Genomic DNA, 57,671 nt, shown 5'->3' with positions numbered 1-57,671 from the left:
TGTGCGGCTGCGGCGTGTCCGATGTGGACAGCGATGGCGACGGCGTTCGCGACTGCAACGACGGCTGCCCGAACGATCCCAACAAGGTTGCGCCGGGCGTTTGCGGCTGTGGCGTTGCCGATACCGACACCGATGGCGACGGCGCGGCCGACTGCGTCGATGCCTGCCCGAGCGATCCCAACAAGGTTTCCCCCGGCATTTGCGGTTGCGGGACGCCGGATGTCGATTCGGATGGCGATGGCGTCGCCAACTGCAACGACGGATGTCCGAACGATCCCAACAAGGTCGCGCCGGGTATTTGTGGTTGCGGCATCGAGGATACCGACACCGACGGTGACGGCACGGCCGATTGCCACGACGATTGCCCGAACGATTCCAACAAGACCAGTCCGGGCATCTGCGGATGCGGCGTGAGCGACGTTGACACCGACGGCGACGGCACCCTCGACTGCAACGACGGCTGTCCCAACGACCCCAACAAGACCACTCCGGGCGTCTGCGGCTGCGGCGCGAGCGACGCCGACGCCGACGGTGACGGTACGGCCAACTGCAACGACGGCTGCCCGAACGATCCCAACAAGACGAGTCCGGGCATCTGTGGATGCGGCGTGGCGGACACCGACAGCGATGGTGACGGTACGGCGAATTGCCTGGACGGCTGCCCGAACGATCCGACCAAGACGGCGCCGGGTCTGTGTGGATGTGGCGTCAGCGACGTCGATACGGACGGCGACGGGACGGCCGACTGCAACGACGACTGCCCGGACGATCCCACCAAGACTTCACCGGGCATCTGTGGATGCGGCGTGAGCGATGTGGATTCGGACGGCGACGGCGTTGCCGACTGCAACGACGCCTGCCCGAACGATCCGAACAAGATCATGCCCGGCGCCTGTGGGTGCGGCATCAGCGACGTCGACAGCGACAGCGATGGCGTTGCCGACTGCAACGACGCCTGCCCGAGCGATCCCAACAAGTCGCAGCCCGGCATTTGCGGTTGCGGCGTGCCTGACACAGACAACGACGGCGACGGCGTGCCGAACTGCAACGATGGCTGCCCGAACGATCCCGACAAGGTCAGCCCCGGCGTGTGCGGTTGCGGCATTGCAGACACGGATAGCGACGGCGACACCGTGCCGGACTGCGTCGATCAATGCGACGGCGGACCGGATATCGACTCGGACGGCGACGGCGTGCTGGATTGCGATGACGACTGCCCGAACGATCCCAACAAGACCGATCCGGGCATTTGCGGTTGCGGCATCGCCGACACCGACTCCGACGGGGACGGGACCGCGGACTGCAACGATCAGTGCCCGAACGACCCCAACAAGACCATGCCGGGCGCCTGCGGATGCGGGCTGGCTGACACCGATACGGATGGTGATGGCACGGCCGACTGCAACGACGCCTGCCCGCTTGATCCCAACAAGACCGACCCCGGCATCTGCGATTGCGGAACACCGGATACGGACACCGACGGTGACGGCACGGCCGACTGTAACGACGGCTGCCCGAACGATCCGGATAAGACAGCTCCCGGCGTGTGCGGTTGCGGTACAGCGGATACCGATTCCGACGGCGATGGCACGCCGAACTGCGTGGACGGGTGCCCGAATGATCCCGGCAAGATCGACCCGGGTATCTGCGGCTGCGGTACGCCGGATACCGACAGTGACGGCGACGGCACGGCCGATTGTCAGGATGGCTGCCCGAACGATCCGAACAAGGTCGCTCCGGGCATCTGCGGTTGCGGTACACCCGACACCGACACCGACGGTGACGGCACGGCCGATTGTCTTGACGGTTGCCCCAATGATCCGAACAAGACCAGCCCCGGCGACTGCGGTTGTGGCGTGCCCGATACGGATACGGATGGCGACGGCACAGCGGATTGCCTTGACGGGTGCCCGAACGATCCCAACAAGATTGCTCCGGGCATCTGCGGCTGTGGTGTGTCCGACGTCGACAGTGATGGCGATGGCGTGGCCGACTGCAACGACGGTTGCCCGAACGATCCGAATAAGACCGATCCGGGTATCTGCGGTTGCGGGATCGCCGACACGGATACGGACAGCGACGGCACGGCCGATTGTAATGACGGCTGCCCGAACGATCCGAACAAGACCGATCCGGGCATTTGCGGATGCGGCGTGGCCGACACCGACAGCGACAGTGACGGAACGGCGAACTGCAATGACAATTGCCCGAACGATCCGAACAAGATCGATCCGGGCATCTGCGGTTGTGGCGTGGCCGATACCGACAGCGATGGCGACGGCACGGCTGACTGCATCGACGGATGCCCCGACGATCCCGGCAAGATTGACCCGGGTCTGTGCGGTTGCGGCGTGGCCGACACTGACGGCGACGCGGATGGCACGCCCGATTGCCAGGACGGCTGTCCAGCCGATCCGGACAAGGTCGCTCCGGGGGCTTGCGGGTGTGGCGTCGCGGACACCGATAGCGATGGTGACGGAACCGCGGACTGCAACGATGATTGCCCCAGCGACCCCGGCAAGATCACGCCGGGTCAATGCGGCTGCGGCGTGGCCGATACCGACAGCGATGGCGACGGCACCGCCAACTGCAACGACGGGTGTCCGAACGACCCCAACAAGACGGGTCCCGGCGCCTGCGGTTGCGGTGTGATCGATGTCGATTCCGACCACGACGGCGTACCCAATTGCATCGATCTGTGTCCGGGCGATCCGAACAAGGCCACCCCGGGCGTGTGCGGGTGCTATTCAGCGGATGAGGACAACGATCACGACGGCGTGATGAACTGCCTCGAACTCTGCCCGAACGATCCCAACAAGGTCGTCGCCGGCGTCTGCGGCTGCGGAAAGTGGGATATCGACCAGGACTTCGACGGCGTGAAAGACTGCCTCGACGGTTGTCCTTTTGACCGGGAAAAGACCGATCCGGGCTTCTGTGGCTGCGGTCGTGTCGATGCGGACATTGACGGCGACGGTCAAATGGACTGTCAGGCCGGCATTCCGGCGGTCTCGGAATGGGGCCTGGCGGTGCTGACGCTCCTGCTGCTGACGGGCGGAAAGCTTTATTTCGGTCGTCGGAGCGATACATCGCCTGTTATCGCGCGATGACCCCATAACGGTGGGCGACCGGCTTGAATTTGCGGATTCCGGCGCGGCGTGGTCTTCGGATCGCGCCGCGTTTCTTTTCCGGCTTCTCAGTGGGGAAGGCCACCGTCTTCTAAGCTCAGAATCGGCGGCAGGTTGCGATGAGGCCTCTTATCGGGCTGGGATGGAAGGACACCTCCCCGGGAGCTATACTGATTCAACCGCCTGTCTGGCGGGCGGTGTAATCGCCTTTTCGACGAGGCGCGGTTGCCGGCGAGCCGGATGATGGGGACTCTCGGGCGGCAAGCGGAAGGCCCGTCATGTCGAAGAGGGGTTCCTTTCGATGGGGGTGCCACGGCGGGTCGCTTGCCCGCCAATTGGTCTTGATGCCACGTGATGCGTTCCAGGCGGGGTTGGGCAGCGGCGCGCCGATTCTTCCCCGCTTTGCGCTTTTGATCAGGGGGGCTGCGCGATGTCCAATCGGCTGATGGGGTTGTTCTTGTTGGCGATTTCCTGGGTTCTAACGGCTCTCCCAGCACAGGAAACGCTGTTGGCAGACGATGGTGTCACATCGCCAACGTCCCGACCTCCGCTGACCAGACTGGACCTCAGTATCGACCGCAAGGCGGCGATTTCCAGTCACGCAGGAAGTCGCAACATCAAGACAGTTTCGCCAGCCGAGCCGGCAGGCCTGCCCTTGGCCGCCGCTCCCGCCAACGACGCCTGCGCTTCCGCAACGCCCATCAATGGCACGGGTCAGTTCCCGTTCGACAATTCGCTGGCGACGACCGATGGACTCGATCACGCTGCTTGTGAGGATCCGGTGGCGGCGCCGGGCGTGTTGGGGATTTCCCGTGATGTGTGGTTCTGCTGGACGGCCGCATGCAGCGGGGCTGTACGCGTCGATACCTGCGGTGCGCCGAGTGTCGACACGCGCGTGGCGGTATACACCGGATGCACCTGTCCGGGAACGGACGCGAGGATCCAGGCCTGTAACGATGATTCACAGTTGTGCGCGGGCGGACTTCAGTCGTCGGTCGATTTCCTGGCGGAGTCCGGCCAGACCTACCTGATTCGCGTGGGCTCCTATCCCGGCGCTTCCGGCGGACCGGGGAACCTCAATATCACCTGCCTGGATCAACCCTGCCAGGAACCGGCGGCGCGTTGTCAGGGAATTGACTATTCGAACGGGCGCCTTTCCGACGGATCCGCCGCGGCGTCCGCGGATAACTTCCGGCCGGCAGTCAGCGGTTCCGTAAGCGAGGTCTGCTTTTGGGGCAGCTACGACATCGACGAACCGCAGGTCGATCAGTTCCGCATCACCTACTACTCGGATCAGGACGGTCTGCCCGGTTCGGTCATCGGCGGGCCGTTCGTGCAGGACAGTACGCTCACGGTCTCCCCGGCTGTACTGGTGAGCACGTTGTTCTTCCCGGTATTCGAGTACACCGCCGTTCACACGCCCGTGGCGGTGAGCGCCGGCCAGTGCTACTGGATCGAGATCGTGAATACGACTTCGGCATCCCCGTGGTACTGGCAACTCGGTTTTGACGGCGACAACACGATGCGTCAGGACGACGAATCTCCGTTGGACGGCTATGACGAAAGCGATCTGGTTCGGGTGGACACGGCCTTCTGCCTGAACATCGATCGTGACGACGCCGATCTCTGCCCACCGCCGCCGAACAGTACCTGTGGCGTCGCCGCCCAGGACTGCTGCACCGAGGATCCTTCCGGGTTGATCCTCGGCTGCGAGGACGGCCAGTGCTGCCGCCGCGTATGCGCCTGCGACGATTTCTGCTGCACCGTGGCGTGGGATGATGCCTGTGCAGGGAAAGGGAGCTTTGGAACGGCTTCCTGCACGGCCAGCCGGTACGCCTGCATCGTGAACGACGACTGTCGAACGTGCTGCAACAGTGGACTGCCATGTTTGGACAGTTCCGACTGCGACTCGGGCGAGCAGTGCGTCCTGGTCCAGCGCTGCGAGGGCTGCGGAGCAAGCGAGCGCTGCGGGGATCTCTGCCGGTCGTGTCCGAATACGACGATCAACTGGATGAAGCCGCTGGTCGGCGGCAAACTGGTTGACGCCCGGACGCCCTATGACATGCTCCCCGCACCTCTTCCGGAAGGGCTCGACCGCTTCAATGTGGGCGCGGCCTTGGATGTCACCTACGCCGACTGCTGGTCGCTTTGCGAAACGGGCGTCGATTGCGCCGCCAGCAAGGTCGCCGATGTCATCGACAATCTCGACAATACCTATCTTGTTCAGCTTTCGCGTCCGGCGACCGTACGGGAAACCACGAAAATCACCTACACGAGTGACACACTCGTGTCGCAGAGCATGACCATTATTTCCCATCCGGGCAACGTGAATGCCTCGGCCAAAACCACGGTAGAGGATCTGATCGCCATGATCGATCGCTGCCAGAACGAAGTGGCTCTGGCTCCACACGGCGAATTCAGTTGCGACATCGACCACTCCGGCACGGTCACGGTGACGGACATCCCGGCGCTGATTGCGCTATTTAACGCCGGGGCGCTGGATACGCCGATTCCGCCCAACACCTGCCCGTAAGACGGTAACGGAGCGCCTTCGCGACCCGTACGCCTCCGCTCTCTCTCGTCCGGCGGGCGCTCAGCCGTTGCCGGCGACTTCGGTTCTCTGCCGTCCGGGAGGATGGACGAATTGCTCGCGTGTCCTCCGGAGAACTGGTCAATTGGCTGACTCACCCGGTAGCTGAAGCCGGGACGGCAATCTCCCCGATTCCGTAGCGGTCCCGAATGCGATACCATGGGAATCCCAGGGACGCAGGACGATCGGCAGCGGGGATCGCGGCATGAAGGCTCAAGGCTCAGGAAAACGAAGCACTATCGCATCCGTATCTTCTCCTCGGCGCCGGCTGGTGCTTGCCGCAATGGGTGGCCTGTTCCCGCTTCCATGGCTTGCCGGCTGCACTTCGATCTCCGTTGCGCCGTCCTGCCCGGAGACCCTCAGCGTGGGCGACTCCGGCGACGTGCAGGCCAACGAGGTGAACCCCGGTGCGATTGCGACCTATCTCTGGGAGGCCATTCCGGCGAGCGGAGGAACCTTCGCCGATCCCACGGCCAAGGACACGACATTCACGGCCAATGAGGAGGGTGATATCGAACTGCGCCTGGTTGCCAGCGACGGCATTTACCAGGTCGTCGCCTCCTGCCAGGTGCTGGTGAGCGCTCCGCCCCGGGTGATGGTCGCGCTGTCGGCGACCCCGGCGGAGACACCGGCCGAGCGCGCCGTGACGCTGACCTGCACCAGCACCGGCGCCGAGCCGGCGACGATGTTTGACATCGAGCAGGTTTCGGGCCCGACGATTACGTTGATACCGGTTTCGGAGGGCGTTGTCACGCTGACGCCGCTGATACCCGGCACGCCGGAATTCTCCTGCGTCGGCACCAGTGCTGGGGGGGAGATGAGCCGGCCGGCGACAGTGACCGTGACGGTGACTTCGGCGGGAGGCGGCCGCTGAGACCCTGACAAAGGAGCGGGCATGGAACGATCACTTGCCAGGCTGGTGGACGGCATTCGGAGATTCGAGGAACGCACGGTACTGGCGAACAAGGAGTTCTACCGGCACCTCGCCGACGGGCAGCGCCCCATCGCCATGGTAATTGCTTGCTCCGATTCCAGGGTTGATCCGCAGCTCTTCCTCCAGACCCAGCCGGGCGAACTCTTCGTCATGCGTAATGCCGGGAACATCGTTCCGCCGTATGGACTGCCGGGCAGCAGCGAGGCGGCGACGATCGAATTCGCACTCCAGGGGCTGAACATTCCACACCTGATCGTCTGCGGGCATACCCACTGCGGTGCGATGACGCGGCTGATGTCAGACACCCCTCAGCAGGACCTTCCGGCCGTGACCGCGTGGATCGGCCACGCCGAGTCGGTTCGCCGGATTGTCCATTCGCGGATGGGCTCCGGTGACTCGCCCGATCACATCCAGCAGGCCGTGCAGGAAAACGTGGTCCAGCAACTTCAGCATCTTCGCACGCACCCGACGGTAGCCGAGCGCTTGGCGAACCAGTCCGTGATGCTCCACGGGTGGGTTTACGAAATTGAAACCGGGCATGTTCTGGCGTATGAGCCGACTTCGGGAGCGTTCGTTCCCTTCGGTGGGCACTTGGGTTGCGATCCGGCCATTTGATTCTTGCGGCGGGACATTTGGCACACCTGCGCTTCATTGGCGCTCGTTCCGCTTGACGCTCTTCCGGGGTCGCCATACGGTCCTAGGTTGTACAGCCACGCGGGAATCGAAACGCTCAATCATTGTTCAGCAGAGGAGCAAACATCATGGCCTTTGAACTTCCCAAGCTGCCGTATGGGTTCGATGCACTCGAACCGCATATCGATGCCAAGACGATGGAGATTCATCACGGGAAACACCATGCCACATACGTTGCCAAGCTGAATGAGGCCCTTGAGAAGGAGCCTTCACTGAAGTCGAAGTCGATCGAGGAGCTGCTCAGTGGGATCGGCTCGATTCCGGACAGCGTACGCACGGCCGTCAACAATCACGGCGGCGGACACCTCAACCACTCGATTTTCTGGAATAACATGAGCCCCAAGGGCGGGGGAAAACCGGGCGGCGACCTGGCCAAGGCGATCGATTCGACGTTTGGCGGATTCGACAAGTTTCGGGAGCAGTTCACGGCCGCGGCTTCTTCGCACTTCGGCAGCGGCTGGTCTTGGCTCTGCGCCGACAGCGGCGGCAAGCTCGTGGTGCGGTCCTTCCTCAACCAGAACAGCCCGCTCACCGAGGGCTACAAGCCGCTGCTCGGGCTGGACGTCTGGGAGCACGCCTATTATTTGAAGTACCAGAACAAGCGACCCGAATACATCAGCGCCTGGTGGAACGTGGTAAACTGGGACGACGTGGCCGGCCGATTTGCCAAGGCCGGCAAATAGTGTCGGTCCGGTCGGGAAAGCCAGGCGATTTTGATACACGGCGGGAAGCCGAGCGGTTTCCCGCCGTTCGTCTATCATACATGCAGGGCCCACCGTTCGGATGCCTTACCGGGCAGGAATGTGCTGTACCATGACGACCGAGACCGAACGCGTCTGGACTGACCAACTTCTGACCGACCCGCACGCGGTTCAGGACAAGCGCGAGCGCGTGCGGACCATGTTCAACGCCATCGCGCCGCGCTATGAGTTGGTCAACCGCGTGTTCAGCCTGGGACGCGACGGTTACTGGCGGCGGCGGGCGGTTTCGCTCGCGAAGGTCCATGCAGAGGATGATGTCCTGGACATCGCCTGCGGGACCGGCGATTTCGCTCGTGCCTTTCATGCCGCCGGACCCCGGTCGGTGACGGGCTGCGACTTCGCGGAAGACATGGTTCGCCTGGCACGGGAGCGGTCGCCGGATTCTATTGAGTTTCGCGAGGCCGACGCGCTGGCGCTGCCCTTTCCCGACGCATCGTTCAGCATCGTCTCCTGCGCTTTCGGTGTTCGCAACCTCCAGGATCTGGACGCGGGCTTTCGAGAGATGCATCGCGTTCTTCGACCCGGCGGTCAGGCGGTTATTCTGGAATTCACCCGGCCGGAGAACCGTGTCCTGCGCGGACTCTACGAGTTCTATTGCCATCGCATCATGCCCTTCGGTGCGACCTGGATCAGCGGAGACCGTACGGGCGCGTATCGCTACCTTCCGCGTTCGGTGGTATCGTTTGCAGATGCCTCGGAAATGGCGGATCGTCTGCGGCAGGCCGGGTTCCAACGCTGCGCGTGGACGCCGCTGACATTCGGGGCGGTAACGGTTCTCATCGCCCAGCGCAAGTCCCATGAATGACCCATCAGCATTTGCCCGCGGCGCGACACGCAACGAGTCCCCGTCCGGGGACGAGCCGACCAAGGCGTACGCGGAGCGCTACAAAGACGTGTGGTCGCGTGCAGGTTCGCGGTACCGCGTCCGGGCGGCCGGGCTCCTCCTCGTCAACCTCATTCTTTTCGCAGGGGTCGGCAGCTTCGCATTCTGGCTGCGCAGCGGTGAGGTATTCGCTCCGGCCACGCAGGGTTACTGGGAATCGCTTCTTGCGGCGCTTCGCTTCGGAAGCGCCTCCACCATATCCCTGGGCACACTCCTGACGGAACCCATCAGCGTTCAGCAGACCGAGATGCAGATCTGGGTGGTCGGGCTGCTGATGGCGGCCCTGATCGCGATTCCCATTCTGATCTCGCTCCTGTACCGGTTCTGGTCGAGCCTGCCATTCGTGGCCGTCGTCGGCTTTCTGGCCGTCATGCCCTGGTTGGCAATCACACTGCTCGCGTCGTGCCTGATCGCCTCCGTCCGCCCCTTCCGGTCCCGGTATCGCTTCATGTCGGCCATGTTCGGTCTGGTCCCGGCCGTGGTCTACCTGATTCTCGCGTTCTCGGGAACGAACGACGTTCTGGTCGGAGTTGTCGATCCGGTCGACCGGATCAAATTTGTTGCCCCGTGGGTACTGGCCATCGTTGCCGCGACGGCCGTGTTCGCACTCGTGCTGATCATCGCCCAATTCGTGGACTACCGTCCGGGAACGGTCGCGCCACTGCTGGCGGTACTTTTCGTTCTTCCGGTGGCTCTTTTTGAGAATTACGTAGGCCGGGACACGCTTTACTATCGCCTGCTCGAATCCTCGGCGCGGGCGAGTTTCCGGGATGTCGATGCTTCTCAACCTCTGGAAGCATTCGTTGAACAGGAGTGGCTTCGTCATCCGCTGCCTCGTCCTGCTCGGCAGGCGATCCGTGAGCGCACGGAGATCGCCTGGCTGTTTGCGTTGTCCGATCTCTCGCAGCAGCGCTCGGTCATTCTCGAACAGCAGATGGACTTCGTGGACAAATGTGACGAGTTCGTCTACTACTTCCCCGAGAGCCGATTTGCGTACCATGCACTGTTTCTGAAGGCGAGAGCGCTGGATCTGCGCATCGACGAGGAGGAATTCCGCCGCACGAAGTGGATTCGGTTCTACGATGGTTTCCCGCGGGAGGCGTCGCGGTCCACGTGGGAGATCATCGCCCTGAACCGTCCCGAGTCCATGCTGGGAGCCGTTGCGGCACTGCGATTGGCGGAGTTGGAGGCGCGGGACTGCGACATCGATCGGGCCCTGTCCCGGTTGGATGAACTCGCTCAGCGATTTGGAGGGCGGATTGACGCCGAAAGGGTCCTCACCGCGCCGGTTGCCGACGGCATTGCTGACTGGAGGATCGATCCGCAGGACGCCGCGGCTGCGGGCTTCTTGCCCATCGATGCCGACCGTGTGCTCCTCGATGCGATGCGGCTGCGCGATCTGCTCCGCAACAATCGCGATCCGATCTACGGGTATGATCCGATCTGCGGGGGCCAGATCTGGTCGCGCGGACCGCGCTTCGGCATGCTCGACTGCATTCCCCGACATCCGTCCTATCGCGATCAACTGAAGAGCTTGATGAAGGCCTATCCCAACGCCCAGGCCCAGGACAATCTCGCCCTCGAATCGGCCAAGGCGCTCCCGGCGGGTGCACAGAAGGTCACGCTCCTGGAGGAATGCCTGCGGCGCTATCCCAATGGTGATGCGGCGGCGGAGGCCCTGTTTCGATTGGGCGTGACGCAGCGCGTCCTGGGTCGCACTTCCGAGGCCGAGAAGTCTTTCGGCAGGTTGCTCGCGGAGCATGCCAAGTCCATCTGGGCCGGAGAGTCCATTCGCTTCGGGGTGGATCCCATGCGCGTGGCGGCTCGTCTGACGGAGGGAGAGCGCCGGTGAGCGAATCGCGAAAACGGATTGTCGTGGGCATTACCGGGGCCAGCGGGGCGAAGTATGCCACCCGCCTTGTCGATTGTCTGGTGCACGGCGCGGCGGAGGTCCACCTCATTGTTACGCCGCTGGGCAAGCGACTTCTGCTGGACGAGTTGGGCATTCAACGAATCACCGCGGAAACGCTCATCGGGCGGGAATCGGCACAGCTCTTCATTCACCCGTACGGAGATGTGGGATCCAAGCTCGGCAGCGGGAGCTTTCTGACCGACGGAATGATCGTTTGCCCGTGCAGCAGCAACACCCTGGCCTCGCTCGCCGCCGGACTGGCCGACAATCTGCTCGATCGTGCCGCGGCCGTGACCCTCAAGGAGATGCGCCGCCTGGTTGTCGTCCCCCGGGAAATGCCCATGAGCCGCATCGATTTGCTCAACGCGCTGCGGCTCAGCAAAGCCGGTGCGGTCATCTGCCCCGCCTCGCCGGGGTTTTACATGCTGCCGCGAACGATGGACGATCTCGTCGATTTCGTGGTCGGTAAGCTGCTCGATCTGGTGGGCGTGCCCCACGAGCTCAACACGCGCTGGTCGCAGCAACTCGAGCGCAGCAAGGAAGATCGCGGCGAGGCGCGGAATGTGGGCGGGGACGTCGCATGACCGCGGTGGTTTCGGCCGTTCGAACCTGGGCGGAGATGGTCAAACTTCAGCACTCCGTCTTTGCCCTTCCATTTGCGTTGATCGCGACATTTCTGGCCGGGCGGCACCTGGAAGGCCGCACGTGGCCCTATCCCGGCCAGATCGCACTCATCATCGTCTGCATGGTCGCGGCGCGCAGCGCAGCCATGACCTTCAACCGCATCGTCGATGCCTCCATCGATGCCCGCAACCCGCGCACGGCCAATCGTCCGCTCCCCGCGGGCAAGCTATCCTTCGCCGCGGCCTGGCTGATGTGGGGGCTCTCCGCGGTTACCTTCGCCATGGGCTGCGTGGGCTTCTTCGTGTGGTACGGGAACACCTGGCCGATTCTCCTTTCGGGACCCGTACTGGCCTACATCTGCGGATATTCCTTTGCCAAGCGATTCACGCGCTGGTCGCACTTCTACCTGGGCTCGGCCATTGCCATCGCGCCGGTTGCGGCGTGGATCGCGATCGACCCGGCAAGCCTGGGGTGGTCCGCGCTGGTCCTCCTGGGCGTGGTGACCTTCTGGATCGGCGGGTTCGACATCATTTACGCGTGCCAGGACATTGACATCGATCATCGAGATGGGTTGTTCAGCCTCCCATCGCGACTGGGCCCTGCCCCGGCCTTGTGGATCGCACGATTCGCCCACGCCCTGGTCGTCGTGGGGCTGATCGGTCTGGGGATTCTGGAGAATCTCGGCCCGGTGTACGCTGCCGGCGTGGCGATTGCGGCGCTGCTTCTCGTGATCGAAAACTCGCTTGTACGGCCGGGAGATTATCGCTACGTCAATCTCGCGTTTTTCACGGTGAATGGTGTGGTGAGCCTGGTGCTCGCGGCCACCGCAATTGTGGATCTGGCAGCGGGGTAATCGTCGGCGCTTCGTCTATCCGCACGGCCCCTCCGGCACGTGAACCGGCATGGGGAACCCCGGACCGGTGCTCGAAGCCGGTGGATCCTTCTCCCAGACGCCCGGAATTCGCGTTCCGCAGAACGGGCAATTCTCGTCCTTCATTCGATTCTCTTCTACGACGAACCCGCGGCGCCGGATCAGAACCCGTTCGCACGACGGACAGGTCGTGTTCTCTCGATGACCCACGCCGCCGTGGCAGTTGCCGGGGTAGACGAACTTGAGCCCCGCGGCCTTGCCGATGTCGTAGGCGCGAAGGAGCGTCTCCGTGGGCGTTCGCGGTGGTCCGGTCATCTTGTAATCCGGATGGAAGGCGGTGATGTGCCAGGGCATGTCCGTGGAAACGGACGAGAGAAACCCGGCCATCCGCTTCAGCTCGTCGTCGCCGTCGTTGAACGTAGGCACGACCAGCGTGACGATCTCCACCCAGAAATCCATCTGTTTGAGCTGGCGGATCGTTTCCAGCACGTTTTCCAGCGTGCAACCGAGCTGGCGGTAGCTGCGATCCTCAAAGGCCTTCAGGTCGACCTTGTAGAGGTCCACGTGGGGGCGGATGAATTCGAGCACTTCCGGAGTGGCGTTTCCATTGCTGACAAACCCGCAGACGATCCCCTCGCTGCGAGCGAGCTTGAAGATCTCCACCGCCCAGTCCGCGGTGATCAACGGCTCGTTGTAGGTGCTCACGAGGACGGGAACATGGTTGTCGACGGCCGCGGTGACCATGCGCTCGGCGTCGACGAAGTTGGGTCGGGACACCGCCGCGTCGTCGCGCAGGGCCTGGCTCGTGATCCAGTTTTGACAGTACGAGCAGTGGAGATCGCAGCCGAGCATACCGAAGGAAAGGGCATCCCGTCCCGGGAAGGCATGGTAAAACGGCTTCTTCTCGATCGGGTCGATGGCCAATCCCGCCACGTAACCGGATGGCGCCAGCAGCTCGCCGTTCTCGTTGAAGCGCACCCGGCAGACCCCGCTGCGCCCGGGAAGGATCGTGCAGCGATGGCCGCACGCCAGACAGCGCACACGCCCGTTTTCCCCCTTGACCACAAGCTCCGGTGCCGAGGGCATGGTGCTTTCGTTGAGCAACTCTTTCAGGCGAACGGACGCCGAAGACATGTCGTCATTCCCTACGGTCGTTGAACTCGGTTACCTTGAGTATTATATGGGGCATTCGGAAGGAGTCCCACCGGTCGCAGCTTCAGGCAGGTGAACGTGGAAATCGCTTACGGCATCATCGGATTACTCGTGGGAGTTGCCGCTGCATGGGTCTTTGCCACCCAGCGTGGCAAGCTCCTCATTCAGCGCGAGCGGGGCGAAATCGCCCAGCGCATGGCCGCGCTCGAAGCCGAGGCCGCGGGACTTCGCACTCGGCTGTCCGAGGGTGATTCCGTCGTTGCTTCCTTGCGCGAGCAACTCGACAGCGAACGCCGGGAGCGGGCCCGCGCGGAAACCCGCCTGGAAGAGGGTCAGCGGCGGATCAGCGAGCAGCAGCGGATTCTGGACGAGGCGGAGAAGAAGCTGAAGGACGCGTTTGCATCACTATCAGCCGACGCGCTGAAATCCAACGCCGAGCAGTTTCTTGTTGCGGCCAGAAAGACCCTCGAAGTCGTGCTGAGTGACGCCCGCGGCGATCTTGGAAAGCGCCACGAGGCGATCAAGGCGCTTGTCCAGCCGCTGAGCGATTCATTGAAACGCTATGAGACGCAGGTCCAGTCCCTCGAGCAGGCGCGGCAGAAGGCGTACGGTTCGCTCGAGGAGCAATTGAAGTCGCTTGCCCACACAAGCCAGACGCTCCAGCAGGAAACGGGTCGTCTGACGACGGCGCTGCGTAATCCCCGCGTCCGCGGACGTTGGGGTGAACTCGCCCTGCGCCGGGCTGTCGAGCTGGCCGGCATGACCGAGCATTGCGACTTCAACGAGCAATTGGCAGTCAGCAGCGATGACGTGCGGCTTCGCCCCGATCTCGTCGTCCACCTCCCGAGCGGGCGGACCGTGATCGTGGACGCCAAGGCCGTGGTCGATGCGTACCTCGATGCCGTCGCCGCGCCGGACGAGGATTCGCGGAAGTCGCACCTCGCGCGCCATGCCGATCACGTCCGGGCGCGCGTGCGTGAGCTCTCGGCCAAGAGCTATTGGGAACGATTCGAGCAATCGCCTGAGCTGGTGGTGCTGTTTCTGCCCGGCGAGTCATTCTTCAGCGCGGCCCTGGAGGGAGATCCGCGCCTGCTCGATGAAGCCGGCGAGCGGCGCGTCATCCTCGCCTCGCCGACCACCTTGATTTCGCTGCTTCGTGCAGTTGCTTTCGGCTGGCGTCAGGAGCGGCTGGCGGAAAACGCCGAGCACATCAGCCGCCTCGGGCGGGAACTTTATGAGAGGATGCGCATCCTCGTGGACCGACTGGACAAACTCGGCACGCACCTGGGTCGGGCCATCTCAAGTTACAACGACACGGTGGGGACGCTGGAGTCTCGAGTGCTCCCTTCCGCTCGGCGATTCAAGGAACTGGGTGCGGGGGGCGGGGCCGAATTGCCGGAAGTCTCCCCGGTAACCGTCGCCGCGCGGCAATTGTCAAACAACACTCCGAGTGATGCGGAAGCGCCGCTCGAGGAAAAGGGTTGAAACAAACGCTCCCGGAAGTCGCGGTGCAGCCCCCGGGAGCGGAATGCCTGATCCATCGACTACGGTTGCTTCCAGATTACTGCACCTCGATGGGGCCGCCGCCGGTGGAAACACAGCCGGTCGCGCAATAGTGATAAGTGGCCGCGCACAGGTTGTAGTACACGTTGCCGTCATCGCAGAGCACCGGGTCATACACCTGCGGGCACAGAACGGTGAAGTCCGGGCAATCGCCGCCGCCAATCGGCGTCGGCTTGCCCTTGCTCATGCCCGGCGCGGCGAAAAACCCGACCACGAAGAGTACTGCGAGAGTTGCGATGAGTACCTTCTTCATCTTTGACCTCCAGTTCGACGGAAATGACATGAGGGCTATCGACGCGATAGCTTCCTCTCCCGGGTGAGGTAACCGACGTCGATCGGTCGTTATTCCCGCAATTGCACGTGCAAGGGACAAGAAAACGGTTCCCGACTGGTTTCATCTCCAATCGGGAGCCGTGCGGTTTCGGACTGAGTTGTCTGCTCTCGACGATTGCGGCGAATTTCAGGCCGCCGCCTGCGATCCCGCCGGCATGTGGTTACGCGCCTGCTCGACGATCGCATCAAAATCGGCGGGACTGTGGATGGCAATCTCGCTGAGCATCTTGCGGTTCAGCTCGACGTTCATTTGCGTCAGCGCGAAAATGAAACGGCTGTACTGCATGCCGCGGGCCCTGCATGCTGCGGTGAGACGAATAATCCACAGCGCCCGGAAATCGCGCTTGCGACGACGGCGATCGCGATAGCTGTACAGGCGGGCACGGCGGACGGCGATCTTGGCCGACTTCCAGTGGTTGCGCGGCGCGCCCCGGAAGCTTCGCGATGCCCGAAGCACACGCACTTTTCTGCGATGTCGAGCCGCTCCGTAGGTTGCACGACCCATGAACTCAACTCCTCTTTACGGCGCGTCCGCCGCTGTTCAGTTACTCGTTCGAGCAGGGCGCAGGTCCCTCGGCCCCCAGCATCCGCCGGATCCGATTCTGCAAAGCCCCCTTGAGGATGCCCGGACGGCGGAGCTTGCGACAGCGGTCACCGCTCTTGTGGCTCATCAGGTGGCCGGTTCCCGGCTTCTTGAAGCGAACCTTACCCTTCGCGGTCAGCGAAAATCGCTTCCTCAATCCCTTATGTGTCTTGGGCTTTGGCATCGTTCGGTCTCTTGGTACCTCGCCTGATTTTTGCGAGCCGAGCATTATACGGCCGCTCATACCCGATGCAAGACGCCGCCGCACCGGAATTCCCGCTCCGGGCACGAGTGCTCCACGGGCGCCGATCCGAACGAGTGGCGGCAAGATCCAATTGGCGGTAACTTCATGAACGACAAGAAGTAGCGGTTCCTGGGCCCAAGGGGAGAGGCGGATTCGACAACGCGTGGACAAGCTCGCCGACAATCACCGGCAAACAAGCGTGCGAAACGTGGAAGCACTCGCCTGGATCGGAATCCTCGCCCTGGCCGCCTTCCTGCGGTTCTACGATCTGGGCCGGTTTCAGCTTTGGCTTGACGAGTCTTGCACTTCCTACGTCGTCTTTCATCTCGCTTCCTGGCCAACGGAGGGCCCTCCTTGGGCCGAGGTCGCCCATCTGCCGTATTTCGGCCTGCTTCGCGGCTGGACGTACCTGTTCGGAGAGTCCGGCTGCGCACTGCGAAGCCTCTCCGCGACGGCCGGAGTTCTGGGGGTCCTGGCTGTCGGGATGCTGGCGAGGCGGGCCGGGGGAAGAACGGCAGGGCTGATCGCCCTCATTCTGGCCGCGGTGAATCCTCTCCAGATTCACTACAGCCGAGAAGCGCGCGTATATGCGCTGTGGATTCTTGCCTTGACGATCTGCCTTCTGCTGCTTCGACGGGCGGCCGAATCCGGGCGCTGGCGCTATTGGCTGGCTTACGGATTGGCAGCTTGGGTCGCCGTGCTCCTCCACTACTACACCCTGCTCTGGATTCCGGCCACGGCGGCGGTGCTGCTTGTCGGGAGCAACCGTCGTCGGACCGCGCGCCGCTGGATCGTAACCCATGCCGTCCTCGGGTTTGCGCTGGTCCCAGTATTGATCGGGCTCGTCATTCCCAACGCTGAGACAGGCCCACGCCGCTGGCTCCAGCAGGTCTGGGAGGGCTATCCGCCTTGGGCCGCGATGGCCCGCTCGATATCGGTCATGCTCCCGGCCGGGTGGTATCCGAACTACCTTGGCGAGGTCGGGGCAGCCGATGACTGGCTCGCCGCCACATGGGGAGCGATGCCCGCCGGGATCGTGGTTTGGGCACCGCTGATCGCGTTCGTTGCGCTGGTGGTCTGGGGGCTGCTTCGAATCCGCACAAATCGAAGTAGGGCTGTCGAGGCGTTCTGGCTACTGGCGGGGACCCTTGCGTTTCTCGTGCTGGCCTGGCTGGCGTCGCTCCTGTGGCGACCGGCGTACGTCGTGGGACGCTACGACCTTGCGGCTTGGCCGATGCTCATCGGGGGGATGGCGATTCTGATCGCCCAGACCGGTCGGCGATCCGGTCGGGTTGCAGGCCGGGTCGTACTTCCGGCAGTAATAACATCCGTTCTCACGGTGTGCAGTGCGGTGACGATCTACGCGGCGGCATCTGTTGTTCCGCAGCGGGACACACAAGAGCGCGTGCGTCGGATCGCGGCCGAGGTCTCACCCGGCGACCTCATCATCAGCGTCGGCCTGTATCGCTGGTTCCTGGACCATGCCTGGCGCCGGCAGGGCGTGGACGTCGAGTGGCTTTCCTTCCCCCGAAGACACGACCGCCAGCTCTGCTGGGATGACGCCGAAGCAGAACTGCAACACCCAGGTGAGATCGAAGCGGACGTGGCGTTTACGCTCGGGCGGATCCGCGATGCGCTTGAAAACGGGCGCCACGTTTGGCTGCTCGCCCAGGGCGAACCCGAGACACCCCGCTGGGAAGTTGACAGGCACCTGTTCGAAGCCCTTCACGGTGCGGACATCGAGATAGCACTTCGCGACGCTTGGCTGGGCCTGGCGGAGTTGCGGCCTATTCCCTGATTCCTGACGCTGGCGATCGAGTCCGCGCCGCGTTTCGAAACTCAAGATCGACTTCACGCTTTCCGATGGGACCGATAAGCGGAAACCACAGGCGATCCGTACGCGCATGTCGGACACAGCCCATCCAGCAATGCCGGCGCTCCCGGCGAACAGGACGTCACGGAATCTTCGCGGCGCAGAGCCCCTTCTTTGCCCTGAGTATGCCACTGAGGCCGGTTTGCGAGCGCGTTCATTAAGTTGGACGATGGTCGGCGCCTGGATCGTGGCCCTGTTTGTCGTCCTTTCTTTTCTGCCTTTCCGCAGCCAGATCCCGCCGCTGATCGAATCGGACTACGGTTACCAGCTCATTGCCGCAGAACGCATGGCACACGGTGAAGGGCTGACGTCCTTGCCCCCGGCCGCACCTGGTCAGTCTTGGACGTGGCACGGGGATTGGGTCTTTCTGACCCGTTGGCCGGCAGGCTACTCAGCGCTCGTCGGGCTGTTGCAGAAAGGCCTGGAGGTGAGCCTCATCGAGGCGTGCCGCTGGATCGCTGTTGCCGCGGTGGCGGTTTCGCTGGTTGCCTGGTTTCTGGTCATCAAGCAGGTCGCGCGGGGCGTCGTGGGAGGACTTGTGGCCGCGGTGGCGGCAGGATTGGCTGTCGGTGTGCCGTCGCTGCTGAATCCGTCGACGGATTCTGTACTCGTCGCCCTGCTTCCCGTGTGCATGCTGCTCGTCGCCGAGGGCGTGGAACTGTCCCAAAGGAACTGCCGCAGCGCCGCCGCCTGGCGTCTGGCTCTGGGTGGACTACTGGCCGGTGGACTCTGCTGGATCCGCTATGCGAGCGTGTTCGTACCCGCGGGAATCGGCATCTATCTGCTCGGCTCCGCGCTGCACGACTTGCGGCGGCATTGGAAGAATCTCTCCTTCTTTGCGCTTGGCGCGGCCGTGCCGATGATCGCGCTGGTGGTCGTCAACCGGTTGTTCGGTGCGGATACACGTCTCGCGCAGCAGTTCAATCTCGGCACAGATATCGGATTCGATTTCTCCTGGTCCATGCTGGTCGAGGCTTGGCGCCGAGCGACATCAGTGGGCTTCTATGAACATCGTTCGGAGAGCACCTGGTTGTACATGCTCTGGCCGGTCGTGCTCGCGGCGAGCGTGATGTGCTTTCCGGCTTGGCGGCGGCGACTGAAGCCGTTCTTCGGTCGGCCCGTCATGGGGCTGGCAGGTGCGATCCTCGGATCGTTTCTCTTCATGATCGTCATCGCAACGGTCCTGTTTCACGACAAGTTCAACTTCGTCGGGCTGGATCGTTATTATCTGCCGGTAAAGCCACTGTACCTGCTGCTCTTCATAGCGCCCGTCGTCGTGCTGCTGCGGATTGAACTGCGTGTAGCGGCCGCGCTGCCGCTCCTGCTGGCGGGATCCTGGATCGTTCACGAAGAATGGCTGCGGCCGTATGTGCGAACGCTGCACGCCCGGACCGATGTCACGCCGCTCGGCGCCTGGTCGCGCTGCTTTGAGCCCGGAGCGAGCGGGCTCTACACGTGGCTGCACCGCCAGCCGCCGCGCGACCTGGTCATCGTAAGCAACTTCCACGAATTCGTTGCGCTGGAGACCGGGCAGCCAGCCGTGCCCGTCCCGGAGAGCGTTGCGGAGCTGGAGTCATGGCTCGCCCGAATCCGCAAGGCGCGGGGGGTGGAGCGCCTTCGAACCTTGTTCGTCCTGGATCACGACAACCGTTGGCGCGACTATTGGATTCCCTCGCCCGAAGACATCATCCGGATTTTTGATTTGCGTTCGGCAACCGGGGTTCCGACATCCGCGGAGGACATGGTCTTCGAGTACACGTCCGGCGATGACGAAGAGCGGAATCGCGCGATGGCCGCACGTCTTTCCCCGTATCCATCCGACAGCGTGTACCGCAAGTCGTTGCGCCGGAAATGACAAAAGGCGTGCGGCGACTGGGGGGGATCGCCGGCACGCCTTCGGTCTGGAGGTAAGCGGGAGGTAAGGGTGTCTTCTCCGCTTGATTCACCACATTATACGTTGAATCTCGCCAAATGTTTGTCTCTTGTTCGTAACGCGAATTCGCCGGTTTTCCAGCGGAATTCGAGGCCACTGTGCCATTTGCATCACATCTGCGTAACGCGGCGATGCCGCTCCGGCTCCCGGATCAGGCGGCCTTCCGCGCGTTGAATTCTCTGAAAATGGCTGGGGCGCGACGCCGATTGGGGGGACTCGACGACGCGCCCCGGTCTGGAGGTAGGGAGGGGAGGGTGCCCCTTGAGTCACCAGATTATAGGCCTGTGAAATCTGTCGGTTGAAACGGGTTTGTCGCAAGTTGTCGCTCCGTCTGATGCCGCTCCCAGTGCCCATAGAGCTCGCGCAAACAGCGATCGATACGAGGTTTGGCAAAAAACCTGAAGCTGCGTTGCACACATCGTGAATGACGAACAAGGTTTGCGAAGCTGGGATGTTGCGGCAGACGGCGATGCGGCCTAAGATTCGCCCGCAAATACGTTTCTGGGCTTTTCCTCGCAATTATGAATGGAGAATCCATCGTGCCATCCCGCCAAGAACGGGGCCTTCACCTGTTTACTTCCGAATCCGTGTCCATGGGCCACCCTGATAAGGTGGCCGATCAGATTTCCGACGCCCTGCTGGACAGCCTCATCGGGCCCGACCCCGGCGTGCGGGCTGCGATTGAAACGCTCGTGACCACCAACTATTGCCTGATCGCGGGCGAGGTCACGGTTCACAACCCCAAGGCGGAGCGGGCTCTGGCCGAATATGACCGAACGATCCGCAAGGTGATCACGGACATCGGGTACACGGACACGGCGGCGGGGTTCGACGCGGAAACGTGCAAGATCGAAACGCGGATCCACAAGCAGTCGGGCGACATCAGCCAGGGCGTGACCGCGGGGGAAAATCCGCTCGGTGAGCAGGGTGCCGGCGACCAGGGACTCATGTTCGGGTTCGCATGCGACGAAACGTCGCAGCTTATGCCCCTGCCCATTCATCTGTCCCACCGTCTGGTGGAGCAGCAGGCGAAGGTTCGTCGAGAAGGCGGCATCAACTGGCTCAGGCCGGACGCCAAGTCGCAGGTGACCGTGGTGTACGACGGGCAGCGGCCCATTGGCATCCGCACCGTCGTTCTTTCCACGCAGCATACGGAGGCCGCGCTCGATCCGAAGAATGACCGACGGATGAGCGAGGACGCGCGGCGCGAGGTTCGCGACAAGATCATCATGCCGGTGCTTCAGCACGAGTGCCCGGATCTTTCGACGGAAGGACTGCGCTTTCACATCAATCCCACGGGGCGGTTCCTCACCGGCGGTCCCGACGGCGATTGCGGACTCACCGGGCGCAAAGTGATCGTGGATACGTACGGCGGCTACGGCCGGCACGGCGGCGGTGCCTTTTCGGGCAAGGACCCCTCGAAGGTGGACCGCAGTGCCGCGTACATGGCACGGCACGTTGCCAAGAACATCGTGGCCGCCGGACTTGCCCGGCAGTGCGAGGTTCAACTGGCGTACGTGATCGGCGTGGCCGAGCCGGTATCCGTGGCGGTGGACACCTTCGGCACGGGAGAGGTCGCGGAAGAACTGTTGTCCAAGGCGATTCGAGAGGTATTTCCGCTGAAGCCCGCCGAGATCATCTCCTACCTGGAGCTCTGCCGTCCCGTGTACTTCCAGACGGCGCGGCACGGTCACTTCGGCCGGGATGAAAAGGGCTTCACCTGGGAAAAGACCGACCGCGTGGAGGATCTTCGTTCCGCGACGGGGGCGCTTCAGGCGGTATAATCCCGCCGGACCGCACCCGCTGAGACCGAACGGCTATTCGTCAACGGCTACGGCAGTCCGCTCGCGATTGTCAAACCACGCGGTGTGCTTTATCCCGGCCGCGCGAAGGATACCGAGCGCGTAGTCAAACCCGGCGCCGATGTGCTCGCTGCGGTGGGAGTCCGATCCCAGCGACATGCACATTCCCCCAAGTTCCGCGTAACGTCTCACCGTCGCGGGCCCGGGCATGCTTTCGTCAAGCCCTTGTCGAAGTGACGACGTGTTGATCTCCGGTATGAGGTCGGCCGCGAGGCATCCGCGAAGGATGTCGTCGAAGAGGTCGGCGCAGGGACCCACGTCGTGTGATCCGAAGAAGCGCTGCGTGTAGCGCTTGACCATATCCATGTGTCCGAGGACGTCGAAGACCCGGCCCCGCTGCGCGCGGAGTTCGGCGCAGTGGCGGACGGCGTCACGGACCTTCTCCAGGTAGCGCCGCGTGCCGGTGTGTAGCTCCACGCCTTCCCAGTGTTCCTTCTTGTGCACGGGAACCTCGCCAAAGTAGTGCACGCTGAGCATGACCATGTCGAATTCGTGGCGGGAGAGAAAGTCGAGGATGAAGTCCATCCGCTGGGGCTGGTAGCAGACCTCGATTCCCTTGCCGATGAAGAGGCGCTTTCCGTAGATCTCGCGGAGGCGGTGAATCGTTGCGGAATAGGCTTCGTGATCGTAGACGCAGTCGTTCCACTCGTTGGGGTGGGTATCGAAGTGCTCCGTGAAGGTCAACCCGGCCAGTCCGCGTGCGAGGGCGGACTCGACGTTGGCCTGCGGATCGGCGCTGGAGTCGAATGAGTGGCGGGAGTGAAGGTGCTGGTCGTAGAGCCGCATGACACGCTCGAAAGGCTCCGCGTCTGATTCGCCGGTCGCCTCTAGAATAGGGGATAGCATCGCGTCGCGGACGAGGCAAGTGTCGACGGTTCGCGGTCCCAATTTGATGCGCACCGGAACGACGCATGGCCGCGCTGGGAATTGAGCGCGTCGGTTCGGTACGCTAGCCTGATGCCGCCGGGGTAAACTGCAAGGCGGCGGGCTGTTTCCAGGAAGGAGTCAGAAACATGGGCGTACGGAAATTCCAATTGGAGGCGGGGGTTGTCGTGCTGGGATTGTGCGTGCTGCTCTCGGGCTGCCAGACCGTCAAGAAGGCCACGGGGAGCTACGAGGCGTACATGCAGGCCGATCCCGAGCGCGTCGTGTCCGCGGCGCGGGCGAGCATGGAGGAGTTGGGCCTCATCGGCGTCGTTGCCCAATCGACCAAGCTGGACGGTGAACTCTCCGCCCGCACGGCTCAGGACAAGACCGTGACCGTTTCGGTGCAGCGCGAAGGAGAGGATGTCAGCCGGATGACCGTGCGCGTGGGGACGTTTGGTGACAAGGCCATGAGTCAGACGATCATCCGGAAGACGATGGACCGCCTCGAATAGGAGCGAGGATCGTCCAAGCGGCGCTCCACCGTCGTGTCCGAACGGCACCAAACGCAGCCGCGCAGCGCCGCCCGGCAAAGAGGCGGCACTGCGCGTTCTTTCTTGCGTATGTCAGGCGAAAGACCGCGGCTACGGCGTGGGATAAAGCTGCTCGCCGGAGTCCTTGCACTTGACGACGATGCAGTCCACCGGGCAGCGCTCCGCGGCCTCGAGGATGTACTCGCGGGAGTCGGTGCTGCCCTCGCGGACGATGGCCTTGGCCTCGTCGTCGATCTCGAAGGTTTCCGTTGCGGCGTCCACGCAGGCTCCGTCGCCGATGCAGGCGTCACGATCGATGATAATCTGCAGTTTCTCGATGTCGGCCACGATGATTCTCCTGTCTCCTTGGTCTATTTATGACCAGCCCGAACAAGACGCGGCGCCTGTCCTCGGGCGCCGCACCAATACTACCCTGGAACGAGGCAGCCCGGCCGGCCCGATTGGGGCCGTCGGCAGGGCCGCCTCGACTGAGTTGGGCAAGCAAAATCAGTGCCACAGGCACGAGAAGTGACATTCCCGCGGACAGCGCGGCGGGAGCCGGGCATGCAGAGGATTGGTCGCGCCGCGGTTGTGAACGGCTCGGTGTCAGCTTTGCGGGTCGGTTTCTTCGTCGTCCTTGGGACGAATGCGCCCGGAGTTGGCTTCACGAAGGGATGCTTCAAAGTCGAACAAGCGATACTTGGCCATGATGCGCCAGTCGTCGAGGGCGGTGCGGGCGCGATCAAGGGCCTCGTTCGTGTCGAGGTAGCGGCGGCGGGTTTCGGCCAGCAGTCCGCGGAGCCGCTCCCGCTCCCCTTCGGGCAGCTCCTCGATGACCGCGGCAATCTCCTGAAGCCGGTGTTCGAATTCCTCACGCGTCATCTCTTCCCCCCCCAAGAAGTTTACGACGTGCCGGACGGGGTCGGCCTCGACCGGTACCCCATTCTAGGAGGGGGAATTCCCGGGATGGCGGCCGATACCTCACCTGACCGGGAATCTGAGGAATTTCAGCATTTGAACGCGGGAGCCGCTGGATTCTCGGCCACGGCGGGACCCAATTGAGGTGGGCACCGCCGGTTATCGCTCATTGCTCGACGCAGTCGAGGCGGGCGCGGGATCGTACCCGTTCGTTGAGTCAGCCTTGGGGCGGTCCTATACTCAGCGCCTCAAGCAGGGAGTTAGCGGTCGGTGAAAAAGCTTATCCTGATCGGAGCGGCCAACGCGGAACTCGCCAAGCTGGTGCGGGCGATCAACGGCCGCGCGCCCACCTGGGAACTGGTCGGTTACCTGGACGATGATCCCGCCAAGCAGGGGACGATGTTCATGGACGCGCCGGTGCTGGGGCCGACGAGCCAGTTGGCTTCCGACCGGCATGCGGATGTGTCGGTCCTGACCGCGATCGGGGCGCCGGCGATTCGCCGAAAGATGGCAGGGCTCCTGGAGCAAGCCGGTTGCGAAGTGGCATCGCTGATTCACCCCGGCGTGGACTTGTGGGGTGTGGGCATCGCTCCGGGCTGCATCGTGTTCGAGGGTGCGACGATTTCGCCGAACGTCACGGTCGGGGCGCATTCTCTGATCAGTTTTCTGACTTTCCTCGGCCACGACGTGACGGTGGGTTCATTCTGCAATGTGGCGCCGAACGCGACGATCAGCGGGCGGTGCGTGATCGGCGACGAGGTCTACATCGGCGCGGGAGCGACACTGCTGCCCAAGGTCCAAATAGGAGACGGCGCGGTCGTGGCGGCCGGGGCGGTAGTGACGCGGAACGTCAAGCCGAAGTCGACCGTGGTAGGAAACCCGGCGCGGGTGATGTTGCAAATGTAGGGTTCGTCCCCTGACGCACCTTATTGTTCACACAACAAAGGTCCTGCCGTGGAACTTGATGCCCGACTACTGGAATTGGCGGGGGAAGTCCTTGAGATCGACCCGCAAGAACTGGGCCCGGACGACGGTATCGGCCGGACCGCGGGATGGACCTCGCTGGCACATCTCAACCTGATCGTGGCGATCGAAGAGACGTTTGACATTCGCCTACCCACGTCGCGACTTCCGGAACTGACGACGCTGGGAAAGTTGCAGGGGGAACTGGGTCGGCAGGGAATGGATTAGGCGTTCCTGATGGCCTGAGAGCGAATTCTTGATCCACGCAACGGCGCGCGGCCGGACCGGCGAGGATGATTTCCAATCGACGTGAAAACCCACTGCAGAGGAAGATGGTGATCAAGACCATTCGCCAGCAGCTCGACGATGAGATGCCGGTTTGCGTAAGGAAGTGGGCCTTTCGCTGGATGGCACGGTTTTGTTTCCCCGCTCTCGTGTTCAGCTTCGGTGGACTGCTTGCAAGCGAGCTGCTTGTAAGGGGGTTTGCATCCTTTCGGTGGGCTGCGGAGAACTTGATATGGTTGGGGTTTGCGATCCCCATCGGTGTCGCACTCATCCAATGGATTGAGCACTGCCGGGTTCCCCGTTTCGCGCGGGTGGCCGTTGCGGCAGAGAAAGAGGGCAAGGTTCCCTGCGAGCACTGCCTGTACATTCTCGGGCCCGAGCAAACGAGGTGTCCCGAGTGCGGGCGGGAAGTGGACTTTCAGAAACTTGTGACCAAGTGGAGGCCCTGGTGCGATCGCCACCGCAAGCGGGTCAATCGTCGTACAAAAATTGTGCCCCGATGAAATAGACCTTGCTGGTTCAGGTGCAGTGGTGGATGGCGGCCCGGGTTGGTGGAAGAGCCGAAAGTGACGAAGGCATCCGGCGATCGGGCAAAACCGCTCCCTGCGTGCATTCGCTCGATGGAGCGTCGAGCACTCACGGTTCTCAGGGTTGCGGCGATAGTCTGTTTGCTGTCCTTCTCCACCGTCTGCTGGTTCGTGTCGTACAGCGCGGCTCAAGTGTTTATGTACTTTTCATTTGGCGCGGCGGTGGTCTGGGCGTTCGGCACCAAGCATGGGCGGCGACGGCGTATCCGATCAGCCGCCGAAGCGGTCATCCAGGGTAAGATGGCTTGTCAATGGTGCTTGTACTGGCTTACCAAAGACCAGGAGCGCTGCCCGGAGTGTGGACGGCCGGCCAAATGGGGTGTTGCGGAAGAGCGATGGAGGAACGTCGCGGCGCTCGAGCGCATACCGTGGCCGCCGTCGCAGGGTGCGGACGCGGGCTCGGCGTCAGATGAAGGCGGTTGAGAAACCGTTCTGGATTCCGGCTTGCGCCGGAATGACATGATCAGAAAGATCGCTACCCCAAGCGGGTCAATCATCAAACAAGAACTGTGCCCCGATGAAGTAGCCCTTGCTTGTCCAGGTGCAATGGCGGATGGCGGCCCGGCCCTGGAAGCTGGCTTCGGGCTGGTGGATGGCGATGGTCAATTCGATGCCTTCCGGCAGGGCATCGTCGTGGATCAGGCCCACACCGTCGAGGCTGAGATTGACGCAGGTGGCGAGCTGAAGCTGCTCAATCCCGTCCTCGTCGGGGACCCAGAGCTGAACCGTGCCGGGGAACGGCCAGCGACGCACGTTGCGCCGGCCGGCGCCCTCGTCATCCGGGGCGTGAACCTCATTACCGACAAGCAGTTCTGCCACGGTCTGGCGATTCAGCGGATAGATTTCGGTCGTTTCCATGACGTACGCTCCCCCTCGGTGCCGGACGACCGGTCCGTCGCGCGGCCGTTTCGATTCAGTCTACGATTCGCGGCAAGCGATGCGCAAGAAAGTCCGCGCGAGGGGATATCGGACGTGTCAAGAAGGCAACAGGCAACAGGCAATAGGCAATTGAGAGACTGAGCGGCAGGCCATTGGGTTGCCGGGTTCCGCAGTCCGCAATCCAAAATCCGCAATCGAATCCGCCGCTACCCCCAGATACGCATCACGTCGTTGTAGGTCACGAAGAGGAACGCGCCGATGATGAGGAACAGCCCGATCATCTGCGTGGCCACCTGCACTTTCAGGCTGACCGGACTTCCCTTGATCTTCTCGATGATGAGGAACACCATCAGGCCGCCGTCCACGATGGGCAAGGGCAGGAAGTTGATCACCGCCAGATTGGCCGAGATGATGGCCATGAAATACAGGAACTGCACGAAGCTGGTCTGGGCGATCTGGCTGCCCATACTGATGATGCCCAGCGGTCCGGACATGTTCTCCACGCCGACCGTGTCGGAAAACACCATTCGCTTGATGACCAGGTAGACCTGGAGGATGAAGCTCCACGTCTTGTGCATGCCGATGGAAATGGCGTCGACGACGTTCTTCCCCTTGAGAATGATCGTCTCGGGGAGAATGTCCACGCCGGGAGCGAACGCCACGCGCCCCAGCCAGGGGTCGGTCATGTCCTCGGTGACGTCGATGTACGCGGTCAGCGGGGCGGCGATGGGCGTGGGGCGGTAGACGACGGGCACGTTTCTCTGCCCGACGAGCGACTCCAGGAGATGCTCCGTTCCCTCGTGGTAGCCGACATGGACCTCCTCCTCGCCGCGCCGGGTCTTGATGACCACGGTTTCACGCCCGTCGATCGAGATGATGCGAGCCTCCGGCCCGACGCCGAGAATCGTTCGCAGCGAACGAGGCACATGGAAGGGCACCGTATGGGTCTTACCCGCCACATCATCGTAAGCCAGCAGCACATCCTTGCCGGCCCGTTCGCGGAAGGCGTTGATGAGCTCGACCCACGTGGAGACCTTCTTGTCATCCACCGAAGTAATGGCCGCGCCGGTGGGAATGTTGGCTTCGGCCGCGGGTGTCGTCTTGCCGTGGATCTGCCGTACCACGGCTGCCGTGCGGAGCACGTCATTCGCGACAAACGTGAAGGTGGCGTCGATGGCCCCCGGCGGAATGGGCCAGACGGTGACGGAGACGATGCCGTTGCCGGGCCGTCGCAATTCCAGGGACACGGCCTTGCCCGAGCTGCGGTGAATCAGGCTGGACAATTTGGATGCCGAGGGGTGCTCGGTGTCGTTCACGGAGAGGACTTCGTCACCCACGCGAATACCGGCCTTGTCGGCGACGCCGCCGGGGCGTACCGCGGTGAATTGCACGAGCGGGTGATCGGCGGACGCCGGACTCGAGTCCTTTGGAGATTCGGTACTGGTGTCCGCGTCGTCGTCCGTCCCGTCCCAATCGGCCTGGATGGTGGCGGCGCCAAAGCGGTTGGTCTTGGGCCGCACGAATCCGCTCACGACCTTGCCATCCGACTTGCGAACCAGGAAGGGGATGTCGAACTCGGGATTCTGCCGGATGGCCTGGTTGATCTGCAGGTAGGTCGGGTAGGGGCGATCGTCGAAGGAGAGGACCGTGTCGCCCACTTCGATGCCGGCGAGTTCTGCCCGACTGTCGCGATCCACCGTACCGAACCGGGCAAGGGGCGTCAGTCCGAGAAGGCTGATGGACGCCGGGTCGGAGCTGTCCGCGGGGAAGAGCACGAGCTGCGGGGGGATGTCGACCTTGACCCGCTTGGGCGGGGCGTCGGGATTCTTGGGATCCTTGCGCTCGACGTAGACTTCGGGCGAGTAGGCCAGCATCTCCTTGACGCGGTCGATGTTGTCGTCGGTGACGGGCGTGCCGTTGACTTCGACGATCATGTCGCCCACGTGGGGATGGTCGGGGCGGGTCGGATCCATCGAGGGGCCGACCCAATAGATCTCGCGCGTCGAGCCCGGGGCAATCCCGATGACCTGCCGTTTGATCTGGCGGGTGTTCTCGGGCCGGCGGAAGTCCGGCTTGACGAAGACGGGTTCGATCATTTCCCCGTTGCGCTTTACGCGGAATTGGATGCGCTCGTGCGGCGGCGCGAGGGCGATGGCCGTGGTCAGGTCGATGTTGAAGTCCAGCACGCGCTTGCCGTTGATGCTGACGACCTGGTCGCCGGGGAGCAGGCCGGCCTTGTCCGCCGGGCTGTCCGGCTCGACATAGCCGATGCGCGTGGTAATCGCGGGCATGCCGATCATGAAGATGATCATGAACAGGGCGCAGGCGAAAAGGACGTTCATGATCACGCCGGCGGAGACGATGACCATGCGGTGGAGAACGGGCTTGTTGACGAATGAGCGTGGATCGTCCGAGAAGAGAAGTTCGTTGCTCTTGTCGTCGAAATCCTCCTGCCCGAGCATTTTCACATAGCCGCCCAAGGGAAGAATGTTGAAGGAGTAGCGCGTCTCGCCGTAGGTGAAGCCGAAGAGCTCGCGGCCGAAGCCGATGGCGAATCGATCAACCTTCACGCCCGCCCATTTGGCCGCGGCGAAGTGTCCCAGTTCGTGAACGAAGATGATGATGGAGAAACCCAGCACCATCAGCAGGTAGGGCCAGACCGCCTGCCAGATATTGGCGAGGGGCGAGGCGGCCAGCAGCGCGCCACCGGTCATGGACAGAGAGCTCAACAGGTCAGGCATCGGTTTACCTCGGTACGGGCCCAGCGATCGGCGGCCAGAAGCTGCTCGAGCGCGGGCGTCGCCATGTAATCGTGTTCTTGAATCGCGTGTTCGACAGCGGCCGCGATTTCCCGAAAGGCGATGCGCCGCTCGCGGAAGAGCTGCACGGCCGACTCGTTGGCGGCATTGAGCACGGCGCCGCACGTCCCGCCGCGTTCCGCCGCTGCGTAACCCAGCCGCAGTGCGGGAAAGCGCTGCGGATCGGGCGGGTCGAAGTGCAGACGACGCAGGTCGCCCAATCTGAGCCGTCGCGCCGGACCGGGCATGCGGTGCGGATACGTCAGAGCGTATTGGATCGGCAAGCGCATGTCCGGCGCGCCCAACTGCGCCACGAACGACCCGTCGCGGAATTCTACCATGGAGTGGACGATCGACTCGGGATGGATGACGACGTCTATGCGCTCCGGCGGAAGGTCGAAAAGCCAGCGGGCTTCGATGATCTCCAGGGCCTTGTTCATCATCGTGGCCGAGTCGATGGTGATCTTCGGCCCCATCTCCCACGTGGGATGCTGGAGGGCGTCCTCCAGCGTCACGGCGTCCATCTGCTCGGCAGTCCAGGTTCGAAACGGTCCGCCGGATGCCGTGAGGTAGATGCGTTCGACCTCGTCCGCCCGCCCGGCCTGCATGGCCTGAAACAGGGCGGAGTGCTCGCTGTCCACGGGGATGATCTCCGCCCCGTTTCGTCGCGCGAGGGGCATCAGGATGGAGCCCGCCAGGACCAGTGCTTCCTTGTTTGCCAGAGCGATTCGCCGCCCGAGCTCGGCGGCGCGAAGGGTCGCCGCCAATCCATCCGAACCGACTACGCCGCTCACGACGCAGTCGCATTCCACGGCGTCCACAAGTTCCTCCAGGGCATGCGGACCGCGAAATACCTTTGGATCGTATGCCAGCGAATCGGCGAGCCGATCGGCGTTCTCACCATTGGCGATGGCCACGGCGGGCGGGCGGAGCCGGTTGGCCTGGCCCGCGAGTTCATCACAGCGCGAACCGGCGGCGAGCCCGACGACCTCGAAGGAGCCGGAAAGCGCTTCGATGACATCGACCGTGCTCTGGCCGATCGAGCCCGTTGAACCCAGAATGATTACGCGTTGCCTCATGCCGCAGGTTTCAAGCCGCGCCGATATCGCCCGGAGGAATCGATGGTCATCTTAGGAGTCGTCCGGCAGGGGGACAAGCAAGCGGCCGTCCCCGGGACATCTTCCGACGAGCGCCCACCCCGAAGGACCGTCAGCGCCGCCGGCTTGCCGAGAGAATCGCGGCATTGGGACGCACGAGCGCAAATGCCGCCTTGCGGCGATCTCAGGTCCGATTCATCGCCGTTCAAGCAGATCATCGCAAATTGCTCACCGAATGCGGCGGACCTATAATGCCCGCAACTCACGCATGTCCGTCGCCACGGGCCGATCATGACCACTTTGCTATCCACGAAGCTCTTTTCCGTCGAACGAAGAATATATCGGCGATCGTCCGGGGTGGACGAGTCCGTCACCCGGGAAGTGATCGTGCATCCTGGCGCCGTGGTGATACTTCCCGTGCTCGATGACGGACGGATCGTCATGATCCGCAATCACCGTTTCGCGGTCGAACAGGAGCTGGTCGAACTGCCGGCCGGGACCCGGGAACCGGGCGAGCCGCCCGAAACGACCGCGCGTCGAGAGCTTCGCGAGGAGACCGGATACGAGGCCGCGCGAATTGAACCCCTTGCGTCGTTTTTCACCTCGCCCGGGATTCTAACCGAGCGGATGCACGGCTATTTGGCGACGGGTCTGCGGCATGTCGGCCAGGCGCTGGAGGACACGGAGCAGATCCGCGTGGACATCATGGACGCGCTTCGGGTTCGTCACATGGTGGAAACAGGGGAGATTATCGACGGGAAGTCGCTCACCATGCTGGGGATATACTTCCTTCGTCAAGGGAGCGGCAAAGGCTGCGCTGACTGACCGGCCGTCGGAGCCGTTCGGCGGCGGGGCGGTGAATCTGGGAACGCATCGGCATGTCCTGGCAGGATCGACCATACGCGCATGAAGAATCGGCCTACGGCGGCATGGGCTGGGGCCGAAGCGGTGGCACGCGCAGCGGCTGGCTCTGGGGTGGCAGCATTGTTACCACACTCATCGCCATCAACGTGGCGATCTTCCTGATCGGCATGCTCTTCAAGCCGATCGGCGAGGCGTTCTATCAGATCGGCGCTATGCAGGCGGCGGCCGTGCTCCACGGTCAGGTCTGGCGACTCATCACCGCTCAGTACCTCCATGCCAACGTCATGCACATCTTCTTCAACATGCTGGCCCTGTATTTTTTCGGCCGGGTGTTGGAAACACGCTGGTCGCCGACGAAGTTCTTCGTGCTCTACACGGTTTCCGGGCTGGTCGGGAATATCCTTTACACCATCCTGCTCGGCTTGATCCTGACCGACTACGCTTCGATTCCGGCCGTAGGAGCCTCGGGCTGCATCTTTGGTCTGCTCGGCATGGTGGCGACCCTGTACCCGGGCATGATGATCATCATCTATTTCGTGCCCATGCGTGTGCGGACGGCCGCGGCCCTGTTCGGTGGACTGGCGGTTCTCAGCATTCTCAGCAAGGGGCAGAACTGGCCCGGAGAACTCTGCCACCTGAGCGGGCTCGTGTTTGGCATCTGGTGGGCATGGCACGGTGAGAACTGGTGGTCGTCGCGTCCGCGCGGCGTGCGGCGGTCGCTGGGGGGAACGCCGCCGTCGAAGGCCAAACGGTTTCAGCAGCTTGTTGAAGAGCGCCGCGCCGATGCGGAGTTGATCGACGACATCCTCCGCAAGATCAACAACCACGGCCTCCAGAGCCTGACCGATCGCGAGCGCCGCGCCCTCCAGCAAGCCACGGAGCGCCAGCAGCGGCGGGAGGCGGAGCTCGGACGGGTGGATCGGCTATAATCGGCCGGTCGGGGTACAGTGACCTGCCATTTGATGAACCCCCGCACCATTAGGGGGGAGAACTCAGTAGAAGCCCGCCGAAGGGCACGGCGGTTTTGGGGGCGTCATCGGTCATGTACGGAAATGATCGGCCTTGGGACAATCCGCTCAACTGGTCGATCCGCGCCGGGCGCCTGTTCGGCATCGTCATTCGCGTCCACGTCGTCTTCATCCTGTGCGCCATCATCCTCGTCTGGATGGAAGTGCGGACGGAGGACGGATTCGACTGGTCGGTCCAGAACCTGATCCGGGCGCTGGGCACCTACGCGATCCTCTTCGGCATCGTACTGCTGCACGAATTCGGCCACTGCTTCGGCGCCCGATACGTCAAGGGAACGGCCGACGAGATTCTCATCTGGCCGCTGGGTGGCTTGGCCTATGTGCGCCCGCCGCAAACGCCCGCGGCGCACATGATCACGACCCTGGCGGGTCCGCTCGTAAACGTCGCGATCTGCGCGATCTGCTCCGGTGCCCTCGTTTTCTGGATGGGGTCGTTCGGTGCGGTTCCCTGGAACCCGTTGCATCCCTTCGAACCGGTAGACGGCAGCCTCTTCCCGACCACCGGCCAGGTCTGGCTGCTCCGCGTCTACGGGTTGAGCTACTTCCTATTGCTCGTCAATTTGCTGCCGATTTTTCCCTTCGACGGCGGCCGCGTGCTCCAGGCCTGGCTGTGGAGCAGGAAAGGCTTCGTCCGCTCGATGGAGATTGCTACAACCACAGGAATGATCGGGGCCGTTCTCGTGGGAATCTTCGGACTCTTCGTCCAGGCAAGTTGGCTGGTGTTGATGATTGCCATTTTCGGCTATCTGACCTGCTGGCAGACGCGGCGCCTGCTGAAAGAACAAGGCAAGATCGCGCTCGACGGTTATGAGAGCGAATACGCCGGAAGTCCCTACGGCGAAGAGTACGGCGGATTCGGGGTAAGTCACCCCTACGAGACCCAGGAGCCCGAGCGACGACCTTCGTGGTGGCAACGGCGCAAGCAACGCAGGACGGCGCGCAAGGTGCGGCGAGAGCGCGAACGCGTGATTGCCCACGAGCAGGCCGTGGAAGACATCCTCAAGAAAGTCTCGCTGGAGGGCATTTCTTCGCTGACGTCCCGGGAACGGTCGGTCCTCCAGCGCGAGACGGAACGAAAACGCGCCGCCGGTCCGCCGGAATTGTAGCCCGGGTCGCGCCTTGCACAGTCCTGCACCCGGCGCGATGATACCGTCCGTGAATCATCCATCTTACCAACAATGCGTGATGCCGGGCTGCGGAGCGACCTACGACCTCGGCGAGGTCCTTTTCAAGTGCCGGGCGTGTGGCTCACTGCTCGATGTGCGCTACGACTGGTCGCGATGCGTCGTGCCGGGATCCCTCTCGTTCTTCGACGAGCGACGCGCGACATTGGGCAAAACCGACGCCGAGAAGCGTCTGGACCAATCCGGCGTGTGGCGCTTTCGCGAGCTGATTCCCTTCGCCGCCATCAACGACCTGGTGACCATCGGCGAAGGACGCACGACCTTGCAGCCCGCCGATCAGCTTGCCGCGCACCTGGGCATGCGCGCCGGGCGACTGCACCTTCAGTACGAGGGCTTTAACCCCAGCGGCAGCTTCAAGGACAACGGCATGGCCGCAGCGTTCACCATGGCCCGCTGCCTGAATCGCCGGCGAATCTCCTGCGCCTCAACCGGCAATACCAGCGCATCGCTGGCCATGTTTGCCGCCCACACCCGCACGCGCGACGGAGATCCGATGCAGGCCATCGTGTTCGTGGGCGGGGGAAAGATCGCCTTCGGCAAGCTCTCCCAGGCCTTGGATTACGGCTCGCTCACTATTCAAGTCTCGGGCGATTTCGACGCGTGCATGCGTCTGGTACAGGAATCCGCCGAGCGCCTGAATCTGTACTTGATGAATTCGGTCAACCCCTTCCGGCTCGAAGGGCAGAAGGCCATCATGTATCGCGTGCTGGAGGGTCTGGGCTGGGAGCCGCCCGACTGGATCATCGTGCCCGGTGGCAACCTGGGTAATAGCAGTGCCTTCGGCAAGGCGTATATCGAGCTGAAAGAGCTGGGGCTGGTCAAGCGCGTGCCGCGACTGGCCATTATCAACGCTGCCGGTGCCAATACGCTATTCGAGCTGTACAACGAGCACGGCCTGCGTTTCCGCGGCGGCGATGTCGACGTGGAGAAGGTAAAGTCCTATTTCGCGGATTACGATGGGACGGGACGCTCCGCCAGGACGGTCGCCAGTGCGATCGAAATCGGCCGTCCCGTGAATCTCATCAAGGCGCTGCGCAGCCTGGAAGCCATGGACGGCGTGGTGCGGCAGGTTCCGGACGAGGCGATCGAGGACGGCAAGGCGCTGGTGGGGCGGTACGGCTATGGTTGCGAGCCGGCCAGCGGGGCGTCGGTGGCGGGGTTGAAGGTGCTGCTGGAAGAGCAGTTGATTTCCCCGGACGATCGCGTCGTTTGCATCCTCACCGGGCACGGGCTCAAGGACCCCAACGTGACGGTGAATTACCACTCGCAGGAGCGGGCGGACGTCCAAGGCCGGCGTTTCGCCAATCCTCCCGTTTCGGCGCCGGACGATCTCGAGGCCATCGTGCGGCTGCTGGGAGACGCCTGATCGTGGCGCACCGTTCCGAAATTTCGTGGGGCATGCGAATCGCATATCCTACGTGACTGGCGTTCATTATTTTCCACCTATAATTTGCCATTTGAGGCGTGTGTGATCGCGTGCCACTGCGCTCGAGCAGTGCACGCATTGGATCGGGAACCGCGTATGTTCCGATTAGCCCTGGCCGGCGCAACAGGACGAATGGGGCGGTGCGTGCTCGACGTGCTGCCCCGCGATGAGCGCTTCGCCCTCGCGGCCGCGCTGGTCGCCCCGGATGATCCCCAACTTGGCAAGACCATCCACTCGGGAAGTGCCGAGCTCAAGCTGACCGATCGGTTGGACGTTCCCTGCGACGTGCTGCTGGATTTCTCCGTCGCCTCGGGAACGATGGCCTGGCTGGAGGTGTGCCGTTCGCGCGGTATTCCCATGGTCATCGGCGCCACCGGGCACGACGCGGATCAACTCGCCCGCATCCACGACGCCGCCCGCGAGGTTCCCATCGTCCACGCAGTCAATTGCAGCGCCGGTGTGAACGCCGTTATGGCCTTGATTTCCGAAGCGGCCCGGCTCCTTGGCGATGCCTACGACATCGAGATCATCGAGGCCCACCACCGCCACAAAGTCGACGCCCCCAGCGGGACCGCCCTGATGCTGCTCGATGCGTTGCTCCGACAGCGCGGCGGCTCGCGCGAAGGCGACGCCATCTTCGGGCGGGAAGGGCAGACCGGGCAGCGACCGTCCGGGCAGATCGGCGTGCATGCTGCGCGCATGGGCGACCTGATCGGCCGGCACGAAATCCACTTCGGCGGCAACGGCGAAACGGTGACGATTGCCCACCAGGTCCAATCGCGGGAGACGTTCGCCCTTGGTGCCCTCCGCGCCGCGGCCTGGGTCGTCAATCGCCCGCCGGGAATGTACACCATGCGCGAGGTGCTAGGAGATTAGGAACCGATCTCGGTAGCAGGGAGCCCAGCGTTACTTCATCTCCCCCATCAACTGCATTAAGTGAGCCGACGTCTTGATCCCCCGGATGAAGTCCTCCACGGCCAGGAACTCGTTCGGTCCGTGGGCGTTGCAGTCCGGAACGCAGAAGCCCGGCATGAGCGACTCCGCCCCCAGCACCTGCTTGAACAGCGGCAAAATGGGAAGCGTCCCGCCCTCGCGGATGAACACGGGCTTCTTCCCGAACCCCCGCTCCACGGCCGTTTCCACCGCCTTCATTCCCGGCGAGTCCAGCGGGCACATGTACGCCCCGGCCGAGGCGTGGTGCTTGATCTCCAGCCGGACACCCTTCGGGGTGAGCTTGCGGACCACGTCGTCGAAGGCCCTGCCGATTTTCTCCGGGTCCTGGTTGGGGACGATGCGCATGGACACCTTGGCCATGACCCGCGCGGGGATGACCGTCGATGATCCCTCACCGATGAATCCGCCGAGTAATCCGTTCACGTCCAGCGTCGGGCGGGCCCAGCGCCGCTCGATGGTCGAATACCCCGCCTCGCCGTCGAGTTCCGGCACGCCGATCGTCTCGGCGTACTTGCGCTCGTCGAAGGGCAGGGCTTTCATCCGCTTGCGCTCCTCGTCAGTGGGCTCGCGGACGTCGTCGTAGAAGCCGGGGATGGTCACGCGGTTCTTCGCATCACGCAGGGCGGCGATGATCGCCGCCAGCGCGTTGCCGGGATTGACCAGCGTGCCGCCGTACGAGCCGCTGTGCAAGTTCTGCTTCGGCCCGGTGAGCACGATCTCCTTGTAGATCAGGCCTTTGGTGCCGTAGGTGATGGCCGGGATGTCCTCGTTGAACTTCGGCGTATCCGACAGGGCGACATAATCGCAGGCCAGCCGGTCCTTCTGATCACGGATCAGCGGGGCGAGGTTGGGCGAGCCGATCTCCTCCTCGCCCTCGACCAGAAACTTGACCCGCCCCGGAATCTTCTTGGCCACCTTCATCCACGCCTGCGCCGCGAACATGTGGGCGAGAATCTGCCCCTTGTCGTCGGCCGAGCCGCGGGCGTAGAGCTTGCCGTCACGAACCGTGGGCTCGAACGCCGGCGAGTGCCACAGGGATTCATCGCCGGTCGGCTGTACGTCATAGTGGCCGTAGATGAGCATCGTCTTGCCGCCGCCGGAGCCGTTGTCGGCGAGCACGGCCGCATGTCCCTTGGTGGCAACGATCTCGGCCTTGAGCCCGGCGCCCTCGAACACCTTCCGGGTCCACTCGGCGCCTTCCTTCATGGCGCCTCGGGCCTCGGGATCGGTGGAGACGCTCGGGATGCGCAGGTAGTCGTTGAGCATGTCGAGGAAGCGCTGGCGGTTCTCGTCGATGTAGGCAATTACTTTGTCGATCATGATGCTCTCCTGGCGAGCCGCAGGCTTTAGCCTGCGCGGTCTTCCGGGGAGGAATCCGCGCACGACTAACACCTTCCTGCGGGAAACGTCCCTTGTACAGCCTCGTGGGCGGGGCGTCCACCAGTCGCGTGGCGAACCGGGAATGGCGCGAATTCAGGACCAGTGATTGATTGCGCGGGTCGCCCGGGTTATCAATTTCGTGGAGGTGCGTCTTGGCAAACGAGTCCCCCCCAGCCCGAGGCACCGATTCTGCGTCATCCACATCTGCTCCCGACTGGAACATCGTTCCCTTCGACGTCGGCTGCGCCCGCTGCGGGCATGACCTGCGCGGGCTGAGCGAGCCGATTTGCCCCGCCTGTGGACTCACCTTCGACTGGGCCGAAGCCGTGCCCATCGAGCGCCTGACCTGCGCCCGCTGCGGCTACCACCTCTACGGCTTGGAGGACCCACGCTGCCCGGAGTGCGGCACGGCGTTCACATGGGAGGAGGCGCTTCTCGATTGCCGCCGCCGAGCAAAACCGCTTTTCGAGTATTGGTGGCGTGAACGCCCAATTCGATCCGCGGCGGCGACGCTGTGGTGGTCGATGCGGCCATGGCATCTTTGGAAGCGCATGGACTTGCATGATCCACCCAGGGTCGGTCCTCTCTTGGGGTTGTGCGCTTTCGCCGCATTAGCGTTTTTCATTACGCCATATGTCGCCTGTGTGCTGGGTCGCATTGCGATGCCCGTCATGCTGGGTGCTGGATTCTCGTATCATGGGTTTGGACTTGGACCTTGGGGCGAGCACTTTCTCGATGGGCCATGGCTGTACTGGCCGATCCTGGTGGGAGCATACTTGACATGGATGTTTGGAATTCTCCTGGCCACTTCCATATTGGCAATTTCGATGAGACGATATCGGATGAAACAATCCCACGTCCTTCGGATTTGCACGTACCTCGCACTTCCTGTGTCAATCGTCCCGGCCGCGTTTTGCGCCATGTTATTCCCTTTGGATCTCATGTTGGCTGCGATGTTTTCAGGGTGGGTTAACGGCGAGGCAATCTGGAGCGCTCTTCTCGCCGTCGCCGTCGGGAGTGTCCTTATCGTTCCGATTGTTTTCGCTTTCCGCTCCATCGGTTTGGCGTATCGACACTACGCGCGCATGCCGCACGCCTGGGGTTTGGCACTTGCTTCGCAAGCGATTAGCGCGCTGACTGTTGCGAACTTCGTCCTGATCATCTACGTCCTTTGTATCCACGTGTGAAGTCGTGCCGCGAAGCGAGCTCGATCATTGGCTGTGCTCAGCACAACCCTTACAATCCCCCCATGCCCACCGTACTTGTCCGCCGCGCCCTCAAACCGCGGTCCATCCTTGTCGTCTTGCCCACCTGGGTCGGCGACTTCGTCATGGCCACGCCCACGCTGCGCGCCCTGCGGACCCGCTTCCCCGACGCGCGGATCACCTTCGTCGCCGAGCCCAACCTCCGCGACCTGATCCGCGGCGGAGATTGGATGAACGACGTCGCCCTCTGGCCGGAAAAGCATCGCCGCAAGCCGTGGCACCGCGAGTACCGTTCCCTCGTCGCCCACCTTCGCAAACAGCGCTTCGACTGGGCCGTCCTGCTGCCCAATTCCGCGCGGTCGGCCCTGCTGGCCTTTCTTGCAGGAGCCAAGCGGCGCATCGGCTACAACCGTGACGGACGGGGCCTGCTGCTAACCGATCGTCTGCCCGTTAAGAACTACGCCCAAGGCCGCTACGCACCGCTGCCCTTGGTCGAATACTACGCCGACCTTGCCGAGGCGCTGCTTTGTGATCGCCCTGGCGACAACCTCGAGCTTTTCACCACCCCCGACGCGGAGCAGACCGTACAGGCGCGCCTGAAGGAATTGGGCATCGCCGACCGACATCCACTGGTGATCCTCGGACCGGGAGCCAAATTCGGTGCATCGAAGTGCTGGCTTCCGGATCGCTACGCCGCCGTGGCCGACCGTCTGGTGGCGGAACGCGGCGCGGCCGTGGTCGTCACCTGCGGCCCCGGCGAGGAGCCCATCGCCCGTCAGATCGGCGCGGCCATGCGCGAACGCGGATTCGTTTGCGATGCCCCGCGCTTTTCCCTGGGCGAAATGAAATCGCTCGTCCGTCGTGCCGATTTGTTGATCTGCAATGACGCAGGCCTGCGACATTTTGCCAAGGCCTTCGATGTCCCCGTCGTGACCGTGTTCGGTCCCACCCATCCAGAGTGGACGGCGACCAGTTACGCCGACGAGCGGATTGTCCGGATCGACGTGGACTGCGGCCCGTGCCAGCAACGCGTTTGTCCTTTAGGTCATCTCAAGTGCATGGAGGGCGTCACGGTGGACATGGTCTTCGGCGCCGCCTGCGATTTGATCGACCTGCGTCACGGAGTTGGAGCAGTTTCGGCGGAGCGTCAGCGTTGAGCGCCGAATTGCCAGCGGATTTCTCGATTGTGGAAATCGGCGGCGTTCTCGTCGCCTCCGACTATGTCGAGACGCTGACGTCCGCCGGCCTGAATTGCGCCGACGCGTTCTTTGGTGCCATCGAAGGGCAGGCCCTGAACAAGCCGGGCTTGGATTCATGGAGGCAAAGGCTGCGGCTGCAACTCGATCACAGCGGCCGGCAGGTTGATTTCTTCCTCAAGCGATTCTTCGATCCGCCATTCCGTGCTTTGCGAGAAGTGCGGCGCTCGGGTAGCGGGGCGCGATCCGTGGCCGGGGTAGAGTGGTGCTGGATGCAGCAGCTCAGCAGCGCGGGAATCGCATGCCCGAAGCCCGTGGCGCTGGTCGAGCAGTTTATGGACGGGCGCGAGTCGCGAAGCGCCGTTCTAATGCGCACTGTTCCCGGGCAGTCCCTCGAGCGCTGGGCGCAGCGATGGGTCGATTCCGGTGTCGAGTACTTGATCAGGCGGATGCTCATTGAGCGCACGGCTGATTTCATCGCCCGACTCCACGATTGCGGGTTCGTTCATCGGGACTTGTATCTGTCGCATATCTTCTGGAACGATGACAATGCGGGAGAGGGCGATCTCTGGCTGATTGACCTTCAACGGCTGTTTCGGACGCGCTGGCGGCGGCGCCGATGGATCATCAAGGATCTGGCCTCGCTCGATTTCTCGACGCCCCCGGCGTTGATCTCGCGGACCGATCGGATCCGCTGGTTGAAACGCTACCTGGACGTGCCTAAGCTGGACCGTTTCGCCAGGCGGCTGGCCCGCGCCGTCGCCGCCAAGGGCAAGCGAATCGCCGCACGCGACGCGCGACGACGCCGGCGCCTGGAGGCACCCGATCCGGAGGGCTCGCCGCCTTGAGGGGCGATGCCGAGGGGGAGCATCATCCACTGAACATGAAAGTTGCGCTGATCATCGAGTGGCTGGACGCATGGCGGGGCGGCGCTGAAACGTCCACGATGCAGTTCCTGAACCATGTCCTCGCCGCCGGGGTCGAAGTGCACGTGTTCACGCGCAGCCGTCCGTCCCCCACGCGCCAGCTTCACGTCCACACGATCAGCGGAGCGGCGATGTCGCGCCTTCGGCGTAGTATGACGTTCGCCCATCGCGCGGCGGCGGCCGTACGCCGCGAGCACTTCGATGTGATTCACGCCGTCTCGCCGTGCTTCGTGGCCGACATCTACGAGCCACGAGGCGGCACTGTTGCGGAAACTGTCGAGCGCAATCTGGCCCTGTTGCGCTCGGACATCACGCGGAATCTCAAGCGCCTGGGCAATCGACTCAATCTGAAGCAGCAACACCATCTGGCGGTGGAGCGACAACTCCTCGTGAACGGCGACGCGCGTCCGATTGTCGTGGCGCTTTCGCACTACGTCGCCGAACAGCTCCGGCGACACTATTCATTTCCCCCGGAGCGAATTCGCCTGATTCGCAACGGCGTCGACCCCGACACCTCGTCAGAAGAAGAACGCGCCGCCGATCGGCGCGAAATCCGCGGCGAGCTGGGAATCGACGATGATCATCTGCTTGTCCTTCTGATCGCTCACAATTTCCGGCTCAAGGGTCTGGAGCGCTGGCTTGAAGCACTTTCCCTGCTCGTGCGGGAAGGAACAACCGACGTACGGACGGCCGTTGTCGGCAAGGGGGAATCAGCGAAGTGGTACCGCACGGCCGCGCGCCTCAATATTGCGCCTTTCGTTACATTTACCGGACCTTCCGATCGCGTCCGCCGATTTCAACACGCTGCCGATGTCCTGGTGCACCCAACGTACTACGATCCGTGCAGCCGCGTGGTGATGGAGGCCCTTTCGACCGGCCCGGCCATCGTCACGACGCGATGGGACGGGGCCTCGGAATTGCTCACCGACGGCGTGAGCGGATTCGTCCTGGACGAGCCGGAAGATGTGCGGGGGCTCGCCGATCGCGTGCGGAGCCTGCGAAATCCCGAATTACGCCTGCAATTCCGGTCGCAGGCCCGTCAGGTGGTGCCGCAGGCGGACATGCAGCACCACGCCGCGGAGATGCTCGCACTCTATGAAGAATGGGTAAAGAACGGCGGGATGCGCAATTTCGGCCTGGATTCCACTCCCTCATCCGGACTGCTCGTGCGTTAGCATTGATGGCGGGGAGAATCGCAGAAAAGGTCGGTTTTTATCCTCCTCTGCCGCAGTACACGCATCTCCAACCTCAATTCGATAACGGAATCTGCCTCAGACCACTGCAGATGCATTGAAGTGTGCGTGTCATCGCGGTCGAAATACGGATAGGGCCGATCAATACATTCGACGCTTGAGATTTCGCCGCGCCCGGGTACTGGAATCGGCGGGTTGCTTCCGGCTACAATATCGTCGGTGGGATAGCTGCTTCATTTGTTCGTTCGTAGTGGCAGGTGCATGAACAGCGACATGCCCGGCACGTTTCGAATTATGCTGGTTGGGCAGCCGGAGATCGGGCCCGAGTTTCAGCGCTGGCTCGACACCGCCAGCGTCACGAGTGTGAACTCGTGGCCCGACGCGGTGACGAGCCTGGCGAACGCCCCCTGCGACCTCATCATCATCCCTCGCGATCTCCTCCCGAAACTCGACAACGTCCCCGAATCGAAGAATGCCGCGCCGTCGCGCATTCCGGATCGCGTTGCCGTGGCGGTCGCCCATCGTGGCGGCGCATTCACCCAATCGAACCGTGCATTCGAGATGCTCCCGGCAACGGTGCGGGAAGCGGTGGCCAAGCACTGTGTTCAGGTGCTCGGAGGCGGCGACGCGGATTCGGAAAAACACGCGACTGAAGATGCCCGCCAGCCGTTGGCGGTGGAAGGAGCCGGTTCCTATCAACTGGCCGTAACCCGCGTCTTTGTCGATCCCACGCGCCCGGCGCAGGCCGTCGTCATGCTCGCCGAGGACGCCGCCGATACCGGAATGCAGGACGCGATCCACGCCATCGATCGCGCCGGCCGGGAACTGCTCAATCTCGATCCTGAACAGGTCGGCTCGATGAGCATGGAGGATCGCCTCGAATTGCTGGAGCAGAAGAGCCTGGGATGTGTTCGCGATCTGTTGCACTTCGACAATTTCGAGATTCGCGTCCTGGACCGCTCCTCGGGCCGGCTGAACCTCGTGCTGTCATTCGGCGTTCCGGCTGATGCCGCGTCCGACGCGGTTGCGGTGGGGCGCGAAGGCCAGGGCATCTGTGGCTACGTCGCGTCCACGCATCGCAGCTACCTTTGCCGGGATACGCAGCGCGATTCCCGCTATCGGCGTGGTATCGACGACGCCCGCTCCTCGCTCACCGTGCCCCTCATGCTTCAGGACCGCATGGTCGGCGTCGCCAATTTCGAGAGCACGCGCGTCGGGGCATTCAACGACAACGACCGCACCCTGGCGGAGATCTTCGGTCGATACGTGGCCCTGGCGCTGAACCTGCTCGACCTGCTCGTCACCGAGCGGACGACCATGGCCGCCCAGATCGGGCAGAACCTCCTTTCCGAGGTAACCGGCCCGCTCAATGACATGCTGACGGAAATCGAAAACCTCGTGGAGGACTACATCGGCCACGACGATCTCCGCCACCGTATGCGCACCCTCTCGGAAAACGCCGTGAAAGTGCGCGATACGTTGCGAACCATCCTCTCGCAGCGTCCCCACGTCGGCGGGGTCCACGCCGCCCGACCCGACCGCGTGGACGATCTGCTCGCCGGCAAGCGCATTCTCGTGGCCGACGACGAAGACATCATCCGCGAGACGGTTCGCGATGTGCTCACCGGCTACGGGTGCGAGGTCCACGCCGCGGCCGACGGGGCGACGGCCATCGGGCTCCTCTCTCAGCAGAGCTTCGACCTGGTCCTGACCGACGTCCGCATGCCCCGCAAGAACGGCTACGAGGTCTTCGCTGCCGCCAAGGAAATCAACCCCCACCTTCCCGTGATCCTCACCACCGGCTTCGGCTACGACCCCAACCATTCCATCGTCCGCGCCCGGCGCGAGGGCCTGTCGGCCGTCCTCTTCAAACCCTTCAAGGTCGACCAGCTCATGGAAGAAGTCCGCGCCGCCCTGAAGCTGCCCGTGCCCTCGAACTGATTCGACTGCCTCTAGGTCAATTCCACCAATCGATCGCGTTCCGGCGGCGGAACCGGACTCAGCCACGCGCGGAGGAGGAAGTCAGCTTCACGTTCGGTGAGGTGAGTCTCTTCTTGGCCTCCTGAAAACACGACCAATGCCCACCAGGCGCGGTTGGGGATCTTATGGACAAGCAGGACGCCGTCCTCTCTTCGGACGTACTGCATCTCCCATCCGGAACGGAATGGCCGGGCCTTGCGAATCACCACTCCGCCGGGAACGGCCAGCCATTGTCGCCCTCCGGAGTACGCACCTCCGGCCGACCGGAGGATCGGGGCACAGGCAATTGCGACGAAAATCGCAACCATCGGCAAGCTCCACGCCCCCCTGTAGAGCATGTACGCGGAGAGCAAAAGGAAATACGCCATGCCGGCCCAACTCCCCCACCCGCCCATCAGGCGAGTAAGTCGCCTGGGCCATTCCAAACCGCTCTTTGATTCATCTCCCTGAGTGCTCTGAAACGACGGAGCGCTCTCGTCCAGTGGCTGTGGCTCAAAAGGCTCTGCGATCGGCTTGAACGATGCCGGCATCGGTTTTCGGAAGCTGCGAACCGAAAAACCTCCGCCGCGAATCCTGAGGATCGCATTAAGAACAGACTTGGCGGGATACGTCGAGTTGGTCATGTCCACGAAACGCGCGTGGCGATGCAGCAGCTCCTCCAGGCCAATGTCGGGATCGGCCTTGAGCCCCTGCGTAATGCCCCTCGACGAAACCTCTCGTGAGAACGCCAAGATAGCCACGCCCGCCATCAGCAGCAGAGCAATAACGGCAATCGCCGCGAAGGGTCCCATGCCGCTGCTTGAGTCCATAGGGACGACCACCCAGCAGGTGAGAGCGACGATGGGAACGGCGGCGACCACGAACCAGAACTCCGCCGATCGCGGATTCATCCTGAGCCTCGGCGTCAGGTCCACCTCCGTGACCTTGCCCCTGACCAACCGATCGCCCGCCGAGTACTCGCACGGTTCGTCACTCACCGGCACGTTTCCTCTTCCGACCTCTCCGCCCCTTCCTCCCGTCCTCCTCCAGCGTCCGCTTCTTCCGCAGCGTGTGGTGGTAGTGCTGGGCGAAGCGGTGGGCCTCGTCGCGCATGTGCTGGAGCAGACGCAAGGCCGGGTCGTTCCGCGGCAGGCGGAGCGGCCCCGACCGGGCCTGCACGAACACTTCCTCCTCACGCTTGGCCAGGGAGATGACCATCGGCGGGCGGACCATGTGCACCTCCGGATCGCCGCCGTCCATCGAGGCGAACGCCTCCATCCCCGCGTGCAACTGCCCCAGCCCGCCGTCGATGAGAATCACGTCGGGATAAAGCTCCTCGCCCCCCGCCGCGTAGCGGTACCTCCGGCGGATGACCTCCCGGATCGCGGCGTAGTCGTCCACGCCCTCAACCGTCTTGATTCGAAACCGCCGATACCCGGACTTGAAAGGCCGGCCGTCGATGAAGCAGATCAATGAGCCCACCGTCTCCGATCCCTGCAAGTGGGCGATGTCGATGCACTCCATGCTCCGCGGCGGAGCCTCCAGCCCCAGCAAATCCGCCAGCTTCTCCAGCCCGTGCCGCGGATCGATGTAGAAGACCTCCGGCTGAACGTCCTCGTCCACGTCGCCGGCCAGCTCCAGTCCCTTGAACGCCCGGATGCGATCGCGGAGCCGCGCCGCTTCCTCGAAGCGCAGCTCCTCCGACGCCGCCTGCATCTCCTTCTCCATCTGCCGCATGACCACGCTCCGCTTGCTGGCCAGGAACTTCTTGAAGCGGTCGATATCCTTGCGGTAGTCCTCCCGGCTGATGAGCGCCGCGCATGGCGCCGTGCACTGGTTGATCGCGTGCAGCAGGCACGGCCGGAAAAATCGCCGCGTCTCGTCGCCTTCCTCAATCTCCAGCTCGCAGGTGCGGAATTTGAAGACCTTCTGCAGCGCGTTGACCGCGTCGCGGATGGCCGAGGGCGTGGTGAAGGGCCCATAGAGCTTGCTGCCCTTCAGGCGTGGCGTTCGCGTGACGTACACGGCCGGGAAGTCATCCTTCGTGGTGATCTCCAGATAGGGGAAGGTCTTGTCATCCTTGAGCTGCGCGTTGTGCGGCGGCTGGATGTCCTTGATCAGCCGCGCTTCCTTGAGCAGGGCGTCGACTTCGCTCTCGCACTCGACCACGTCGATGTCCGCGACGCTGGCGACCATCCGGCAGATGTCGGGTCCGCGGGAGGCGAGCAGGTCGGCCCCGGGCTGGAAGTAGCTGGACACGCGCGAACGCAAGTCCTTGGCCTTGCCGACGTACAGCACCCGCCCCTCGGCGTCCTTCATCAGGTACACGCCGGGCGACTTGGGCAGCGATGCAATCCGCTCGCGAAGGTGTTCCAGACGCGGGTCGGTCATAGGCATGGTATTATAGGCGAATGCATGAATTCGGAATGATGAATGCAGAACACGCGATACAAGACGACCCTCGGTGGGATAGGCAAGTGCGGCGGCAGGCTCGCTGTACTGAATGAGGAGAACGACGGTGGAGAAAAGGGAAAATCGACTCGGCGAAACAGTGGTGCAGCCGGTTCGGGCGCGGCGATTGATGGTGTACTTGAACAGGCCTGCCGTGCTTGGAGTGATACTGGTGGTGGTTGCGGTTGCGGCTTTGAATTTGGGGCTGCGGGCGTTCGGGCAGACGGAGCCCAAGCCGCTCGCCCCTACGAAAGAGGTCCGCGCCCAACGATTTGTGCTCGTGGATGAGAAGGATCAAACGCAGGCGTCGCTCATGCGCGGCGACGACGGCCGGCCCGCCTTGGTGCTCTGGAATGGAGACGGGACAGCTTCCGCGACCGTCGAAATCGACCAGGGTGGAAAGCCGCGAATTACGCTCTCGAACGGCGACGCCGACGTAAGCATGGGCTTCATGGACCCCGGCAGTCCCGTCTTTGTCATGCGCGACGCGAAGGGCAAGCGGCGGGTCGTGGTGGTGGCAGGGCGCGAACGGCGGACGCTCATCAACCTTTACGACGACGAACAGCGCGAGCGACTATCAGTCGGACTGACGGAGAAAGGACAACCGATCGCCAGCGCCAAGGACGAAGAAGGCAATCTCCGAGCGACGTTTGTGCAGGACGAAACGGGTGTCGGATTGGATTTGACCGCTGAGAACGGCCGGGGCAGCATCAGTCTCAATGTCGATCCCAAGGGCCAATGCGACATCGGCATCGTTCACGGCGAAGGGGAAATGGGCGTCGTCATGCAGGCCGACGCGGAGGGACGCGGCAACGTCATGATCTTTGCGGACAAGAAGCCCGTCTGGCAGGCAATGAAGCGATGAATCTGGTTGGCAGAAGGTCGCCTGGCCTCAGCGTGCCCGTTGGCGACGACGTCCCGCCAGCAGCGCCCCACCGACGACCAGCAGCGCCAGCGTCGCCGGCTCCGGAACGGCCGTGATGTTGTCGATGGCCAGTTCCTGCCCGCCGATGAGCAGGTAGTCGACCGGCCCGTCGAGTGTCACGTGCCCGGCACTCACCGAAGCGGTGATCCCCGGCGAGACATTGGCCGGGATGTCCGCCATGGAGGAGAGCTCGTAAATCGTTCCCCCGTTGACGGCGATGTTGTTCATCCCGCCGAACTCGAGGTAATCGAACGTGACCTGCGTCACGTCGAAGGGCAGCGCCGTGAAGTCAAACATCACGCTGATGTTGTTGAGTTGCAGCGCCCGCCCGCCGAACTGATCCGCGTACAACCCGCCGATCCGCGCGTCGAAGAATCCGACAAACGAGCCGAAGTGAAACGACTCGACCGACATCGTGATCCCCGCCTGCGAAAGAACGGGCTCGCCCGGCACGTCACCGACGGGACTTCCATAAAGCATGCCGTCCGGAACGGTCTCGAAGTCGATCGTTTGAGCGGTCGTGGATCCGGCGAATGAGAACAATGCGGCCAGTACGGATGCCGCTACAAGAAGTCCCCGCATGTTCATCGCCGTTTCTCCGGCGCGCATTCGCCGCGTCGTGGATTGGACTCTCGACGCGTTGGGCAAGGGCCCGGCGCAATTCAATGCTGCTGCATGATCTGCTGTTTCGGTGATAGATCCCCTCAAGCGATCGCCTATCCCCCCAAACTCGCCGCCCGAATCTCTCCGTAGATCGTGCAGATGACCGAGTATATCCGACCTGAACGCGGCGTTCAATTCTGAAGCGTTATCTTCCTGATCCGCATTTCGGACCGCCTTGCGCCGGGGCCCGGCGATTACAGTAGATTTTCACAGTGCCCCGTTCATGCTTCATTTCCGTTCATTGGCGCCGCTGGGCGAGATTCGACGGATGCCTTTCGCCCTTTTCGGACCTCGCGATAAGGCTGGAATCGACAGTTTGTGTAGCCTATGCTTGGGACAAGAGTGGCGTTCGGGGGGGCACTCTGCCAATCGCCTCGAGTGTTGTTCCCCGTTCGCAGCTGTGTTATATTGTCGCTGGGTTATCGGCCGCACGGGTCAGCCGCGTCATCTCCTTGATCTCGTGTGGATATGGGGCGAGGGAGCACATTTCGCGGGGGACTCGTGGTCGCTGCGCCGCGATTCTTCGAACTTTTTGATTGCGAACAACCGCTGAGGACATGTAGGGCCTAGTTGGATTCGCGTACGGGCGTCGTATTGACCCAGGGAGAGGAACGGATGCGTAGGTCAGGGTTCGGGGCTGCCATCGGGATCAGTTCGCTCGTCTTGCTCGCCAGCCAGGCGAGTGCGCTGGTTAATCTGGAACTTCGTCCAAGCACGCAGAATGCCGTGTCGGGCGAAAAGGTGATCTTCGTCGAGCTGTATGCCGTGGCGACGCCGCCCGAGTTTTTCGGGCGTGTGGATGTCGTGCTCCAGTGGGATGCAGCGAGACTGGAGCTGGTCGGGCACGACGACACGGGCGCTTTCGCCTGGAGCTTTTCGGGCTTTCCCAGCAACGTGCTCAATGCGAGCCTGACCGACGGCGACGCGTCGTATCAGGCCAATGTGGGCATCCCCTGCGGCAACCCCCGTCCGGAAGCGATCCTCGCCGGTGCGCTCATCACGCGGCTTAAGTTCCGTTCGCTTGGACAGCTCGGCGCGGCCACCGTGCAGATTCGCCCCAGCCTGAGCGGCGTCTCCACGCAGGTTCTTTCGCACCTCACGGTCTTCGGATGCGGAGGTGTTCCCGTCACCGGTACAATCGGCACGCCCGTTTCCGTCTCGATCGATCCTTGCTTCTCAGAAGCCGAATGTGACGACGGCGATGCCTGCACGACCGATACCTGCTCGTTGACCGGCGATTGTCAGTACACCGATACGTTCATCCTGGGCGAGGAGTGCTGCGATCCGGTTAGCGGGAACATCGTGACAATCAGCGATGGGAACGACTGCACCAGCGATCAATGCAACGCGTTCACGGGCCAGGTCACGCACCAGAACCTGACCGGAACAACGTGTGGCGACGCCACGCAGAACGACTGCACGAACCCCGACACCTGCCTCAGCGGTGTCTGCATTCCCAATAACGTGCCGGACGGCGCATTCTGCACGGCCAACTTCGGCTGCGTGGACAACGGCATGTGCTCCAGCGGAAACTGCACCGGCGGCACACCGGTTGCGCAGGGCACGCCTTGTGACGACGAAATGAATTGCACGAATCCGGGAATCAGCGATACATGCAACGCGGCGGGTCAGTGCACCGGGGCCAATCCCTGCAGCGGAAACACCCCGTTCTGCTTTGAAGATGCCCTGCCGCCCGGATACGTCTGCGGCGAGTGCACCAGCGATGGCCAGTGCCCGCCCAGTGTGGGATGCCGGATCAACAACTGCAGCCCGATCAGCCACATCTGCACGTTTATCACCGACAACGGCGCCTGCGACGACGGCATGTTCTGCAACGGCATCGAGACGTGCGAAGCCGCCACCGGAAACTGCAATCCGGGGCCGGGAAATCCCTGCGCCCTCCAGGGCCTGGGCTGCAACGAATCCACCGACAGTTGTGTCGAGTGCTTCAGCACGGCCGACTGCGACAACACGGATCTCTGCAATCCGCAGATCTGCGTGCTCGGGCAATGCGTCCCGGACACGCCGGTTTTCTGCGCACAGGATCCGGTGAACGAGCCTTGTCGCATCAGCGAATGCAACCCCGCGGTCGGTGTTTGTGAGTTCGTGCTCCCCACCAACGTATCCTGCGACGCCGACGATCCCTGTCCCCAGGGATATTCCTGCACGGATCCCGGCGGCGGAACCTGCTTCAAATCCGCCGGCTGTTCGGATGGAACGGGTTGCACGACCGGCGATTTCTGCTGCGTTCCCGGCGGAGAAGTGGCCGGAATCTGCGGCACCGGAACCGGCGGCGTTGCCTACGGCGAGTGCGTGGGGTTCCCCCCGACCCAGGTCGGGTACGCCAACATGCATCTCGTGAACCCCTCCAACGGTGGTGCGACCATCGGCCCCGTCCTGGTCGGACAGGCCGTGGATGTGCGTTTCGAGGTACGCACCGCGCAGACAACGGAAAAAGAGGTTCAAGTCGTGGAGGCGACGCTGGAGTGGAATCCGGTCAAGCTCGGCCCGCCGGTGACCGCCACCGACCCGTGCAACAACGGCTCCAGCGACAACGGCTGCATCTGTGCCGGCTCGCTTTGCCTGGATGTTCCCTGCACAATCTGCCTGGGCGAGTACGACTGGTTCAGCTCGGGTTTCCTCAGCAACTTCGACCCCGACAATCTGAACGCCACTTTCCTTGACGGAGACGCGCACTACGAGGCCATTATCGAGCCGGGCCAGAGCGAGGTTCCGGGCATTCGCAACACCAACCCGTTGAAAGTCACGACCTTCCGCTTCTTCGCGCAGAAAGCGACCACGGTGACGGGAACCAAGGTCAACTTCAATCTCTGCAAGGGGAATATTGGTACACGGTCGCGTGTGATAATAGCCGGGGCGGATGACATCCAGACCGGCACGTTCAGTCCCGCCACCGTTCTCATTCAGTGTCAGAACGATTCCCAATGCGACGATGGCAACAGCTGCACCGTCGATGACTGCCCGCGGAAGTGCACCGTGCGCACCACGCAGGACTGCAACGTCAACGGCGACTGCGGCAAGATCTGCAGCGTCACCAACCAGCCGTGCACGTTTGATACGGATTGCCCCGGAGCGGAAACCTGCACGCGTCAGGACACCTGCGGACCGGCGGTCTATTGCACGAATAGCCCCGTGGCCAACGGTACGGCATGCGGCAATCCGACGCCGACCGGTCCGTGCGATCTGGCCGACTGGTGCCAGGCGGGCGTGTGCAATTCCCACCCGGCCGCAAACGGGACCACGTGCAACGACGGTCTTTTCTGCACGGAAAACACGACCTGCACGGACGGTACGTGCGGCGGCGGCACGCCCAACAACTGTGCGGATGCCTTCAGTTGCACCGTCGATCAGTGCGACGAGGCCACCGATAGCTGTCTGCACCTGCCGAGCAATGCCCTCTGCAACGACAATCAATTCTGCAACGGTATCGAGACGTGCAATCCGCCGACGGGTAATCCGACGACGGGATGCGTTGCGGGCAATCCTCCGAATTGCTCCAGCGACGGCATCGCCTGCACCGAAATGGACTTCTGCAACGAGACATTGGACCGTTGCGATGGAATCCCGAACAATAACCTCTGCCCGGGCGGTGAGCTCTGCATTTCCGGCGTGGGTTGCTCGGTTTCCTGCGACCCGCCGCTGGCCTACCCGCTGGGTGGCAAGTACATCGCCGTCTACCCGCAGCCGGAAGGTTCGCAGACGCCGACATCGCTGCTGGTCAGCTCGCCCACGTGGACCTGCCTGAACAGCAACCCCGAGGGCGGACTCTATGTCGGCGAGCCGATCCCCAAGATCGGATTCGCCCCCGGCTGGGATTTTGACGGCAACGGGTCCATCGACGGCAACCGGGCGAATCTCGTGGACGATCCCGGCCAGGCCGGTGTGCTCTCTTCCGAGGCCTGGGGCGCCTACGCCTGTGACGTTGGCGGCGTGGCTTGGGCACCGCCGTGCGATGCTTCGCACCCCTGCCCGGGCGGTGCGGCCTGCCTGCCCATCAAGCGCTGTATGAACCTGAAGTCGACGTGTTCGACGGCGAGTCCGTGCACCGTTTCTCTGACGGCGTGCAACAATGACGGAGACTGCCCGGCCGGGGAAACATGCCACGGCGGCCTGGTCGTGGTGACCGATGAGGACATTGCGCCGAGCAACTGGTCGACACCGCGCGGAAGCTGGAACGGGATGATTGTCGAGCCTTCCGTGTATGAGGTCCAAAGCGATTGCGGCGCCGTTACTTCACCGGCGAGCGTCACGATGCGGCCGTGGGGCGATCTGGACGGCAATACCTTGGTCTCCGGAATCGACCTGTCGCTGGCCGTCCAGGGATTCCAGGTTCGGTATCACCTGCCTCCGTTGAACCCCGGTTTCATCGGGCCGGACACCATAATTCCTGTCGTGGACATTACCAGCGCGGGGTTCTGCACCCCGGAATGGACGGTCAACGGTACGGACATCCTTCGTCTCGTGAAGATCTTCCAGCAGGAGACCTATCAGCAAGGCGCAGGCATCGTTGGCTGCAGCCTGCCGTGTCCGTAGTCTGCGGCTCGCGGCAAGCGCTGGGTTCCGCATAGGAGTCCGGGCCTGTGCAAACAAGCAAAATGGCGGCGGTGGGGCGAAATGCCTCATCGCCGCCTTTTTTCTGGCCGGAACCGCAGTGCCCGTTCCTGCGGTCGTTATTCTGTCCCGGACTCGAACATTCCGATCCTCGGCCATAACATCGTTGGCGTCCGAACGTCTTAGCTTCCGATGACCCAGGCCATGGCGACGACCGGGGGAGATTTCAACGCGCTGCCGATGGAGGCGACTGCGCATGATCCGCGCGCCCGCGCGTGGCTGGAAAAGCTCATGCGCCGGGACGGCCCCGGCATTCTTCGGCTTCTCTGGCGGATGCTGCAAGTCGAGCAGGACGTGATGGACGCCTACCAGGATTGCTTCTGCAAGCTTGCCCAGCGGGGTCGCTTCAATGATCTGCACAGTGCCCGGGCCTACGCCTACCGGACCGCGGCCAATATCGCCGTAGAGATGATACGGACGCGGATGCGGCATCGGCGCCATTGGCCCGCCCTGGCTGAAGCACGCCGGGAAGCGGCACGGCACGAATCCGGGCGTGACAATGGTGCATCGGCCGGCGAGTCGGAGCCGTCGGCCGATTCCCAGGCACCCCATGCGGCACTGTGGAATGCCCTGGCGCGACTGCCCGCGCACCTGCGCAACGTCGTCGTGCTGCGGGACCTGAATCAACTTTCGTACGCGGAGGTAGGAAAAATCCTGATGATCGCACCGGCCACCGCGCGGGTGTACCGCCGCCACGCGGTGGTTCGCCTTGCCGAGTTCATGAAGGAGGAGGAGCGCGACGACGCGCCTCGAGACTGAGATGTCCACGAATCCGGAATGTTCCAAACGCTTGTGGGTGCTCACCGCACTCTCCGATGACGATGTCCTGGATGCCGGCGCGCCGCTGCCACGAGGTCTGAGCCTGCACCTTGCCCAGTGTTCAAGCTGCCGGGAGTTGGCGGAAGACCTGCAATCGGTCGGGAGGGGCCTGCGCGAAATGGGTCGATCGCAAATGCCCGCCGGCCTTCAGGAGCGCGCTGTGGCTCAGGCCCGAACCGCATTGATGGACGGCGCCAGGCCGACAGGGCGTGTCGATCTGGACGCGCTGGAAGACGATCCCGCCCCCGATTCGGTGCCGTCGGCTCCCATCGCGTGGCCGCATTGGGCGGCATGCGCCGCTGCGGCGATGGTCCTGCTGACGGTTGGTTCCGTGGCATGGTGGGCGGCGAGCGGTCCCGGCCCGAAAGACGAAGGGGTTTACCGATCCGCTCGATCGACCGTCGACAGCAGTGTCGCACGTCCATCGCGGACGGAGTCTGCGGCGCCGGATGAGGCGCCGTCGCTTGCGGATCTCGAAGAGAGCGGCATGGCCCACGTGGAAAGCGTGGCCCCAGCGCGGGACGCCAATCAGGCGACCGTTGCACAGCAACGCCCCCGGCCCGGCGGCGTCGATCCCGCGGAAGCCCTGGAGCGTCTGCTCGATACGCAGACCGAGTGCGTGCCTCGCGCCATGTATCTTTCTCGTCCGATGTGTGAGCCGCCGCCGAAGTAGTCGGCGTTGACAAATCCGCGCTTCTCGGGTCTACTGGCTCTGGTTCCCCCGAACCACATCGAGCAACAGAGTTCCCCAGACCGCATTCGGCTGCGCGAATCGCCCAGCCCCCGAGAGATCGACCATGGCCGAAGTAGAGACCCCGAAATCGCCGCGCTCGGATACCGCCCGCCGTGTGCTTGCTCTGAACCGCAACGAAAAGGCCTTCCACGTGGTGCTGGCTCAACAATTCGAGCGCAGCGCCATCGAGCAGCTCTGCCGCCTCTCGGACATGATCCGCACCGTGGCCAACTCCCGGCAGGGGACGCAGTTTCTCATCACGCTGATGAGCCATCGCCGGGCGATGCTCTATTTCATTCAGCCCTCGACGCGCACGTTCCTTTCGTTCACCGCGGCCTGCCAGGTGCTGGGCATGCCGTACAACTCGGTGCGGGACCGCTCGACCTCGTCGGAGGTCAAGGGCGAATCGGAAGAGGACACGATCCGGGTGCTCAGCCAGTACTTCGACATGATCATCATGCGGCACCCGGCCGAGGGCTTCGCCGAGCACGTCGCCAACATGCTCAACGACATGCCCCGGACCATCCCGGTGATCAACGGCGGCTCGGGCCGGGATCAGCACCCCACGCAGGCGCTGCTCGACATCTACACGCTTCTGCGCAGCTTTGAGGACTCGCGGAGCCTGCCCATCGAGCGGCGCTACCTGCGGAACCCGCTGGCGGGGAAGACGGTGGCGTTCGTGGGCGATCTGAAGCGCGGCCGGACGGTGCGCTCGCTGACGTACCTGCTCTGCCGCTATCCCGGCGTGCGCCTGCTGTTCATCTCTCCGCCGGAACTCCAGATCGGCGAGGACATTCTGGATTACATCAGCCGCAACGGGATCGACTACGAGATCGGCGACGATCTTCCCTCGCGGATTCGGGACATCGACGCGGTGTACATGACGCGTTTGCAGGACGAGTACGACGTGGCCGGGGAGTCCAAGTCGATTGATTACTACAAGTTCGCGCTCACGGCCGACATGGCCCCGACGTTCAAGCCGTCGCTGGCCATTCTGCACCCGCTTCCGCGGCGCAACGAGCTGGACCAGAAGCTGGACTCCGCCCCGCAGGCCAAGTACTGGGACCAGGTCCGCAACGGGATGTGGATGCGGGCAGCGCTGATCGCCTCGATCTTCAACGTGGACGTGGCCATCCGCGACCACTATCACGCGTATTACGCGGATTAGGAGGACGGGGGCGTTCCCCATTGAGCATTTCTCCTGTTGGGTCGAAAGACGCATCGGATTCGATCATTCCGAAGGAATGCCGGCCGACCGCGGCTGGCGCGTCGCTCCTCCATAGGTAATAACGCGCTTGGGCGCGCGCTCGTTAACGGGATTTTAGTGAGCGCCCCGTAATGTGGCGCTGGTTACTTAGTTGAACGCTCGATTGAAAATAGCAGCGATAATGTTGTTATGCGCTTTACGCTTTGATAGCGTATTCAGTGGCGCATGCTGTTTGTGCTAAAATCGCGCGCGGGTAGGAGGGGGCGGATGGGTTGGCCGGGTTGGTTACGGGAGCCGATTCGAGGCGGGCGGATTCGTTGGTCTGGGGAGGAATGGTGCGTCAGGGGACGCACCCTACGAAGCTCCGGGCAGGTGACGCGGGCGTCCCTGCCCGCTTTACCGATGGCGGCCCGCTCCCGTCGGCTGCGCTCACCCTGGTGGATGTAGAGGTCACCCTTGCCCGCGGCCCGCATCATGACGTGCTCGTCGATGTACTGCGTCCCGTGGATGAACTGGCGGTCCATGTCGTCGCTGCCGTCGCGGATCTCCACGATCTTCCATCCTTCATAATAATACACTTCCGTGGCGTCGAGGTCACCCCGATGGTCGACCACTTTCTTGATCTGCCGGCCTCGCGCTCGTCACCTGTATAACTGGCGTCCCACATTCTGGACAACAAACGGATAGCGTGTGCTGAACAAGGTAGCCGCAATTCTCGCATTTACCCTGGCAACGTCGGCGATAAGTAATTACCAATATAAGTCCTCGCCAACCCGCTAGAACAGTTGCAAGGCTTGCTATCAGAATCCATAGTCTGAATCTCGGCCAAGTTGCCCTCAATAGTCCATCGCGAATCTCGTCTTGTCTCGCTTTGTACGTTTCATATCCGTCGATTTGACTCCATGTAGGCGGCTGTCGCACAAACTTAACCAGCGGTACCGTCTGAATCCACAGTTCGCCTCGGAGTAGAGTGATGATGACCCAACTGCTACCGCCATTAATTCCTATCGACGGAAGCCGAGAATAGCTGGCGAGCGTGATCGGTAACAATGGAAGAAATAGGTATGCCGCTCGCCGGGACAATCGTTTGTGAATAGAAGTCTGCAATAGAATCTACCTCACAACTATAGGTCTGATGTATTGTATAATCACACACACTGCGCAATTTCAGGAATAATTCACCACACGCCCCTCCTTTGGGGGGCGTAACTGCGAACTACTTTGGTTTGGTCCTCGTTACCGGCCAGCGGGTTTTGCGGGGTGTGAGCACACTTCGGGCCACTCGCGCCAGGTATTAAGGAAACTCTCGCCACAAGTGGGACTCCCAATCGGCTCGCAAGGCAGTTGGCAATGCCCCACAATGGTGCAACCAGGCCTATTGTTGATTGAGCAAAAGAAATCAACATTGCGACGTTGGCCGGGTGACTCACAATTATAGCACCTATCCGTGTATTCCCAACCTATCTGCATTTGTCCGTCGATTGGACTCACGCAGGCAATGAAAGGCGTCGAAGACAATCGTTCGCATGGCCGAGAATGGTAAGTACAGTCAGTAGGCGCCACCTCTTGCTCACCCATGTATGTTGTACCTGTAGGGCAACTGCATTCTGAGGGGAGAAGCCCAAGCGGATCAAGATGAATGGATGGGTTTGATCGATGATAGAGATAAGGATGTATTGTCCCTGCTGAGACGTCGTACAGCCGCTTGAGTACATGATGTATGCCAATAAGATCCTTCTGCAAGAAGAGGAAACACGGAGGACTGAAGACTCGGACTCGGTTTTGGTAAAGATCGACGCCTGTATCAGCCACCAACCCTTGATGCCCCATCACCTGCCCGACGCCGGAGTGCGCCATTCCCGCCTTTTTCGCCACGCCTTGCATCAGAGTATCAAATGCTGTCGCGTCGTCGTTATCATAGTCCCCATCGAAGTCGAGGTCGAGGATTCGGCATTCGGCGGAGGGCGTGCCGGTGCAGGTAACGCCCACGGTACCCTTGTCGGTGGCGTCCACGTCGCCGTCGGCGTCGCGGTCGCCCCAGGAGGTGGACTGGTTGACGGTGAGTG

48 protein-coding genes (1 of these 48 running past the window's edge) are annotated in these 57,671 nt (G+C 62.9%); 33 read left to right on the top strand and 15 right to left on the bottom strand.

The features are described from left to right. The 9 genes from J5J06_10475 to J5J06_10435 all read left to right on the top strand — a co-directional run. Window positions 1-3,107 carry the end of a DUF4114 domain-containing protein gene (locus J5J06_10475; protein ID MCO6437502.1) on the top strand. 4,738 nt of this gene lie to the left of the window's left edge, so 3,107 of the gene's 7,845 nt are visible here — the last part of the coding sequence; its start codon lies off the left edge, out of view; its stop codon occupies window positions 3,105-3,107. A 448-nt stretch (window positions 3,108-3,555) separates the two neighbouring features. Next, window positions 3,556-5,658: a hypothetical protein gene (locus tag J5J06_10470; GenBank protein MCO6437501.1), complete on the top strand. Its 2,103-nt coding sequence runs from the start codon at window positions 3,556-3,558 to the stop codon at window positions 5,656-5,658. Window positions 5,659-5,998: 340 nt separating this feature from the next. Beyond that, window positions 5,999-6,589 (top strand): hypothetical protein, encoded by a 591-nt coding sequence (locus J5J06_10465; protein MCO6437500.1) that lies wholly within the window; start codon window positions 5,999-6,001, stop codon window positions 6,587-6,589. 21 nt (window positions 6,590-6,610) lie between these two features. Continuing rightward, window positions 6,611-7,264, top strand: a complete 654-nt coding sequence (locus J5J06_10460) for a carbonic anhydrase (protein MCO6437499.1) — start codon at window positions 6,611-6,613, stop codon at window positions 7,262-7,264. Window positions 7,265-7,410: 146 nt separating this feature from the next. Further along, a complete protein-coding gene (locus J5J06_10455) occupies window positions 7,411-8,025 on the top strand; it encodes a superoxide dismutase (protein MCO6437498.1) in 615 nt (204 codons plus the stop codon). Between the two features lie 130 nt (window positions 8,026-8,155). After that, complete coding sequence (ubiE, locus tag J5J06_10450; GenBank protein MCO6437497.1) at window positions 8,156-8,908, top strand: bifunctional demethylmenaquinone methyltransferase/2-methoxy-6-polyprenyl-1,4-benzoquinol methylase UbiE; 753 nt, start codon at window positions 8,156-8,158, stop codon at window positions 8,906-8,908. Then, complete coding sequence (locus J5J06_10445) at window positions 8,901-10,838, top strand: hypothetical protein (protein MCO6437496.1); 1,938 nt, start codon at window positions 8,901-8,903, stop codon at window positions 10,836-10,838. Before ubiE ends, J5J06_10445 begins: the two co-directional genes overlap by 8 nt. Further along, entirely contained in the window at window positions 10,835-11,482 is a 648-nt protein-coding gene (locus J5J06_10440) for a UbiX family flavin prenyltransferase (protein MCO6437495.1), read from the top strand. Before J5J06_10445 ends, J5J06_10440 begins: the two co-directional genes overlap by 4 nt. Further along, window positions 11,479-12,375, top strand: coding sequence for a UbiA family prenyltransferase (locus J5J06_10435; GenBank protein MCO6437494.1), 897 nt, complete (start codon window positions 11,479-11,481; stop codon window positions 12,373-12,375). Before J5J06_10440 ends, J5J06_10435 begins: the two co-directional genes overlap by 4 nt. Before the next feature lie 15 nt (window positions 12,376-12,390). On the opposite strand, the gene amrS is transcribed toward J5J06_10435, so the two are convergent. After that, the gene (gene amrS, locus J5J06_10430; protein ID MCO6437493.1) at window positions 12,391-13,479 is read right to left on the bottom strand and encodes an AmmeMemoRadiSam system radical SAM enzyme; all 1,089 of its coding nucleotides are present in this window, start codon (window positions 13,477-13,479) and stop codon (window positions 12,391-12,393) included. Between the two features lie 144 nt (window positions 13,480-13,623). On the opposite strand from amrS, the gene rmuC reads away from it, so the two are divergent. After that, complete coding sequence (gene rmuC / locus J5J06_10425; protein ID MCO6437492.1) at window positions 13,624-15,030, top strand: DNA recombination protein RmuC; 1,407 nt, start codon at window positions 13,624-13,626, stop codon at window positions 15,028-15,030. A gap of 76 nt (window positions 15,031-15,106) precedes the next feature. Here rmuC and J5J06_10420 read toward each other — a convergent pair whose 3' ends face one another. The 3 genes from J5J06_10420 to rpmI form a co-directional block, all read right to left on the bottom strand. Further along, a complete protein-coding gene (locus J5J06_10420) occupies window positions 15,107-15,361 on the bottom strand; it encodes a hypothetical protein (protein ID MCO6437491.1) in 255 nt (84 codons plus the stop codon). A 207-nt stretch (window positions 15,362-15,568) separates the two neighbouring features. Next, entirely contained in the window at window positions 15,569-15,946 is a 378-nt protein-coding gene (rplT, locus tag J5J06_10415) for a 50S ribosomal protein L20 (protein MCO6437490.1), read from the bottom strand. Window positions 15,947-15,986: 40 nt separating this feature from the next. Continuing rightward, entirely contained in the window at window positions 15,987-16,208 is a 222-nt protein-coding gene (gene rpmI / locus J5J06_10410) for a 50S ribosomal protein L35 (protein MCO6437489.1), read from the bottom strand. A 223-nt stretch (window positions 16,209-16,431) separates the two neighbouring features. Here rpmI and J5J06_10405 point away from each other — a divergent pair, with 223 nt between their 5' ends. The 3 genes from J5J06_10405 to J5J06_10395 all read left to right on the top strand — a co-directional run bounded on the left by J5J06_10405 (window position 16,432) and on the right by J5J06_10395 (window position 21,858). Further along, window positions 16,432-18,066, top strand: coding sequence for a glycosyltransferase family 39 protein (locus tag J5J06_10405; GenBank protein ID MCO6437488.1), 1,635 nt, complete (start codon window positions 16,432-16,434; stop codon window positions 18,064-18,066). A gap of 244 nt (window positions 18,067-18,310) precedes the next feature. Then, complete coding sequence (locus tag J5J06_10400; GenBank protein ID MCO6437487.1) at window positions 18,311-19,996, top strand: hypothetical protein; 1,686 nt, start codon at window positions 18,311-18,313, stop codon at window positions 19,994-19,996. Window positions 19,997-20,595: 599 nt separating this feature from the next. Further along, on the top strand, window positions 20,596-21,858 hold the full coding sequence (locus tag J5J06_10395; protein MCO6437486.1) for a methionine adenosyltransferase: 1,263 nt from the start codon (window positions 20,596-20,598) through the stop codon (window positions 21,856-21,858). A gap of 33 nt (window positions 21,859-21,891) precedes the next feature. Here J5J06_10395 and J5J06_10390 read toward each other — a convergent pair whose 3' ends face one another. Next, entirely contained in the window at window positions 21,892-22,722 is an 831-nt protein-coding gene (locus J5J06_10390; GenBank protein MCO6437485.1) for a histidinol-phosphatase HisJ family protein, read from the bottom strand. A gap of 227 nt (window positions 22,723-22,949) precedes the next feature. Here J5J06_10390 and J5J06_10385 point away from each other — a divergent pair, with 227 nt between their 5' ends. Further along, the gene (locus J5J06_10385; GenBank protein ID MCO6437484.1) at window positions 22,950-23,315 is read left to right on the top strand and encodes a DUF3568 family protein; all 366 of its coding nucleotides are present in this window, start codon (window positions 22,950-22,952) and stop codon (window positions 23,313-23,315) included. A 129-nt stretch (window positions 23,316-23,444) separates the two neighbouring features. Here the strand turns inward: J5J06_10385 and J5J06_10380 are convergent, their stop codons facing one another. Together J5J06_10380 and J5J06_10375 are read right to left on the bottom strand one after the other, a co-directional pair. Further along, window positions 23,445-23,681 carry a ferredoxin gene (locus J5J06_10380; protein MCO6437483.1) on the bottom strand — a complete coding sequence of 79 codons (237 nt, stop codon included), beginning with the start codon at window positions 23,679-23,681 and terminating at the stop codon, window positions 23,445-23,447. A gap of 258 nt (window positions 23,682-23,939) precedes the next feature. Continuing rightward, entirely contained in the window at window positions 23,940-24,215 is a 276-nt protein-coding gene (locus J5J06_10375; protein MCO6437482.1) for a hypothetical protein, read from the bottom strand. A gap of 306 nt (window positions 24,216-24,521) precedes the next feature. Between J5J06_10375 and J5J06_10370 the strand changes: the two genes are divergently transcribed. The 3 genes from J5J06_10370 (at window position 24,522) to J5J06_10360 (ending at window position 26,509) form a co-directional block, all read left to right on the top strand. Next, on the top strand, window positions 24,522-25,157 hold the full coding sequence (locus J5J06_10370) for a NeuD/PglB/VioB family sugar acetyltransferase (protein MCO6437481.1): 636 nt from the start codon (window positions 24,522-24,524) through the stop codon (window positions 25,155-25,157). A 48-nt stretch (window positions 25,158-25,205) separates the two neighbouring features. Continuing rightward, entirely contained in the window at window positions 25,206-25,442 is a 237-nt protein-coding gene (locus J5J06_10365; protein MCO6437480.1) for an acyl carrier protein, read from the top strand. A 623-nt stretch (window positions 25,443-26,065) separates the two neighbouring features. Beyond that, entirely contained in the window at window positions 26,066-26,509 is a 444-nt protein-coding gene (locus tag J5J06_10360; GenBank protein MCO6437479.1) for a hypothetical protein, read from the top strand. Between the two features lie 66 nt (window positions 26,510-26,575). Here the strand turns inward: J5J06_10360 and J5J06_10355 are convergent, their stop codons facing one another. The 3 genes from J5J06_10355 to J5J06_10345 all read right to left on the bottom strand — a co-directional run bounded on the left by J5J06_10355 (window position 26,576) and on the right by J5J06_10345 (window position 30,842). Continuing rightward, complete coding sequence (locus tag J5J06_10355; protein MCO6437478.1) at window positions 26,576-26,944, bottom strand: hypothetical protein; 369 nt, start codon at window positions 26,942-26,944, stop codon at window positions 26,576-26,578. Window positions 26,945-27,171: 227 nt separating this feature from the next. Continuing rightward, entirely contained in the window at window positions 27,172-29,706 is a 2,535-nt protein-coding gene (gene rseP / locus J5J06_10350) for an RIP metalloprotease RseP (protein ID MCO6437477.1), read from the bottom strand. After that, the gene (locus J5J06_10345) at window positions 29,691-30,842 is read right to left on the bottom strand and encodes a 1-deoxy-D-xylulose-5-phosphate reductoisomerase (GenBank protein MCO6437476.1); all 1,152 of its coding nucleotides are present in this window, start codon (window positions 30,840-30,842) and stop codon (window positions 29,691-29,693) included. The genes rseP and J5J06_10345 overlap by 16 nt, the downstream gene beginning before the upstream one ends. 309 nt (window positions 30,843-31,151) lie before the next feature. On the opposite strand from J5J06_10345, the gene J5J06_10340 reads away from it, so the two are divergent. The 5 genes from J5J06_10340 (at window position 31,152) to J5J06_10320 (ending at window position 36,238) form a co-directional block, all read left to right on the top strand. Further along, on the top strand, window positions 31,152-31,685 hold the full coding sequence (locus J5J06_10340; GenBank protein ID MCO6437475.1) for an NUDIX hydrolase: 534 nt from the start codon (window positions 31,152-31,154) through the stop codon (window positions 31,683-31,685). 53 nt (window positions 31,686-31,738) lie between these two features. Beyond that, window positions 31,739-32,653, top strand: a complete 915-nt coding sequence (locus J5J06_10335; protein ID MCO6437474.1) for a rhomboid family intramembrane serine protease — start codon at window positions 31,739-31,741, stop codon at window positions 32,651-32,653. A 113-nt stretch (window positions 32,654-32,766) separates the two neighbouring features. Beyond that, window positions 32,767-33,858: a site-2 protease family protein gene (locus J5J06_10330; GenBank protein MCO6437473.1), complete on the top strand. Its 1,092-nt coding sequence runs from the start codon at window positions 32,767-32,769 to the stop codon at window positions 33,856-33,858. A 37-nt stretch (window positions 33,859-33,895) separates the two neighbouring features. Next, window positions 33,896-35,302, top strand: coding sequence for a threonine synthase (thrC, locus tag J5J06_10325; protein ID MCO6437472.1), 1,407 nt, complete (start codon window positions 33,896-33,898; stop codon window positions 35,300-35,302). A 156-nt stretch (window positions 35,303-35,458) separates the two neighbouring features. Beyond that, entirely contained in the window at window positions 35,459-36,238 is a 780-nt protein-coding gene (locus J5J06_10320) for a 4-hydroxy-tetrahydrodipicolinate reductase (GenBank protein ID MCO6437471.1), read from the top strand. 30 nt (window positions 36,239-36,268) lie between these two features. On the opposite strand, the gene J5J06_10315 is transcribed toward J5J06_10320, so the two are convergent. Beyond that, a complete protein-coding gene (locus J5J06_10315; GenBank protein ID MCO6437470.1) occupies window positions 36,269-37,636 on the bottom strand; it encodes a dipeptidase in 1,368 nt (455 codons plus the stop codon). 212 nt (window positions 37,637-37,848) lie between these two features. Here J5J06_10315 and J5J06_10310 point away from each other — a divergent pair, with 212 nt between their 5' ends. The 5 genes from J5J06_10310 (at window position 37,849) to J5J06_10290 (ending at window position 44,157) form a co-directional block, all read left to right on the top strand. Further along, complete coding sequence (locus J5J06_10310; GenBank protein MCO6437469.1) at window positions 37,849-38,883, top strand: hypothetical protein; 1,035 nt, start codon at window positions 37,849-37,851, stop codon at window positions 38,881-38,883. A gap of 62 nt (window positions 38,884-38,945) precedes the next feature. Beyond that, window positions 38,946-40,058 carry a lipopolysaccharide heptosyltransferase II gene (gene waaF, locus J5J06_10305; GenBank protein ID MCO6437468.1) on the top strand — a complete coding sequence of 371 codons (1,113 nt, stop codon included), beginning with the start codon at window positions 38,946-38,948 and terminating at the stop codon, window positions 40,056-40,058. Continuing rightward, window positions 40,055-40,945 carry a hypothetical protein gene (locus tag J5J06_10300; GenBank protein MCO6437467.1) on the top strand — a complete coding sequence of 297 codons (891 nt, stop codon included), beginning with the start codon at window positions 40,055-40,057 and terminating at the stop codon, window positions 40,943-40,945. Before waaF ends, J5J06_10300 begins: the two co-directional genes overlap by 4 nt. Then, window positions 40,942-42,198: a glycosyltransferase family 4 protein gene (locus tag J5J06_10295; protein ID MCO6437466.1), complete on the top strand. Its 1,257-nt coding sequence runs from the start codon at window positions 40,942-40,944 to the stop codon at window positions 42,196-42,198. Before J5J06_10300 ends, J5J06_10295 begins: the two co-directional genes overlap by 4 nt. Window positions 42,199-42,477: 279 nt before the next feature. Continuing rightward, the gene (locus tag J5J06_10290) at window positions 42,478-44,157 is read left to right on the top strand and encodes a response regulator (protein ID MCO6437465.1); all 1,680 of its coding nucleotides are present in this window, start codon (window positions 42,478-42,480) and stop codon (window positions 44,155-44,157) included. Window positions 44,158-44,168: 11 nt separating this feature from the next. On the opposite strand, the gene J5J06_10285 is transcribed toward J5J06_10290, so the two are convergent. Together J5J06_10285 and J5J06_10280 are read right to left on the bottom strand one after the other, a co-directional pair. After that, window positions 44,169-45,173, bottom strand: a complete 1,005-nt coding sequence (locus J5J06_10285; GenBank protein ID MCO6437464.1) for a hypothetical protein — start codon at window positions 45,171-45,173, stop codon at window positions 44,169-44,171. Continuing rightward, window positions 45,166-46,530, bottom strand: a complete 1,365-nt coding sequence (locus tag J5J06_10280) for an excinuclease ABC subunit UvrC (GenBank protein MCO6437463.1) — start codon at window positions 46,528-46,530, stop codon at window positions 45,166-45,168. The genes J5J06_10285 and J5J06_10280 overlap by 8 nt, the downstream gene beginning before the upstream one ends. Before the next feature lie 163 nt (window positions 46,531-46,693). On the opposite strand from J5J06_10280, the gene J5J06_10275 reads away from it, so the two are divergent. Further along, entirely contained in the window at window positions 46,694-47,491 is a 798-nt protein-coding gene (locus J5J06_10275) for a hypothetical protein (protein MCO6437462.1), read from the top strand. Between the two features lie 27 nt (window positions 47,492-47,518). On the opposite strand, the gene J5J06_10270 is transcribed toward J5J06_10275, so the two are convergent. Continuing rightward, a complete protein-coding gene (locus tag J5J06_10270; protein ID MCO6437461.1) occupies window positions 47,519-48,139 on the bottom strand; it encodes a PEP-CTERM sorting domain-containing protein in 621 nt (206 codons plus the stop codon). Between the two features lie 690 nt (window positions 48,140-48,829). Between J5J06_10270 and J5J06_10265 the strand changes: the two genes are divergently transcribed. From J5J06_10265 to pyrB, 4 genes are all read left to right on the top strand, one after another. Beyond that, window positions 48,830-52,768 (top strand): hypothetical protein, encoded by a 3,939-nt coding sequence (locus tag J5J06_10265; GenBank protein ID MCO6437460.1) that lies wholly within the window; start codon window positions 48,830-48,832, stop codon window positions 52,766-52,768. A gap of 222 nt (window positions 52,769-52,990) precedes the next feature. Then, window positions 52,991-53,605 carry a sigma-70 family RNA polymerase sigma factor gene (locus J5J06_10260; GenBank protein ID MCO6437459.1) on the top strand — a complete coding sequence of 205 codons (615 nt, stop codon included), beginning with the start codon at window positions 52,991-52,993 and terminating at the stop codon, window positions 53,603-53,605. Window position 53,606: 1 nt separating this feature from the next. Continuing rightward, complete coding sequence (locus J5J06_10255; protein ID MCO6437458.1) at window positions 53,607-54,338, top strand: hypothetical protein; 732 nt, start codon at window positions 53,607-53,609, stop codon at window positions 54,336-54,338. A gap of 124 nt (window positions 54,339-54,462) precedes the next feature. Continuing rightward, window positions 54,463-55,566, top strand: coding sequence for an aspartate carbamoyltransferase (gene pyrB, locus J5J06_10250; GenBank protein MCO6437457.1), 1,104 nt, complete (start codon window positions 54,463-54,465; stop codon window positions 55,564-55,566). 254 nt (window positions 55,567-55,820) lie between these two features. On the opposite strand, the gene J5J06_10245 is transcribed toward pyrB, so the two are convergent. Then, window positions 55,821-56,219, bottom strand: coding sequence for a hypothetical protein (locus J5J06_10245; protein ID MCO6437456.1), 399 nt, complete (start codon window positions 56,217-56,219; stop codon window positions 55,821-55,823). Between the two features lie 1,099 nt (window positions 56,220-57,318). On the opposite strand from J5J06_10245, the gene J5J06_10240 reads away from it, so the two are divergent. Next, the coding region (locus tag J5J06_10240; protein MCO6437455.1) for a hypothetical protein at window positions 57,319-57,671 on the top strand (353 nt) is incomplete at its 3' end.

Source organism: Phycisphaerae bacterium (assembly GCA_024102815.1).
GTDB lineage: Bacteria > Planctomycetota > Phycisphaerae > UBA1845 > UBA1845 > JAGFJJ01.
The sequence above is the reverse complement of the archived record's forward strand: the minus strand, read 5'-3'. Positions and strand labels throughout refer to the sequence as shown.

Excerpts from the sequence above, each read along its gene's own strand:
- J5J06_10290 (MCO6437465.1), top strand. The coding sequence starts at position 42,478 with ATGAACAGCGACATGCCCGGCACGTTTCGAATTATGCTGGTTGGGCAG.
- J5J06_10330 (MCO6437473.1), top strand. The coding sequence starts at position 32,767 with ATGTACGGAAATGATCGGCCTTGGGACAATCCGCTCAACTGGTCGATC.
- J5J06_10355 (MCO6437478.1), bottom strand. The coding sequence starts at position 26,944 with ATGGAAACGACCGAAATCTATCCGCTGAATCGCCAGACCGTGGCAGAA.
- J5J06_10385 (MCO6437484.1), top strand. The coding sequence starts at position 22,950 with ATGGGCGTACGGAAATTCCAATTGGAGGCGGGGGTTGTCGTGCTGGGA.
- thrC (MCO6437472.1), top strand. The coding sequence starts at position 33,896 with ATGATACCGTCCGTGAATCATCCATCTTACCAACAATGCGTGATGCCG.
- J5J06_10465 (MCO6437500.1), top strand. The coding sequence starts at position 5,999 with ATGGGTGGCCTGTTCCCGCTTCCATGGCTTGCCGGCTGCACTTCGATC.
- J5J06_10375 (MCO6437482.1), bottom strand. The coding sequence starts at position 24,215 with ATGACGCGTGAGGAATTCGAACACCGGCTTCAGGAGATTGCCGCGGTC.
- J5J06_10260 (MCO6437459.1), top strand. The coding sequence starts at position 52,991 with ATGGCGACGACCGGGGGAGATTTCAACGCGCTGCCGATGGAGGCGACT.
- ubiE (MCO6437497.1), top strand. The coding sequence starts at position 8,156 with ATGACGACCGAGACCGAACGCGTCTGGACTGACCAACTTCTGACCGAC.
- J5J06_10255 (MCO6437458.1), top strand. The coding sequence starts at position 53,607 with ATGTCCACGAATCCGGAATGTTCCAAACGCTTGTGGGTGCTCACCGCA.
- J5J06_10270 (MCO6437461.1), bottom strand. The coding sequence starts at position 48,139 with ATGAACATGCGGGGACTTCTTGTAGCGGCATCCGTACTGGCCGCATTG.
- J5J06_10390 (MCO6437485.1), bottom strand. The coding sequence starts at position 22,722 with ATGCGGCTCTACGACCAGCACCTTCACTCCCGCCACTCATTCGACTCC.
- J5J06_10400 (MCO6437487.1), top strand. The coding sequence starts at position 18,311 with ATGGTCGGCGCCTGGATCGTGGCCCTGTTTGTCGTCCTTTCTTTTCTG.
- J5J06_10395 (MCO6437486.1), top strand. The coding sequence starts at position 20,596 with ATGAATGGAGAATCCATCGTGCCATCCCGCCAAGAACGGGGCCTTCAC.
- waaF (MCO6437468.1), top strand. The coding sequence starts at position 38,946 with ATGCCCACCGTACTTGTCCGCCGCGCCCTCAAACCGCGGTCCATCCTT.
- rpmI (MCO6437489.1), bottom strand. The coding sequence starts at position 16,208 with ATGCCAAAGCCCAAGACACATAAGGGATTGAGGAAGCGATTTTCGCTG.
- J5J06_10265 (MCO6437460.1), top strand. The coding sequence starts at position 48,830 with ATGCGTAGGTCAGGGTTCGGGGCTGCCATCGGGATCAGTTCGCTCGTC.
- J5J06_10345 (MCO6437476.1), bottom strand. The coding sequence starts at position 30,842 with ATGAGGCAACGCGTAATCATTCTGGGTTCAACGGGCTCGATCGGCCAG.
- J5J06_10460 (MCO6437499.1), top strand. The coding sequence starts at position 6,611 with ATGGAACGATCACTTGCCAGGCTGGTGGACGGCATTCGGAGATTCGAG.
- J5J06_10335 (MCO6437474.1), top strand. The coding sequence starts at position 31,739 with ATGTCCTGGCAGGATCGACCATACGCGCATGAAGAATCGGCCTACGGC.
- J5J06_10340 (MCO6437475.1), top strand. The coding sequence starts at position 31,152 with ATGACCACTTTGCTATCCACGAAGCTCTTTTCCGTCGAACGAAGAATA.
- J5J06_10435 (MCO6437494.1), top strand. The coding sequence starts at position 11,479 with ATGACCGCGGTGGTTTCGGCCGTTCGAACCTGGGCGGAGATGGTCAAA.
- J5J06_10470 (MCO6437501.1), top strand. The coding sequence starts at position 3,556 with ATGTCCAATCGGCTGATGGGGTTGTTCTTGTTGGCGATTTCCTGGGTT.
- J5J06_10420 (MCO6437491.1), bottom strand. The coding sequence starts at position 15,361 with ATGAAGAAGGTACTCATCGCAACTCTCGCAGTACTCTTCGTGGTCGGG.
- J5J06_10445 (MCO6437496.1), top strand. The coding sequence starts at position 8,901 with ATGAATGACCCATCAGCATTTGCCCGCGGCGCGACACGCAACGAGTCC.
- rseP (MCO6437477.1), bottom strand. The coding sequence starts at position 29,706 with ATGCCTGACCTGTTGAGCTCTCTGTCCATGACCGGTGGCGCGCTGCTG.
- J5J06_10320 (MCO6437471.1), top strand. The coding sequence starts at position 35,459 with ATGTTCCGATTAGCCCTGGCCGGCGCAACAGGACGAATGGGGCGGTGC.
- rplT (MCO6437490.1), bottom strand. The coding sequence starts at position 15,946 with ATGGGTCGTGCAACCTACGGAGCGGCTCGACATCGCAGAAAAGTGCGT.
- J5J06_10455 (MCO6437498.1), top strand. The coding sequence starts at position 7,411 with ATGGCCTTTGAACTTCCCAAGCTGCCGTATGGGTTCGATGCACTCGAA.
- amrS (MCO6437493.1), bottom strand. The coding sequence starts at position 13,479 with ATGCCCTCGGCACCGGAGCTTGTGGTCAAGGGGGAAAACGGGCGTGTG.
- pyrB (MCO6437457.1), top strand. The coding sequence starts at position 54,463 with ATGGCCGAAGTAGAGACCCCGAAATCGCCGCGCTCGGATACCGCCCGC.
- J5J06_10315 (MCO6437470.1), bottom strand. The coding sequence starts at position 37,636 with ATGATCGACAAAGTAATTGCCTACATCGACGAGAACCGCCAGCGCTTC.